Here is a 53,172-nt window from a genome sequence, read left to right as displayed (position 1 = left end):
CTTTTTTGGCTTTCACACGAGCCAGTGCGGCAGCAACAGCAGCTTTGCGTGGATCAGCATCTTCGTTGTCACTTACTGTATTATCATTTGAGGCTTCTAATGCTTTTTGCTGTGCTAATTTGGCTGCTTGTTTTGCTCTGACTTCTTCTTTACGCTTTCTACGTGCGGCGATAGCAGCTGCGTTATCTGGCTCTTCACCTGCTTTCACAGAAATAATTTTACCGATACTCTGTTTTTCTTTTACACGAGAGAGCGCAGATTGAACTTCATTATGTTCATTATCATCAAGTTTAACCGCCGCACGTTGATGCCTTGCTTCACGCTCAAGTTTTTCACGCTCCATGCGTAATTTTTTGGCTTCAAAACGCGCTTTAGCTTCAGCTGCTCGTTTGGCTTCTGCATCAATTTCACGTATTTCGGCCTTTTCTTGGCGATAGTATTGAACCAGTGGGATATTACTTGGGCAAACAAACGCACAAGCGCCACATTCAATACAATCAAATAAGTTATGTTGTTGTGCCTTCTCATGCTCTTTACCTTTACTAAACCAGTAAAGTTGTTGAGGTAATAAACCACTAGGGCAAGCATCCACACAATGACCACAACGAATACACGCCTCTTCAAGGTTATCTGTATCCATTTCTTCAACTGAAGGGATAAGTAGGCAGTTGGTTATCTTAACAACAGGGGCATTTAAGTCAGGTAAGGTAAAGCCCATCAATGGCCCCCCCATAATCACCATTTGTTCAGAGCCTGCAACAAATCCTGCTTGTTTTAGCAATGAATAAATAGGGGTACCTAAACGTGCCCAGAAGTTACCTGGTGTTTTGGCACCATTACCAGTAACCGTGACAACACGTTCAATTAAAGGCTCATCATCAATAATGGCACGTTTGATAGCAACAACAGTACCCACGTTTTGCATCAAAACACCAATATCAGATGAACGACCACCTGATGGCACTTCTTTACCAGTTAAGATCTTGGTCAGTTGTTTAGCACCGCCAGAGGGATATTTTGTGGGAATGACACGAATAAAAATTCGTTTCTCATCAGGGACGGCATTTAATGCCAATTTCAATGCTTCAATAGCTTCAGGTTTATTATCTTCAATACCAATTAATACTTCATCAGGACAGAGAAGGTGAATTAATACCTGACAACCAGCAATCACTTCGTCAGCATGCTCTTGCATTAAGCGATCATCCGCTGTGATATAAGGTTCACATTCTGCTGCATTGACAATCAGTGTTTTAACTAAATCACCACCGCCTTTTAATTTTGAAGCAGTCGGGAATCCGGCGCCCCCTAATCCAGCAATACCCGCTTCATGGATACGAGCGAGTAAAGTCTCTTTGCTTTGCGATTGGTAATCAGTGAGAGGGAACTGTTCACGCCATTCATCTTTACCGTCAGATTGAATTCTTACGGCAATTTCAGGTAATCCAGAAGGGTGAGCACTTGGAAAAGGCTCTATAGCAGTGACAGTACCAGAAATAGACGCATGAACAGGGAGTGTTCTGCCAACACCTTTAGTCAAAGGTTGGCCTTTTAAAACATGTTCACCCACGCTAACACAAAGTTGACCAGGTACACCTAAGTGTTGATGAATAGGGACAATTACTTCATCAGGCAATTGTGCTATACGCATTGGTGTGCGACTTGACTGTAATTTCATTTCAGGAGGATGAATACCGCCTTTAAAATCCCAGATTTTATCTTTTTTAAATAACGAAAAGAGATTAAACATGAGCGTTATCCTCCGTCTTTAATGACGGTTCATCTTCAGGTGTTTCTTCAGGCTCTGCTGGAATATTTTTAACAGGGATGGTATTTAAATCCCATTTCCAATTTGAGGTTGTTACTTTGACTGGCACTAAGGTAATACAGTCAGTAGGGCAAGGAGGAACGCATAAGTCACATCCAGTACATAAGTCTTCAATAACTGTATGCATTGCGCGTGTTGCACCTACAATGGCATCAACAGGGCAAGCTTGAATACACTTAGTACATCCTATGCAATTATCTTCATCAATTAAGGCGACTTTTCTAACGGGATTTAATGCTTCTTCGTCACCATCAAGCGGTTGAGGTTCAACACCCATTAGTTCTGCGATTTTTAACATCACTTGTTCGCCACCCGGCGCACAACGGTTAATCATCTCACCATTGTTTGCAACCGCGTCGGCATAAGGGCGACAACCAGGATGTCCACATTGCCCACATTGACTCTGTGGCAAAATAGCATCTATTTTTTCAACAATAGGATCTTCTTCCACTTTAAAACGACGCGCGGAATAGCCCAAAATTAGCCCAAAGATAAGACCTAGCGCACCAAGTACGCCAATTGCTATCCATAAAGAATTCATTACAGTTTCACCAAACCACTAAAACCCATAAAGGCGAGAGACATTAAACCTGCGGTAATTAAACCAATTGATGCACCTTTAAATGGCGCAGGGACATTTGCCACTGCTAACCTTTCTCTAATGGCGGCAAATAATACCATCACAAGAGAAAAACCTACTGCTGCACCAAAACCATAAACAGCCGACTGCATAAACGTGTGTGCTTGATTGATATTTAATAACGCAACGCCTAAGACAGCACAGTTTGTGGTAATTAAAGGTAAGAAGATCCCCAACAAACGATAGAGTGTCGGGCTTGTTTTTCTTACAACCATTTCAGTGAATTGTACAACTACTGCAATAACTAAAATAAAGCTCAGTGTGCGTAAATAAAGTAAGTCCAAAGGAACTAAAATAAAGTTATCCATCAGCCATGAACTAATAGAGGCGAGAGTCATAACAAAGGTCGTCGCAAATCCCATACCGATCGCGGTTTCTAATTTTTTTGATACACCCATAAATGGGCATAAACCTAGGAATTTGACGAGTACAAAGTTATTCACCAATACGGTGCCGACGAATAGAAGCAAGTAATCAGTCATTGTTATGCCAAAATTGTTAAACAGAGAAACAAAAAGCCTCCTGAAATAAAGAGGCTAAACAAGCGTATATAATATCAAGGGTGAAGATACGAAGTTATCGAACTTGTGTGAAAGTTTCACGAACACGTTTAGAGTACTTGATATAAGGCACAAAGCAGACAGTCGAGAAGACCGACCATAGAAGAGATTTTAACGCTGTTTGGTCATCTACAGGCGCAAAGCCAAAGCTTTTGATCGCTAATAGTAAGTTGATAAGTAACCATAAAATAAATAAACGTGGAAAGTTTTTAGCGCGATAAAAAAACTGGCGTAGTAGATATACCGTAAAACCAAACATCACCCAAGTGGTTAACGCAGAGAGATACCAACTTGATATTAAATGAAAAGGAAGCTGGTGGAGGATCGAAAAATCCGCAAAATATTTAAGAACGTAGAGAACAGACATCAAGCCTGAGCCAATAATTGATAAGATCATATAAGCCAATGGCGCAAGTAGCCATCCAGTTATAGGCGCCTTTCCTGAAAGGTTATTCTGCGTGTTTGCTTTGAGATCAAATTTCATTAATTAATTATTCCTACTCGTGTGTATAGAACTAAACGAGATATTATCACAAACTTTGTTATTATTTATTTAGCTACAAAAGTGAAAGTGATTTTTATTAATAAAAAAGCAGATAAAAATAGGATAGGGTTATGGCAAATAAACTCAATGTTGGGATTATCGGGTATGGCTATGCAAGTAAAACCTTTCATGCTCCCTTAATTACAACTACCGAAGGCTTAAATCTTAGTGCAATTTCAAGCTCTGATGAAAATAAAGTCAAACAAGATTTTCCTCACATCACGGTTTATGCAGATCCTCAAGCACTTATTAATGACCCTTCAATAGACTTAATCATTATCCCTACACCGAATAATACTCACTATTCGTTAGCTTCACAGGCTTTGGAAAAAGGTAAACATGTTGTTATTGATAAACCGTTTACACTAACACTGGAAGAAGCAGAAAAATTATCTCAACAAGCAACAAATGCCGGTAAGCTACTTTCTGTTTTTCATAATCGTCGTTGGGATTCGGGTTTCTTAACGGTTAAAAAACTTTTAGCGGATAAAACACTTGGTGAGATTAGTGCCTATGAAGCTCATTTTGATCGCTTTCGCCCAACCGTGCGTCAACGTTGGCGAGAAGATGCCGGAATTGGTGGCGGACTTTGGTATGATTTAGCGCCCCATGTTCTTGATCAAGCCGTTTGCCTATTTGGTGAGCCTAAAGCAATTACGGCAGATATTGCTCAATTACGTCCTAATGCAAAAAATGCCGATTATTTTCATGCATTATTAGAATATGACAATCTTAGAGTTATTCTTCATGCTTCTATGCTAGTCGCATCTCCGACACCTATTTTTGCTATTCATGGAACAAAAGGCAGTTATGTTAAATATGGTTTAGATACTCAAGAAGATGCCTTAAAAGCCGGTTATCTTCCTAATCAAACCTATAATTGGGGAATGGATAATAAAGATGGTGAATTAACAACATTATCAGCATCCGGTGAGTTAGAAACAACCACGCTTGCTACACTCCCTGGTAATTATCCCGCGTATTATCAACAAATTTATCGTGCAATTACATTGGGTGAAGAAAACCCCGTTACGCCAATACAAGCAACTGCCATTATGCGTTTGATTGAAGCGGGCGAAATTTCAAATCGTTTAAAACAAACTATTACGCTATAAGCTAAAGGGAGCGCTAAATCTAATGTCTTGGTGGCAAAAATTAAAACTTGATCCTTTTCTCATGATAATGATTTGTGTGGTAACCCTAGCAACGCTACTACCCGCACAAGGGGATATTAAAGTCCTGTTTCAATATCTAACAACAGGCGCTATTGCGCTACTTTTCTTCTTGCATGGTGCAAAGCTCTCTAGAGAGGCAATACTGGCAGGGCTTGGGCATTGGCGATTACATTTAACCGTATTTGCTAGCACTTTTATTCTTTTCCCTATTTTGGGGCTAGGATTACAAGTGATTGTGCCTGAATGGATGTCACCGACAGTCTATATGGGTTTTTTATACCTTTGTGCTCTTCCTGCAACCGTTCAATCCGCCATTGCTTTTACTTCTGTGGCAGGGGGAAATGTCGCCGCAGCTATTTGTAGTGCATCAGCATCGAGTATTCTAGGTGTTTTTCTTTCACCGGTGCTGGTGGGTTTTTTAATGCAAACGCAAGGCTCAGCAGATGATTTTGATACTGCTGGAGCAATTCAGTCGATTTTACTGCAATTAATGGTGCCTTTTATTATTGGTCATTTATCTCGCCCTTTAATTGGTCGTTGGGTTGATAACCATAAAAAATTAGTCAATAGAACAGATCGCTCGTCTATTCTGCTGGTGGTCTATGTGGCATTTAGTGAAGCGGTGGTTGAAGGAATTTGGCATAAAATAGATGGTTGGTCACTATTAACGATTGCGATAGTGAGTTGTATCTTGCTAGCAATTGTCATTTTTGTGAATGTATACAGTGCAAGGTTGCTTGGTTTTAATAAAGCGGATGAAATCACCATTGTTTTTTGTGGCTCCAAAAAGAGCTTAGCAAATGGTGTACCAATGGCTAACGTGTTATTTCCTGCGGCAACGGTGGGGGTAATGTTATTACCATTAATGATATTTCATCAGATCCAATTAATGGTTTGTGCTGTATTAGCACAGCGCTATGCGAATCAAGTTAAAGAAGCTGAAAAGAAATAACATATTTAAGTTGGATGGATAATTAATAGTATTGTTTAAATATTGATTATGAGCCAAATATAAAAAAGGCATCGATTTTATTATTTATCGATGCTTTTTTTATTCACTATGATCTTTGTTATTTTCTTTTTTATCTAGCAATGAAGAAGGTTGTGACTTTAACGGAAGAGGTAAACCTAACACAAAGTAAATTAAGAAAACAAAACCTATGTTCAAATAATCTGTTTTATTATTTTTTACCGTTGTCTCTAATTCACAATCAATCGGTTCTAGTTTATCGTTAATATTATATTTACCTTGGTAAAGCTCATTTAGTATGGTTTGTGCTTGTTCAAATTCTTTATCATTAACGAGCAGTTTTACACCTCCGGTTGCTTGAGCATAAACCTGATTGTTCCAAACAATATTTTCATCTAAAAGAATAGCATCAATGCCTTCAGATTGGAGAAGTCCTGCTTCAATTGAAGCATCAAGCGGCGATAAGTATTGAGCTAATAATTTATAATGGCCTCTTGTTGGGTGAATGTTCCACATAATTCTTCCTTAATGATAAATAATCTCTGACGAAGATTAATTTTAGTCTAAGTGTCATTAATGATCCTATCTATTTTTAATGAATATAAAAAAACCATCTGATTAACAGATGGTTTTGATGAAAAAGCATTAAATATTAACGTAAGCTTACTTTTTTAATTAATGCGTCACGTTCAGCTTGGCTAATAAACGCCATTTTTAAACCATTAATTTGAGTTTGGCGAATTTGCTCTGGTGTTAATCCCGCAGCTGGTGCTGCAACGTTATATTCATGTTTTAATTCAATGCCTTCAACAGCAGGATCGTCTGTATTAAGCGATGCAATAATGCCATGCTCTAAGAAAGTTTTTAGAGGATGTTCTGCTAGTGAATTGATAGTGCTGGTTTGAATATTTGAGGTTAAGCAAGATTCAATGCCAATTTGATGCTCTGCGAGATAATCCATTAAACGAGGATCTTCAATAGCCTTAACACCATGACCGATACGACTTGCACCTAATTCTTTAATTGCGTGCCAGATACTTTCAGCACCAGCTGCTTCACCGGCATGAACTGTAATATTCCAGCCTGTGTCACGAGCACGATTAAAATGAGGTTGGAATAAGTGACCCGGAAAACCTAATTCATCACCCGCTAAATCGAGCGCAGTAATTTTATCTTGATGTTTTAACAATCCATTTAATTCTTGTTGGCAAGCATCTTCACCAAAAGTACGGCTTAAAATACCGATTAAACGAATATCTACATCGTGTGATTGTAGTGCGCTTTGTACACCATCAACAATAGCTTCTACGACACCTTCAACAGGCAACTGGTGTTTCATTGCCATATAATAAGGAGAGAATCGCAATTCAGCGTAATCAATACCCGCATTAACCACATCCACCACGTTTTCATAAGCAACACGATGACACGCATCTAAGTCTGCTAAAACCGCTACTCCCCAATCTAATTTTTGTAAGAAGCTCACAAGACTTGGCTCATTTTTTGTAATTTGCACATGAGGACGCAAAGCTTCTAATTCATAAGCGGGGAGCGCAATATTGTGTTGTTTTGCTAAATCTAAAATAGTTTGTGGGCGGATATTACCATCTAAATGACGATGTAAATCGGTTAAAGGCAACTGTGTGTCAATCACGTGTTATTTTCCTTTTTAATAGAAATAATGAAAATCTATCGTTTATAGTGATTTTCTTATAATCGGGTAAATATAAATGAGTTGCAGATTATTATGACTGATTTTTATTTTATTCACTAATAAATAAACTTAAATTGGTTATTTTTAAAACTAAAAATGCCGTTTTTTCTCAATTTTAAGTTAAAAAATAGAAAACGAAAAAGAGAGATGTTTATTTATTAGCTACAATATTCAATGCAATTGACGTGTATTATCAAGATAACTGATACATTAAAAATTAAGCTGAAAATAGAGCTATCATGATAATTGAAATATCTTATCAATTATTCTGATAGATTTGAAAGTGGAGGTTAAGCAAAAAACAGTTTACATCTTGATTTTCTTATCACTTTACCCAATAAGTTACTCATTTTATGATTTCTAATATTTTTGAGTAAATGATAGTGAGATATTTTTATAAATATAAAAAATTATTTATGCTTATATTTTATTCATTAAAATAAAAAACAATATATCTCTTTTATTAAATAAGGAATAAAGAATAGGAAATTGACGCCATAATAAATTGCTGTTTGATGGATATATTTAATAGCAAATAATTATTTACATAATAATTTTTTTAATTAAATCCTAATTATTTAAAACTTAAGGCGTATAAATATGAATGAGAATGTAAATTTAAATCTTGGAAAGAGAGATAATGCAATACAACACCAATTAGTTTCTAAAATACGACCTCCTTCATCGGCAAATAATCTCACTTATGGATCGCAAGTTGTTACTGGTGATGGTGCAATTGCATTAGATCTAGTTGTTGTAATTGATACCAGTGGTTCAATGGCTGATGAGTCGTTAGATTTGAGTAAAGATATTGATATTGCAATACAAAAAGCGCTGGAAAATTGCCCATCAAAACTTCGGGTAACTTTTTTAGGTATTGAAGGTACATGGGATGATACTAAATTTGATCAATCAGCGAGTGACTATTTAAAAGCATTAGGTGTACCCGAAAGTCGTTTACAGGCAAGAAAACCCTTTAAAGAGGCTGATGGACGTGATCATGCGGGTAATAAAGAAGATTTATGCCGAGCAGTGATTGATTTAAGTAAATATTTTGATTGGCGTGATGGTGCTCGTCGTGCAGTTTTTGTTTTGGGTGATGAAGGTATGGAAGGTGGCGGAGGTGTACTGACTAACGCAGCAAAGATAAAAAATGATGAAGCGATTGCCGTTGCCCAACAGGAAAAAGTCAAAGTATATACCTATCAAGGAACGCCAGACGATAGTGCAACGAACCTCGATCGTTTCCCAAGTGTGGCTGATAGAGATCGTGTAACAAAAGAGTATGTGCGTTTAGCAGAGCAGACAGGAGGGCGCTCTTATATTTACACTACAGGAATTGCGAATTTCTCTCTAGTGTTACAAGAGATCCTCTGTGATAGTTTAACACTACCAAACATTCCTAAACCGAATGATAAAAAATCTAACTGTGGCCATGTTTGTGAACAATTAACTTCTATTATTTCAACAGTAAATACACTTGCAGGAATAATTAATAAAACCATTGATTCTTGCTGTAAAGATGAATGGGGCAATCATCACCTTCCGGCTAAAGACTGTGATTGTTAATTAAAATACGAAGAAAAAAACACCCCATTGTGTTTTGACAAATGGGGTGTTTCTATTTACTTATTTATTTTAACAGAAACTTAATTATTGTGCTGGTTGTTGCTCAGGAATTAAGATTTCTTGCTCTTCGATAATCGCTGGATCTTCAGTCATCTCTTCTTGATAACCTTCTTCTGAATAATCAGAATCATCGTAATCGTAAGATGATGCGCCCATGCCGAATAACATAGCAGCTAAACCTAACATTTGAGGAGCTTGAGTAACATCCATAAACTCATCAAAAGTATAGGTTTTACCATTCATGGTAAATTTATCAGCAGCATAGTTCAGTTTCAGGCTTAATGCTTTACCGTCTTGTGCAAGTAGCATCAGAGGTAATGCATCTTTCTCATCTTGAGAAATTTGATTGATATTTTGCTGTAATTCAGTTTTTAACTGTTCAATATCAGTCGCTGTTGCTGTTTCAATTTCTTTTTTCTCTTCATCTGTTAATGCTGTTTCTTGGTAACGAGCCGCATCAAGGTATTGAGTGGTGTTACGGAACTCAGCTAACATTGGAAGAGATAAATCAATATTGAAATCGATGTTTTTAAACAGATAGTTAAATAATTCTGCTGGTGATTTTTCTTGGCTTTCTAATACTTTAACGTTAAATGCATTTAAGTCTAAGTTAAAGTTTAGTTTACTTACACCGCTTTTATTGGTTAAAGACGCTTCATCAATACGGAAAATTAAGCCTTTCTCCAGTACATCACGAACGGCTTTTTCTACAATATCATCGTTGCCATAATGGTATTTATTCCAAGGTAATAACGAATTGTTATAAACTTTGGTTAACAGCAACATTGCATCAGTATCAGCTTTATCAATTGAATAGCCGAATTTACCTGCACCAAATTCAAGCCCTGCAACATTCAGTGACTTAAAGTAATAAGTTTGAGAAATGTTAAAGAGCTTATCTTTGATATCACTTTTGGTTGTCAGAGAAAAATCTTTCAGTGAAAAATCAGAGGCTTTGTCTTTACTGGTATGTGCAATTTCAGCAAAACTTAATAACTGTTCATTAAATAAATATTGATCGTTGTTAACTTTAGTTCCAGCAACAGAACCTGCAATATTTTTAATTGTGAAAGTTTCTTCGCCATCTTTAGTCACGACAACTTGATCACCTTTTACAGAGGTAGTGAAGTTGGTTGCGGTTTTATCTGATGAGAATTCAATTGTTAATGGTGTCGTTTTAACTGTGCCACCGTTTTCAGCGAAATCGATAGGATTTAGTTTAGCTTCACCTGATACTGCACCATCAAAAGCTAAAGATGTATGGATATCAAAAAGAGATTTATCTTTAGTCAGTTTGAATAATTCTTTAGTTGTATCATTGTTGACCAACGTATTATTCATGGCCGCTAATTTGGGCGCTAAATTAAATTTAGCCAAATCAGAAAGAGGGAATGGGCCGTGATCAATATCAGTAGTGAAAATAATTTCTTCTACTTTTTTATCCTGGTCTTCAACGACTTCACTAGCATCTTTTGAAATCACGACAGCAAAGTCTGCATTAGAGGTGAATACCCCTTTTTTATAGTCACGAATTTCAAGTTTAATATCAGCGCCAAATTGTGCATTTTTAGCAAGTTGCGCTAATTGGACATTAGCTAGTTTCGTTTCTTCCTGTAAGCGACTTTCAATTTTGCTGCCCATGTACCACGACGCACCAGTCCAAACAACACCTAGTGCGACGATAACACCAACAGCGACAAGCGATTTCTTCATAATTCTAGTCCATCCTCTGTGTACATCTGGCGATGTACGTTATAAAGGCTGTTTTGTAACCCTTAAACAACCCGATAAATTGGTGATAAATTTTACTAAATTTAAATATAGATAATCCACATATATACATCGCCACCTATATTAACTGTAAATATAGATTTAGTGGAATAAAATCGCAATCAGAACTTACTTAGTTACTCGCTAACATAATGAGTTTAAAGCAAAATGGATATGATTTATAAGATAATTCAAATAATCATTAAAACTCTCTTTTTTTACTCATTTTTCGATTTAGACAATATTTAATTGTGATGTGATTCTATTTATGATGAATAATAAAGGCTTATAATAAGTATGGATATAAATATGAAAGCTTAAATAATAACATTGGCAATAAAATAAGATTGCTAATCGTACTTTCCCCAAAAAATCAACAGATTTCATTCTGTTATAAATTTCATAAGCTCGCTTTAGCTCTCATATTTATTATTCTGTTTATGGCATGATACTGGTATCCGAGTTATTTACTAGAAAGTGATTCGGAATTAATCAATTATTCTGTGTACTTAAGGAGATTGAAATGGCAGCCACTCGCATTGAAAAAGACTCAATGGGACAAATCGAAGTACCAGCTGACCAGTTATGGGGAGCTCAAACGCAGCGTTCTCTTGAACACTTCCGTATTTCAGTTGAGAAAATGCCTGTTGCACTTATCCATGCGCTTGCTATCACAAAGAAAGCAGCCGCTGGTGTTAACATGGATTTAGGTTTATTACCAAAAGAGCGCGCTGATGCAATTATCGCAGCCGCAGATGAAGTGCTTGCAGGTAAACACCCAACTGAATTCCCATTAGCAATCTGGCAGACCGGTTCTGGCACTCAATCAAACATGAATATGAATGAAGTGTTAGCTAACCGTGGTAGTGAGATACTTGGTGGTATCCGTGGCATGGAGCGCAAAATCCATCCGAATGATGATGTTAATAAAAGTCAAAGTTCAAATGATGTGTTCCCAACTGCCATGCATGTCGCTGCTGTTATTGCATTACGTCAGGATTTATTGCCAGAATTAAAATCACTGCTGAAAGTATTCAAAGAGAAAGCAGAAGCTTTCCATGATATCGTTAAAATTGGTCGTACTCACCTGCAAGATGCGACACCACTGACATTAGGCCAAGAGATCTCTGGTTGGGCTGCTATGCTTGAGCACAGCATCAAACATATTGATGATTCTGTTCCTCATGTTTGCGAATTAGCGCTGGGTGGTACAGCCGTTGGAACAGGTTTAAATACTCATCCTGAATATGCTGTTCGTGTGGCTAAACGTATCGCTGAATTATCAGGTCAACCATTTGTCACTGCGCCTAATAAATTTGAAGCCTTAGCAACTTGTGATGCATTAGTTCATTCACATGGTGCATTAAAAGGCCTGGCTTCTTCATTAATGAAGATTGCTAATGACGTGCGTTGGTTAGCATCAGGCCCTCGTTGTGGTATTGGCGAAATTGCTATTCCAGAAAATGAGCCAGGTAGTTCCATCATGCCAGGTAAAGTTAACCCAACACAGTGTGAAGCATTAACAATGTTATGTGCTCAAGTAATGGGTAATGACGTTGCTATTAATATTGGTGGTGCGTCAGGTAACTTTGAATTGAACGTTTATCGTCCAATGATCATTGATAACTTCTTACAATCAGTTCGTTTACTAGCTGATGGTATGCGTAGCTTCAATGAGCACTGTGCAATTGGTATTGAACCAAATCGTGAGCGTATCAATAAATTACTGCATGAATCATTAATGCTAGTAACTGCATTAAATACGCATATTGGCTACGATAAAGCAGCTGAAATTGCGAAAAAAGCGCATAAAGAAGGCTTAACGCTGAAAGAATCTGCGCTGAAACTAAACTACCTCACATCGGAAGAATTTGATAGCTGGGTTCGTCCAGAAGATATGGTTGGTAGCATGAAAAAATAAGTGTCTATAACACTTATTTAATGCAGAAATTAAATCCCGCTATCATGGCGGGATTTTTAGATCGTTTTGGGACGACAATAATGAATGAAGAAATTATTTTTACTGCAACCGAAGTAAATTGTTACGTTGAAGATGATGTTACTATTATTGGAATAGGGGATGATCCTGTTTCACCTGAGCACTTTGTCATTCTTTCAAGATTTGATGAGGAAGAAGAAGATATTGATAATTCCATCGGTTTAATGACGCATTTATCTGATATAGAAGCCATTAATAGCCTTGAACATATTACATTAACACGAGAGAAAATTATTTTTGTATTAAAAAATAATCTCATGATCTCTATTGATTTGAAAATTGAAGATAATCAATTTGCTCATATTAATGATTATCTCATACAAATTCTTAAAGGAAGTTCAATTAAGCTCATTAATTAACTTTTTAATTGATTATATTTCAAGATATAAATGCATTCTTGGAATAATCAGTTGTAGTTTCTTAGCTTTAGGGCGATGGCGAATTTGAATGTTATCGGCGTCATAATCAGGTAGTTCGCCAATAATCGGTTTAAAATCGCTCTCTTTATCAATATAGAAAGCCAACAAAGGCAATGGGCAAGCATATTGTACTTGTTTTTGAAGCTCCGAGTACCAAACACGAGCAATAGGTTGTACTTTTACAGGGCGCTTTATTTTTAATTTTGCATTTTCAGGTAATTGAGAAAGGGTGATTATCTCTTTATCAATACGTTCTGCCCATTGTTCACTGGTATATGGCGGAACTGCACGATTGGCTTCACGACTTTTTTCTAATTGAGCCAGTACGTCATTGCGCGTTAAATTTTTAATAATATTTTTATTTGCCCAACCAAAACGTACAGTATCAGGATCAGACAACAAGGTGAGGGTGCGATAAGCATTTAGCGTAATTAAGCCTTTTAACTGATTATGAACAAAATCAAAACGTTCTTCTTTAGAAATTCCAGATTTTTTAGTCACGATATCAGAAAGCTGTTTTTTTAATGAGTTAATGCGTTCAACGTCTTCTTTTACTGACTTAAATTCATTGTTACTGGTATTAAAGCAAAGCACACCAGGTAAACGAATAGCACGCTTACTGCTGATATGCGGTGCATTATCATAAATAAATAGGTTGGCCATTAGTTTTAAGGCAAGTTCACGGGCCTCTTCATCATAACTAGGTGACACCGTCACGTGCATAACATCATCATGTTCTTCTTCTTTCGTTACATCGGGTAATTCAAAAACAGCGGAAGGCAATAATGTTAGTTTTTGTAGCTTTTCTGTCAGAGTATTTATCTCGTTCTCTAACTGCTTAAAACAGAGATTAAATTGTTCAATTAAATCATATTTGCTCATCTTAATATCCTTATTTAGTTACAACATACAATTAGCCTTTATTTAAAACAATACATTAACTTCAGTGGAAAGTACATCGCTTAGTAGAGAGGAATGCCAAAAACACGATATACTGTTTATTTATACAGTATATCGTGAAAAGGGCATATTGGGATGATATTTTTCCTAAAAAGGGGGTGTTTGATGGTTTTTAAATCAAAATCGGTCTATTTTTTACTCTGTTGTACCAATGGATCATGAGTAACATCACAATCTGGTTTTGTTGGTGGGCAGTGTTCTGTAAATGCACTCGTAAGAGATGTAAAAAAGAGAAATAACAGAGTAACGGATAGTTTTATAATTGGCATAATCGTTGTTCCTTCTTAAAGATTAAGTTTATACCTTAAGAAAGGAGTGCAAAATCGACAACATTAAACCGTATTAATCCGCTTTTGCACTTTATTCATTATCAATGAATTTACTGAGCAACTTTGTTTAAGTGTAATGCTATTAATAAGGCAATTAACATTAAAAGGGCTATAAATAATCCTACACCCAACCAACCGAAACTCACCCAGAATAACCCTCCTAGAGTACCTGCAAGGCTAGAGCCCGCATAGTAAGTAAAAAGATAAAGTGAAGAGGCTTGAGCTCGTCCTCGTTTTGCACGGCGACCAACCCAACTACTTGCGACTGCATGTGCAGCAAAGAAACCTGTTGTTAAGATAAGCATACCGATGAAGATAATTGGCAATGATTCAATTAAGGTAATCAATATACCTAGTAACATCATAGAGATACCCGCAATAAATACTTTGCCTAAACCATATTTAGTGGTTAGTAATCCCGCTTTTGATGCACTATAAGTGCCACTTAAATAGACAATGGAAATCAACCCCACAGTTGTTTGGCTTAATGAATAGGGGGCATCTAATAAACGATAGCCAATGTAGTTAAATAAAGTGACAAATCCGCCCATTAATAAACCACCTTCAATAAATAACAGAGGTAATCCTTTATCTCTAAAATGCAATTTTGTGGTAATAAGGAGGTTGCGCGGTTTTAATGTGGTAGGTCTAAAGTGCTTTGAAGCAGGTAATATCTTCCAAAAAGTAATCGCAGCAAAAAGGGCAAAAATACCGAGAATAACGACAGATAAACGCCAAGAGTAATAATCACTTAATACCCCAGTAATAACACGACCACTCATCCCACCAATAGAGTTACCACTAATATATAACCCCATTGATAGAGCTAAGTAGGCAGGGTGGATCTCTTCGCTTAAATAAGTCATTGCCACCGCAGCAACGCCACTTAATGAAAGTCCCACTAAGGCGCGAGTAATTAAGATGCCTGTCCAACTATTCATTGTTGCACTTAATAATGTAAAAAATGCAGCGCAAAATAATGCAATGACCATGACATTTTTACGCCCAAAAGCGTCTGAAAGTGGACCAGTGATTAATAAACCACATGCCATTAATGCGGTTGAAAGTGAGAGCGCTAGACTACTGGTTGCTGGACTAACAGAAAATTCGTTAGATAACACTGGCAATATGGGTTGTACAAAATAGAGTAAGGCAAATGTCGCTAAACCCACCATAAAAAATGACACTGTCACTTTTATATACAGTGCATCATCACGTTGAATATAGTGTTTAGGGTTAGATTGGCGATGAGCTGGCTTTTCTATACATGATGTATTGTCTGAAATATCAGTGCCTAAGCTCATACTTTTACTGTCTATTTCGTGAGTATCCATATTGATTAAACTTCCATTACTTAAATTTGATTTATGTCAATGTTAGAAATATTTGATTTTTTTGTCTAATATATTAATCATTAGAAATAAGACTTTTAAAGTATCAATGCTAAAGTGAGAGAAATATGAATATTGAATTGAGGCATTTACGTTATTTTATTGCTGTAGCGGAAGAGCTTCATTTTGGCAAAGCAGCAGAAAGATTAAATATTTCTCAACCACCGCTGAGCCAACAAATACAAGCACTTGAAAGTGAAATAGGGGCCAGGCTTTTAGAACGAACTAATCGTTCTGTAGCACTAACACCAGCAGGGCAAATGTTTTTAAAAGAGTCTTACCAAATTATGGCGCAGGTCAACGCAGCTACAACACGTGCAGCTAGAATGGAAAAAGGTGAGTTAGGTGAAATATCTATAGGTTTTACATCAACGACACCTTTTATGCATTTAGTAACGTTGAGTTTAAGGCAATTTAGAGAAAATTATCCTGAAGTTGGTATTCATATGCATCAAATGAATACAAAGCAACAAATATCACCATTGCTTACAGGGCGTATTGATCTGGGTATCATGCGAAACACGACGTTACCCGAAAATTTACACCACCAGCTATTGTTTCGAGAGCCTTTTATTTTGGCTGTTTATGAAGGGCATCCATTACTTGCTTACAAAGAAACAGGCGTTAATATTCAAGATATTGGGCAGTATCCTTTTGTTTTCTTTGAAAGAGATGTTGGTACAGCCCTTTATGATGAAATTATTCAATTACTAAGTTTGTCAGGAATTACGCCAACTATTGCACAAGAAGCCGGTGAAGCTATGACGATTTTAGGATTAGTTGCTGCAGGACTAGGCATCTCAATTGTGACTAAATCTTTTACTCGAATGAAAGTCGATGGTGTGCATTATTTACACTTCGCTAATTCACAAGCATTTTCTGAAGTTTGGTTAGTTTCTCATAAAAAACGCACAATACCCGCGGCAGCAAATCGATTAACGCAATTGTTGTTAAAAAATATCTTAGAACACCAAAAATATTGATTTATCTGTGTTTTTGATCACGCTTTTTATGTAAGTATTGTACAATTATCACAAATTGACGACATAATCGGTAATGAATTATTTGGAGCCTCGAATTAATTATGGCTTCTTAATTAAGGATGACATTCAATGGGGAACCAACCTAGCCATATCGATCACGTGAAACAGTTTAACCTTGGCACCGTCTTTCGTTTGATTGATGAACATGGCCCCATTTCCCGTATTTCACTGTCAAAAAAAGCAGAACTGGCTCCTGCGAGTATTACCAAAATTACGCGGGAATTAGTTGAAGCTCATCTTATTCATGAAACAGAGTTTCCGGATGTGGGGTTTCGTGGCCGACCAGCGGTCGGATTAAAATTAGAAAGCCAAGGGTGGCAATTTCTCTGTATCCGAGTCAATAAAGGTAATTTACTTTTTAGTTTAAGAGAGCTAGACAGTAAACTTGTTACTGAAGACACGTTTGATTTTCCTAAAGAGAACAGTGATAACTTTCTTACTCATTTTTTACTTGCTATTGATAAATTTTTCGAACGCTATCAATCACATGTTGAAAGGTTGACGGCCATCAGTATTACTATGAATGCGATTATTGATCCCATTAGTGGGGTTATTCATAGTTCTCCTTATTATGATATTAAAGATGTTCCTCTTGCTGATAAAATTCATGAAAAAACAGGCGTTTCTGTTTTCTTACAGCATAGTGTCACGGCCTGGACAATGGCTGAATCTTTATATGGTGCGGCAAAAAACAATTCAGATATTTTGCAAATTGTCATTGATGACATTGTTGGTGCCGGAGTGATTAGTAATGGGAGGACATTACATTCTCACAGTCACAGTGCGGTTGAAATTGGGCATACTAAAGTCATCGACTCTGAAAATAGCTGTTATTGTGGGGCGAAGGGATGTTTAGAAACCGAAATTGCTATTCCTCAATTAATTAAAAAAGCTCAATTATTGGCACAAGAAAATCCCACCTCGTTGCTAAACAAATATCCTATTACCATTGAAACATTGTGTGATGCAATATTAGTTGGAGATAAACAAGCCCTTGAAGTCGTGCATTTAGTTGCGCAGCGATTAGGTTTTATTCTTTCTGTGATGATTAATATCTTTAATCCACAAAAAATATTAATTGGTTCGCCACTTTGTCGAGCTAAATCTATTCTTTTTCCATTGATTTTAAGTCATGTTCAAAATCAGTCCATGCCTCGTTACGCCCAATCATTAATTATTGAAGAAACAGAATTAAGAAATAAAGGTACTTTACCTGCGGCCTCATTGGTTAAAGAAGCTCTGTACAACGGTTCTTTGTTAATTGAGTTGATGCAAGGCTAAATGAAGTGCAAAAAATCGTAACAGAAGTGTTTTGCAAGCGTAAATACCTCAATTGATCATTAACGAATTCTCTATTTTCGACCAATTAACTAAAAAATTGAGCTACCTCAAGCCACCAGAAACAGTGTTACCCTAAACTCTAATCTCTGTCATTTTTTATGAACCTGATTTATCTGTCATAACGGAAGTAAATTATATGTTAACACGCTTTTTTGTTACGGGGACAGATACCAACGTGGGTAAAACTGTTGTAACCCGAGCACTTCTTCAGTCATTAAATCGTGGCGGGTCAACGGCAGTGGGTTATAAGCCTATTGCAACAGAATTACATGAAACGGCTGATGGTGAGCGTAATCGTGATGCAATGATTATTCATAATTCATCGCCAGTTGAAGTTCGCTATGACGAAATTAATCCTATTTTGCTTGATAATTGTTATGTTAGCGAAAATGAAATTGATTTTAATAAAATTTCAAATGAGCTCGATAATTTAAGTAAAAAAGCAGAGTGTGTTGTTATCGAAGGTAATGGCGGTTGGCGTTATCTACTCGATGATAATACCTTTTATTCTGATTGGGTGGTAAAAGAACAAATTCCAGTTGTTTTGGTTGTTGGTATTCAACCAGGCTGTGTTAATCACTCAATATTAACAGCACAATCTATTATCAACGATGGTTTGAAATTAGTCGGTTGGGTTGCTAACAGAATAAATCCAGGATTACCTTATTATGCGAAAATTGTGGAAAGGCTGTCTCAGCATATTCCTGCGCCACTAATTGGTGAAATCCCGTATTTATTGCGTCCTGAAGAACGTGATCTCTCTTGTTACCTTGATTTAAGTCAGTTGGAAATCGCTGTACCTGCTTAAGAGAGAATATAAATAAGTAACGAAGTGGATTGAGTTGCCTGTTTTTTAACGGAGCCAAACTTGTTACTTTTAAACGCCTGATGAGTAAATTCATTGGGTGTTTTTGTTTTTTCTGAACTTTGCTTAAAACTGGAATAATGATGAAAAAAAACGACAAAGTTAAAGCAAATATGGAAAAACAAAATAAATATAATGACTTTAAATCAGTAGGATACTCATTTATATTGAATGATAAAGAAAAGGGCGCTAATAATTGCGCCCTTTTTTAATTACAAGTTTTTATCAGCAGTACATTAATGGCGAGTATAGATGATCTTCTTAGTGTCATTCTCGCAAGTGCCTACCACTTTACCTTCTGTTTGTGCAACTTGGTCGTTTTCAACGACAGTTAAAGTAAAGTTAGCTGCGGGCACACCGTTATTAACGATTTTTTGTTGAATAGATTCAACGACTTCATCACAACCTGCATTTGCTGCTAAAGGGGCAAATGCTACGAGGGTTGCCATTACTGCAAAGATATATTTTTTCATATTACATTCTCCTTGTTTTACAACGCAAAACATCACTGTTTTACACGATTTTCTTATGGATTAACAGGGCGCCCAGTATTACTGTCTAAACAACGGCGGGTCTCAGGCTCCCAATAAGCGTAGACATTTGCACTTTTCAGACAAGCATCTCGCTCATCAATGGCTTTATCTACTTTATTAAATTCAATTTTTTCTCGCTGATTGACTTGAGTCCGAAGCTCACGCTTTTGATCCCAGTCTTCTTTCAGTTGTCGAGCTTGTTCTTTATCTAAGACATTGTCATAGCCATTACCATTAATGGTTACATTGGTAGAGGCGGCAATAGAAGAAAAAGAAGACACAGATAAACCAAGAAATAAGGAGAACAATACGGTTCTTACCGTTGGTTTCTTAGTTAGTGTATTGATCATAGTTGCTATCCTCTAAAGTTATGTCGCTATTACTGTCAATGACTATTATATCTTAATAATTATAGCTGATGCCTTAATAAAAAATGAGTTTTCAGTGCGTTTAGTTTTGACGATGAACACTTAACCCGGCAAATGATTGGCTAACGGGCATCATTTCTAAGGTATTAATATTAACATGGGCAGGTAATGTTGCTGTCCAATACACGGCTTCTGCAACATCTTCTGGGGTTAACGCGTTTGCATTTGCATACGTCTGTTCAACTTTATCACTATCACCTTTAAAACGAACTAATGAGAACTCGGTACCACCAACAAGGCCAGGTTCAATATCGGTAACACGTACTTTTTTACCTTGCAGATCAGCGCGTAACCCTAAGCTAAATTGTTTAACAAAAGCTTTAGTTGCACCATAAACATTACCTCCCATATAAGGCCAGGATGCAGCGGTTGAGCTAATGTTAATGATATGGCCTTTGTTTCTTTCCACCATCAAAGGAAGAATGGCACGAGTAACATGAACAAGACCTTTATTATTCGTCTCGATCATCGTATCCCAATCATCGAGACTAGCTTTATCTGCGGTGTTTAAGCCTAATGCTAAACCAGCGTTATTCACTAACACATCGATTTCGCGCCATTTTTCAGGTAATTGAGTGTAAACCTCACTAACGGCTTTTTTATCTGTAACATCTAACTGTAATGGATAAAATTGCTCACCTAATTCTTTATGTAAGTTGTTAAGCTTATCTAAACGGCGAGCAGTACCAATAACTTTGTGTCCATGGCTGATAAAATGACGAGCAATGGCTTCACCAAAGCCAGCAGAAGCACCCGTGATAAAAATAATCATTTAATTACCCTCGATAGTTATAATAATTGAAAGTAAAAGGCTATCACTAAAAAGAGTCAAGTTTAAAAGTAAGGATTGTGATAAATCAGCCTAAAAACAAGGTTCTTTTATGATGTGAAAGATTTTTATCTTTAATAGTAACTTGTATTTTTGTTTTTAACTGACAGAACAAGAGGTGTTTATTTAGTCAATTTTTGATTAAAAATAAGGGAGACAAAGAGAATGCCTTGCATCACGGCAAAACAAATAAACTAAGTAAAAATAGGGCAATAATAATAATGATACTGCCAATTACGGCAATTACCAAGGTGGGTGATAAAAGAAAACAGAAGTAACACAAAATAAGGGTCACTACGATATGAATCAAATCACTAAACGACTTATATAAAACGACGGCAGTTTTTTTTAATTGAAAGAGAAACGATTTATTCATATCACACCAAAATAAATGCAGATTATCTTATTGTGACTCGTTGCTAGACTGAGCCGAAATAATGAAGACCCAGTCTAGCAGAGAATAAGGATAGAAAGGTTATTTTTTACCAACTTGATGGCCAATAACGCCACCTAAAACACCACCGCCAATAGTACCCAATGCACTACCGTCAGTTAAAATAGCGCCACCAATAGCACCTGCACCGGCTCCAATTGCTGTATTACGGTCGCGTTTTGTCATGCTGGAACAGCCAGCAAGAGAAAAAAGTAGAACAGAAGCGACACACAGTGTTCCAATCTTTTTTAGCGTGATATTCATTTTTATAAACTCCAAAATAAAGGACAATATAAAAATATCGTTATCGTATTCATACAAGCATCAGAATATTCGGGAACATAAGGAGGGAATAGTCTTAAAATGAGTTGTTATTGATAACACATATTTTAAATGCATTTTATAAAAATAAATTTTATTATCTCTATTATTATTTGATGTTCAGAATAAAGCATCAATGTATTATGTCATTTACATGAGTTAACGTAACAATATGATATTGATAAATAAATTAAAAACACTCTCTTCACAGTTTGCATCGGGCTATTTTGGTGTTGTATTAGGGATGATTGGTACGGGAATGGCATGGCGCTATGCAGCTAAAGAGCATGATTATCCAGCTTATATTGGTGAAATATTTATTGGTGTGGGTTGCTTGGTTTGGTTAATGCTTACGTTATTTTTGCTTAGTAAATGGCTATTTCATCGACAAGCAATTCTTAATGAAATTAAACATCCGGTTGCCAGTGGATTTACTAGTTTATTTCCTGCAACGACAGTCTTAGTCTCGATAGGACTAAGCCCATATTTACCTTTATTTTCTTTGATACTGTTTAGCATCGGAGCAATTGCCCAGCTTGGGTATTCCAGTTGGTTGATTGGTTATCAATGGAAGGGTGAATATCCTAAAATGGCGACCACACCAGTGTTATATTTACCAACTGTCGCTAATAACTTTATCTGTGCCATGGCATGTGGTGCATTTGGTTTTAATGATTTGGGTATTTTATTTTTTGGGGCTGGCGTATTTTCGTGGTTAAGTTTAGAACCTTCTATTTTAAAAAGAATACGTAGTGAAGGATTAATGGATGAAAAATCACGGCTATCATTTGGTATTCAATTAGCACCCGCTTTGGTTGCCTGTAGTGCTTATTTGGCTATCAACGACAACCATATCGATTTCTTCGCAAAAATGTTATTAGGTTATGGGTTATTACAACTCTTATTTATGATGAGATTAATTCCTTGGTTTGTGAAACAACCGTTTTCATTACCATTTTGGAGTTTTTCTTTTGGTGTTTCAGCATTAGCAAAAGCCTCATTAAATATGAGCATGACATCTAATAGTCATTTTATGCAGTTATTATCAATGGCTTTATTTGTTTTTGCTAATGCCATTATTTTATTACTTATTTTTCATTCATTATTATGGTTTTTTAAAGGATTGAAACAATTATATAGCCCTTCTAAAGTGGTATGAATATCACTCAAAAAAGGAGAAGAGCCTAAGTAAAAAATTAGGCTCTTTTTGTTTAATACAGGGAATAATCAAAAAAATAAGTTAGAAATCTAATATTATCATGTATTAAATTCTAATAGGCTTCCTGCTTAAAATAGCGACAGTATTACCGATAAACATGGCAGAGTAATATAAAGGAACATAAATCAAACCTAACGCAACCATCATAATACCAATCGATAACATTAATGCCACTGTGGGATCTGGTGATGTTAATTCTAAAAACCCTTTATCTAATCCAGTTAAAAATACTTTTTCTTGTAATCTTGCATATAACCATGAAGCACCTACAAGAACAGAGCCAAACCAAAAATTTAACCAACATAATGCAGAAGTAAAAGGCATCATATTACTTTTCATTATTTATTTTCCTTGTCAAATAAAGCACACAATGAGTAATGATATTTTTATAAAGATAAAATTTTAAATTATAGCGATAAATTGAAATAGATAAATACACATATAGGTAAATAACTCATTAATATTTAAAAAATGTGACATTATTAATTATCTATTTATTTTTAAATTTCTTGTTAAATATTTCTACGCATAAAGAAATATCATTAATAACAATCACTTTTGAAGATAATTCAGGGTGGTTATTAAAGAAAGCATCTAAACGTTTATCATATTGCTTTGAAAAGCAAAGAAGTTCCCACGTATTCACTAATGTTTCTTTAGGTAATTGGCGCTTAATTCTATTAATAAATAAACGCTTTATTAAGTAATTAACACGCTTCCAATAAGGAATGTCTATTCTAAAAATAACAGTGCAGTCATTAAGAAAGGGTAATAAACGTTTGTCGTAAGCACCTTCAACGACCCATTTATCTGTTTCTCTAATAGCATTTACTTGAGATGTTATAAAACTCTCACTATTTTTATGGAATTCATCTCCAGTCATATCCCAATAAATGGCATCAAACGGATATACAGGTAAAGATAATGCAATAGCGAGTTCTTTAGATAGCGTTGTTTTCCCTGCGCCAGAAGGGCCCATAATGCAAATCTTCATTTCTTTTTCAATAAGTTGCTTTAAGATAAGAAGAGTATAAGGGAAAATAGGGCTAATAACGATGAAAAGAAAACTAATTAAAAGAAATAAACGTTGGTTGATGGAAAAATATCACCTTTCGCAACAACTATTTGCACCACTAACAGTTATTTTAAAAGAAAGTGAATTAGAGTCACAAGTAAATCGATATTATCGCTTATGGCGACGCGGTTTAATTAAAGAAGATTGGCGCCATGCCACTTTTGAGGCTGGTGTTGTGACGGTGCCTCAATGTAGACATGATGGACGCGTGATTTATCACGATAAAATTTATAACAAAGAGTTAGTGCCCTTAGAATACCAAGATCAATGGAAAGCATTTTGAAATTTATAAAGCCAGTAGAGTCAGAATAAAGCTAATTTATTGTTGATTATTAATGACTTAAAAAATAAAAGGGTAAAAAGATAGGTTTAGGTTAGATATGGATAAAATAAAACAGCAATACCACCAGCAACAGCAAGCTCTCGTTGATGACATACAAAAAGGCGTTGCTTTAAATCGAGATTTACTAGTATTAAGGGAATTACTTTTATCCTATAAATACAATGGAATGACTCAAGATATAATGCGAGATTGTTTAAATCAATTACGAGTTATTGAGGATGAAGACACTATTTTAGATTTACTTGATTTTGTCGAAGGTTTTTGTTCCTTAGATTGGAAAATATATCCCTGAAAACTGAAAATATCTGTAGTATTTCTTTTCTTTTTTTATTGTTTACCTCATATCATCTATTTTTATCAGAACATAATTTTAGTAAATGTATGAGTTGCTATAATTAGATGTGATTTTTTGAATTATATTTTTTGATCTGATAAATAAAATAGCCTATTGCCAATGGAATAATAAATGGAATAATTAGGATAATGTAAAATATTATCCCACCTCTAGCACCTGAGTTATTAATATATTTATTAAAGGTATATTTTGAAAAATAGTGGAGCAGTATATTATCACTGCATCTTTTAGCAAATGGAAATAACGGAGTACAAAGGCAAGCATAAACAATCATTAAAATAAATTTATCTCCATGATCACTTAATGCATAAATCAAAGGGATAAAAATAAAAAGGCTAAGGAGTAGTTTTCCTAAAAAATCCCAACTTTTAACAAAAAGACGAATAGGGTGATTTTTTCTTTTTATCAATATGTTATGACGTGTTATTTTTTCTTTGGTATAATTTTTACCACTTCTACTCATTGAATTTCCCTGTAAAAGAAAATAAAACAGTCGTTAATTTATCTCTTATTATAAACATAATATACATATATTTTTATATATTAATGAGTTAAATATACAGGCTAGTAGAAACAGATAAAACATCATTAAAAAACCCGCCAACAGAAAACATAGCTGACGGGTATTTTTCAGAAAAATTAGAATGCTTGACGGAAAATCTCAATGATCTCTTTTTCATTACCTTTACGAGGATTAGAGAATGCATTACCGTCTTTAAGTGCCATTTCTGCCATATATGGAAAATCAGACTCTTTCACACCTAATTCACCTAAATGTTGCGGAATACCAATATCCGCAGATAGGCGAGCGATAGCTGCAATAGCGCGTTCTGCCGCATCCATCACTGATAACCCTGTGATATTCTCACCCATAAATTCAGCAATATCAGCAAATTTTTCTGGATTAGCAATCAGGTTATAACGCAGTACATGTGGTAATAGTACCGCATTAGCCACGCCATGAGGCATATCATATAAACCACCTAATTGGTGAGCCATTGCATGAACGTAACCAAGGTTAGCGTTATTAAATGCCATTCCTGCTAAAAGTGAAGCATAAGCCATATTTTCACGGGCTTTTAGGTTTGTCCCCAAGGCTACGGCTTGACGCAAGTTACGAGAAATTAAACGTATTGCTTGAATAGCTGAAGCGTCAGTGACGGGGTTAGCATCTTTAGAAATATAAGCTTCAACTGCGTGAGTTAACGCATCCATACCAGTTGCGGCAGTCAGTCCTGCTGGTTTACCAATCATTAACAGAGGATCGTTAATGGAAACGGAAGGGAGGTTACGCCAGCTCACAATAACGAATTTGACTTTAGTTTTTGTGTTGGTCAGAACACAGTGGCGGGTGACTTCACTGGCTGTACCCGCAGTAGTATTTACGGCAATAATAGGTGGCAGTGGATTTGTTAGTGTTTCAATACCTGCATAATTGTAAAGATCACCTTCATGAGTAGCTGCAATACCGATACCTTTACCACAGTCATGTGGACTACCACCACCTACTGTAATTATCATGTCACATTGTTCTTTACGGAACATTGCAAGACCTTCAAGCACATTAGTGTCTTTTGGGTTAGGCTCTGTGCCATCAAATACGACAACATCAATACCCGCTTCTTTTAGATAACCAATAGTTTTATCTACGGCACCATCTTTTATTGCTCGTAGGCCTTTATCCGTTACTAGTAGGGCTTTTTTACCTCCCAATAATTTGCAACGTTCGCCAACAACAGAGATAGCACCAGGACCAAAAAAGTTAACATTCGGTACCAAGTAATCAAACATACGATAGCTCATGATAAACCTTCCAATATCAGATTATTATTCAGATAAATTAAAGTATTAGTGCATTCTCACCTCATTGTTTGTTAAGTCAAGAGAGGTAGCTCATCAATGAGGTGAATCGATTCGTTTAACTTTGGTTGGTTTGATATAAGTCAACAGGATATGCTTTCTTTGAGGAGAAGTGATCCATTTAATCTCTGCTAGAGCTTCTAAATATCTTGGCAAAAAAAGGAATATAAGAAGCAATATTAGGAACTTTAAGCTAAAACCAAATAGCTTAAGGTATAAGGTATAAGGTATAAGGTATAAGGTAAAAGGAATGCGTAGGCGATAAAATAAAACACCCGCAAGCAGGTGTTTTATTATGTTATATGTGGTAAGCGTTGTTTATTCGTCGAAGTACCAATATCCTTGATTGATAAATTCGGTTAATTCTGCAACGAAGGCTGGAACCATCAATGCTTCACCGAGTTCATCTGCTCCAACTTCCGTAAATTGACACAGCGCATCTGCACCTTTTGTTTCTTTGGTAGCCCAATCTTCTGTATTCACAAAGAAATTATCTTCGATACGTAGGACGCGCAGCCCGCTTAGTCGGATCAATTTTTCACCATCATTCAGCGCGCTTAATACTTCTTCTGGCTGATATGGTGGTTCTGCAGGGGCAATGTCCAGCTCATGGCGTGGTGTGGTAGCAAAACGACCTAACCATTGTTCAAAATCACCAGGTTTATTGATCATCTCAATCATCATGGCGCGTAGGCGTTCAACTTCGTGAGCTTCCATTCTTCCTGCATTGTCGCGTACTGTCAGATTAGGATCGCTATAATTTATTCCACCTAGATCTTGTTCCAGTGCGTAGTCTGCAAAACTACTCAGTAAATCACGGCCATTGGGTCCGCGAAAGCCGACAGAATAGTTCATGGTATCTTCGAAAGTGAAGCCATCATGAGGGAATCCAGGTGGAATATACAGAATATCTCCCGGTGCCATTTCTACATCAATAATTGGCTCAAATGGATCAACATGCAGTAATGCAGGATGAGGGCAGAACTGGCGCATTGGTAGGGCATCACCTACACGCCAGCGACGACGACCCATTCCTTGAATGATAAAAACATCATAGTTATCAATATGTGGTCCGACACCACCTCCGGGTACTGAATAGGAGATCATTAGATCATCAAGACGCCATTCTGGCAACACACGGAATGGTTTCACCAACTCAGCTGACGGCATATGCCAATGGTTGACCGCCTGTACCAGTAGTGACCATCCTTTTTCGCCTAATTCGCTGTAATCTTCAAATGGACCATGGCTTGCCTGCCATTTGTTGTCCGCGAGGCTGACAAGACGACTGTCAACTTCTTGCTCCATTGCCAAACCGGCTAATTCATCTGGAGTGATAGGATCGACAAAATTAGGAAATGCATTTTTCAGTACAACAGGTTTCTTTTGCCAGTATTTTTCTAAAAATTCAGGCCAATTAAGATTCAGTTTGTTAACCATGTGACCACATCTGTGTAAAGGAATAAGCTGGTAATTATAGAAGTAATGCGTGGTCATATTTTTGTTTGGCATCAAATGCCAGTCAATAACACTTATCAGAATAAGATCAGCGATGGGAGTTTGATATGGAAAATGGTAATTGAGAGGGAGATTGGGTAGGGGATTTTACTTCTCTCGCAGAGATTTTAATGCTTATCTATATAATTAATAACTATCATATTTAATACCATATCAATAATAAAATAATGGCATAGGTGCTCCCTATAGTGAGCTAAATAATATAGTACTCACTATAGTGAGTTAAGTTAATGAATTAAAAAGAAAAAACTTAAAAACTCCATTGACAGTAAGATTTTTTATGTTATAACTTTAGTCACTTTAGTGAACATTTCGTGCCATCATTCTCTCAATCAAATAATAGGAATATTTTATTGGTTGGTAAATTAATGCAACCCGATAATTTATATTAAAGAGGTAATTATGAAACTTAAATTGATTGTATTTAGTGGGCTAATAATTACGAGTTCAGTTGCACTCTCTGAGCCATTAAAGCTTGATAAGGACATTCTTACAGAAAAAGCCGCGTTTTCTTTAGGAGTAAATAAAAGTATGGTGATTATTAAAGAGTCAGATAGAACACCTGAGAAATTAACTGAATATTTCAATGCAATCTATAAAAATAAAGTTTATCAATGCTATGTGGGCTATGTAAACGATGACATTATATCAGATGCAGTTTGTCGTCCTACAGATGGTTCTGATTTACCTAAATAAAGCAGTTAATTCAGCCTAAGTGCTGGAAATTTCTATGATATATAACACTATGTTACAAAAAGGTTTTGAGCCATTCCGGTAGAATGTAATTTATCGGAATGGCGAGGGCTAGTCTTTACACATAGAGTGCATTATGTGAATCAGTCTATTCACTAAATATTAATTCAACAATATTGATTGTCTGCTCTATTTGTTCACTCTCAGGTATTTGTTATTTGCTCGACAGTAAACATTCCTAAACATAAAAGCAACGTTTTAGTGTGATATTGAAACATAGTGGCATCGACAGAAAATTATCAATGGTGAAGTGATTTACGCAGTATTGAAGTGATAAACGATCATAAATTTATTGAACACACAAAAGATGGTTATTTGACCATATTTACGGTAACAGCCCAAGAGCCATATCAACGATGGGAATTTGATATGGAAAATGAAAACATCAAAGGTCATCATTGGATTGGTGTTTTTACTTCTGATAATGGAATTGCTGAAATAGATTTTACTGAAGTCGTGATGATATCTAAAAAGGTTTTATTAAAACCTTTTGAGGTGCAGCAGCTTACTGTCACCGGAATATACAACAAACATCAATGACCTTCCTATTGCTAAATTATAAGGATAATCATGAGATTAACTAAATTTCCTATCCAACTATTGGGCCAGGTATGCCATGTAACAACGTACAGCCGATTTGAAACTATTAAGAATGTCGGTTTCATTAAGGTCAATCCAGACATACCTGATCAAGATAGAACTAGTAATGGTAAGAAGGATAATTATCCGATTGTTAGAACGATCAATGGAATTAGTGTTTTTGATTTTAGGTTTGTTACTGAAAGATTTTTAAATAATAGAAATCACCGAAATAAGTGGAATTGGGTATTTAATTGGGGGTGTTTCGGACATGAAGATCTTGTATGGATATCTATCAACATTGAAGACTTTAAGGAATGCTTTTTGTCAGTTGAAGAAGTCACAAAAAAAGGAGTGGAGGGCCGTAGGAATTTTATACCTAAATTGGAAGGGGCAATTCTTTCTGATATCCCACTCCGTTCATTTAATTCGATTTTAGTATATTCACGTAAAGATGATAAGTGGTTGGACGACATTAAAATAATTGATTAAATTTGATCTTGGTATCAGTATGGGCTAATGACTCATAAATTTGATTGATAGCACAACTAGACTTCATTGAGGTAAATGGCTGATTTCTTTAATTACCAACTAGCATTGGCGAATAAGCCTTAAGTTAAGAATGAACCAACATAATCAACCAGACCAAAACAGAGATTTAAGTGCCTATCCGTATTTAGATACCAAGGTTCGCATAATGTATATTATGTTAAATAGAATATAATAACCAATAACTTCATGAGATGGGTCCTTTCAAGGATTTAGCTTTTAAAGCCCTCTTGCCTCAGATACGTGTTAAGAAACGTATTATCTAACTCTATTGATTAATTTAAGAATTCATTTGATTAACTAGCCAACGATGAATTATTTGAACAATATATGTTTGCTCTTCTTCCGTTAATTGACGATGTTTTTCTATACCATGCCAGGTTTTTAAACATCCTCGACAACAAGTCGCCGTGGCATGCTGAGCAATAAACACAGGATGTCCTCGCATTGGAGTTTGCTTACCATCATTTTTGGGTTCTTCAGCAGCTAAGCGTTTTTGAATAAAATCTAAAGCGTGTTGATCAATGGTATCAGGGCCTTTATCAATACAGTATTGTCGCTCTTTTGGCCCTAATTTAAACTTTTGTCGAAAAGTTGATTTGGATAATCTGTTAAATAAAAGATCTACATTATTCATTAAATTTTCCACCTAAAACAATGATCGTACGCTTATAGTACATAGCTTACAATCACATATGTTTTAGTTTATTACCCAAACACATTGATGGTAAATAAAATTACTAAATGTGGTTATCTCCTATCACCATGAAGAGAATAAAACGCTTCATTGGATAAGTACCCTTACCTGTTCACTCATCATATATTTCTGACAAAGTCATCAAAGTAATAGTTGTAGCGTCGAATAATAGATTGTTCAGCACAAACATATTGGGTGATATTTTTATGATTTATCATAACTAATCATTAAAGGAATAAGTTTCATAACTATATTATAAACATAAAAATAAAGAATATTTATTTAAGTGTGAGCCTGTTATCAACTTACTAGTCGGATTTGTTTAATTCTATTGTTAATGACCTAAAAATCACAAAAAAACACGCTAGTGTCAGTTATTTCCTATATTCAATTCAATTACCCTACTTTACGCTGATACATATATTTAATGTGAAAATAAATATTTATAAACGGAAATTAATTATTTTTATTTATATTGTGCGAGGATGAATATGAGAATTGTACTTGCTTTGATCTTGAGTTCAACACTCTTGCTCTCTGGTTGTTCTGCCTTCCTTTTTAGCTTAGGTAGTAATCCAGAAATGTCACTGAGTAATGTAAAATTGATGGAAAATACCACTAAACTAAAAGTGCCAGCTATACCGCCAGGAACAAAAGATGGTGAATATTTACGTTATTATCCAGGTGGGCAATTAAAATATAAGTCATGGGTAACTAAAGGTTGTTATGACCGTTACGTTAATGCTTATTATGAAAATGGTAAACTACAAATGGTCATACCATTGAAAAATTGTGAAGTTAATGGTGTGGTAAAAAGTTATCAGACTAATGGTAACATATACAGTGAAATCGCTATGCGTAATGGCTTACCTCATGGTGCTTTTAAATATTATCATAACACACCTAAAAATAACGTTAATTTGCAGGGATATATGGAGAACAGAGCTCTTATTGGCGTCATTACTCAATATGATGAAAACGGAAAAGTTATTAACAAAGGTCAGGTGTTAGATGGTAAGGTTAAAATCTTAAAATAATCTAATTTAATTAAGCTACCGGCTTTTTATTATTAGTGAAAGCCGGTTTTTTGTTTTATAACTCAAATTCGCGTTATTCCTTTTTTATATTAAAGTAGAACATCAACGCTTTATAACCTTTCTCGCTGATAGTCACTTCTCTATATCCTTGATGTCGTGTTAACCACGCTTGCGCTTCTGCATAATGAAGAAAAGCAGTACCAATTTTCCCACCCAAATGAAAACGACGTTCACTCCAATCCAAACATGGACAGCAAATATTGTGTGAATGCTTTTCTTGAAATTCAATACCCATATTTTTAAATCGCTCAATACCTAGCGTTGTAATAGCACGGCCGTCTTCTGTTATCCATTTTTGCTGGCAAAGAGAATCATAAATATTAACGGCCACTTCACCTGCTAAATGATTATAACAAGTTCTTGCTTTTCTTAGATTCTTCGGCGTTGTGATTTTTGCTTGTGAAATATGGTCAGTTGAAAAGCTCATTAATTTTTCAATAACTTTTGCAATTTCATCGTTAGCTAATCGGAAATAACGATATTTACCTTGGGATATTACAGAAATTAGACCACTATTCAGTAATTTTGATAAATGGCTACTGGCTGTAGAAGCAGAAATATCAGCCACAACACCCAACTCAGTAGCTGTCCACGCCCTTCCATCCATCAATGCACAAAGTATTTTGACTCTAGAAATATCAGATATCGCTGCACCAACAGTAGCTATTGCGGATTCTACCGTGTGCTGATATTCCGATTTTATCTCAGATTTAGCCATTTAAAATTTGAGCCTTTTAGTAGCATGTCATGAATGGTGTAATAACGTTATTGTAGCAAGATCGGGAGTCTATTTAATTACAGACTTTCTGTATCAAATGAATATTCGCGGGCCAAAGAAGCAATACTAATTTTATAGAAATCGAAAATAGACTCTCGACCTTCTTTTTGCGCACTTTTATGTGAAATATTTTTCTTCCATTGTAAAACAGCCTCTTCATTTTCCCACCAAGAAAGTGATAATAATTTTCCTTCGGTTGATAAACTTTGAAAACGCTCTATTGAAATAAACCCCTCAACATCTGTTAGTAATGGTTTTAAATCGGCTGCTAAAGATAAATAACGATCCTGTTTTCCAGGTTTGATTTTTACTTCGAATATCACGGCAATCATTAGTGCTCTCCTTTAGTGATTTATGCTAAGTGTATTTATAAAAAAGACACAACACTTTGATAATCATTGAAATGAGAAATGCCGCTTCAAATTCAAGAGCAATTTAATAAAGGGCTATTTTATTACTAATAGCGTACAACGTTTATAGAGATCTGCACTAACTTAGTCTTATTTTCGTGAGAACTGGACACATAAAACCCCTAAAATAACCAAACCAATCCCTAAAATCTTACTCAATGGGATAGAGTTTTGGCTCATACCAAACCAACCAACTTGTTCAATTAAAGCAGAAATAATCTCAACCGCTGACTCAAGCATTGGAACAACTCGATAATCTTATTGCACAACAAGACTTTCAGCCGAAGGATTGTAAAAGACGATTTAATATTGCGATGTCTGATTATGGTGCAATGCTAATTTCAACCAAGTTAATTCATTATTTACATACTCATGCACCTGATGTTGATTTAAAAATTTGGCACAGTAGCCGAGAAGAAATGCAAAGTAAGCTAAATGAAGGAAGTTTAGATTTAGCATTTGGGGTGTTTAATATTTTCGATAATACATTACGTTCAAAATCTATTTTTACCGATAAAATGGTCAGTGTGGTCGATAAAACGGTGTATCCCGAAAAAACAATAAATCTAACAGAATGGTTGTTATCACCCCATATTTTAGTCAGTATGAAACCGTTTGATGCCAATGAAATAGACCATCAACTTCAATTAATACATCAACAACGCCACATTGCGGTTACAGTACCTTATTGGCAAATTGCTCCTCAATTATTAGAAAATACCGATTTAATATTAACTATTGCTGAAAAAGCGATCCCTCAAGATATGCGCCAGAAATTTTCTATATTTGCCCCTCCCATTGATATTCCCGAATTAGAATTTCAGATGATCTGGCATCAACGTAGTGATAATGACAATGCGCTTAATTGGTTAAGAAATACCATTGTGGCGCTTTTAAAAGAAGAATAAAAAATAATATTCTTCTTTTGGTTGGTCTTTATTTTCAAAGCAAACTCAATGTATTTACTCGTCCATTATCCCAATTAAAATGCACTAAACGCCCTGTATTATCGAAAAAATACCACTGGTTAAACTCATGACGATAACTGGGTGTAAATTTTGTCGGCCACTTTAATTCAAAGCTACAGTGATTTTTATTATTGTATAAACGAAAGATCGTTAATTCATCTTTTTGCCAATCAATTAGTTTCGCTGTTCTTGACGTTAAATGAAAAGATTGCTGTTCTTCAATAGATTGAGTATTAGGCAGCTGTAAACGTTGGGTATAGTGTGAATTTGCTGATGTGAGCACGCATTTATCATGCTTTACACCATAATATGAGTTAGACATCAGATCATATTTTAATCCCTCATTTAAATGATGAGGCAGGCTTTCTCGCTGAGTTAACCAGCGGTTGGGTAAAATATACGACCAACGCTCTTTGGGTTCACTATTAATTAGCCAATACTCAGAGTCATTGTGGCGAAGAAGCTCGACAACATCACCATTCAAGGTATCTACATTCCAAACTATTTTAAAGTTGTTTTTAATATCAACAACTTGAACAGTATCGAGAATTGCAATAGTCCAAAAAACACCATCAAAGTTGCGGGTGAAAGTAGTACATTTTAGTGTACCAAGCTCTTGGATAAACTGTGTAGTGATGGCTAATGAACTAATTTGGAAATAATCACCTCTTGGTGCTAATAACAAAGCACTTTGGTTATTTTCTGCGATAACAATATGATAAGTTGGTGTTAATTGATGCCAAATTCGCTTTCCTGCTATATCTGTTAATAACACACCCGACTCGCCTAATGCGATAAGATATTGGTGATCATTTAAGGCAACGACATCATAGATAGCAGAAAGCCCTTGTTCTGGAATAGTGGCAGAAATAAAGTGGTTTTGTGCATCTAAAGAATAACGTTTAGGCTCAGGGATCTCAGTATGAGGGATATCGACTTTAAATAATTTATTCGTGCTTTTATGAATAAGCTGGCTAACTTCTTTTTTTTCTAATACTGAATTAATACCATATTGATCAACAATAATAGGTCGAATTAATTGATTAATTAGTTGTTCAGTTAATTTGGTTTGTTTGGGTAAAGCCAATAATGCTCTAGCTAAAATAGCGCGCGAAATAGAAGCGTTAGGATCATTAATCGTCTTTTTAATATCATCTTGGTGCTGATGAAAAGACTCTGGTAATAAATATGACCACTTTACTAGGCTTTGTAGGCTTAACTCTCCACCAGCTTGATACGCTATTTCTAACCAATGCTTGGCTTTATTGCGGCTGTCCTCATTGTTTAATTCCCAGATAATGTCAATAGCCTGTAAATAGTCTTCACAAGCAATAAGATATTCAGCCCATTCTTCGCGCATTTTATTAGCAATATCCGGATGAGTATCTTGTAACTGTGAGATCATAAACGAAAATGCATGATGTAAACGAGCATATATAACTGCTGAATCCATATCGCCCGCTAAAGAGTATAGACGAATAATATAAGCCGGTGGCATTGCCCATAATCGAGCTAATTCAGCAGCTTGTTGATAGCGTTGAAAGCGTTCTAAATAACTGAGTGCTTCCTCTTTTTCTTGTAATAATTCAGCAAGAACAAATAATGCTTCTTCATTACGCCCTGCTTTATCTAGTTTAATAAATTGTTGACGATAAAGTTGTTTTAAATAAGTTTGAAGCTCATCACCAAGATAAAGGCTTTTATGCCCTTGTTGATCTGCAGATATTTCCAGTTTATTTCGCCCTTTCAATCTCCCCAAATAAGGTGAAGGCGTTGCTTCTTGGTTCTCTTGAGATTTACTCAGTGGAATGCCGTGTCGCAGTGCTTGATTGACATTATCCTCTTCAAACATTTTCATCATTTTTTTAATGTAATCAGCCTGCTGTTTACTCATTACAGACGCTAAGCCACTTTTTACTGAGAGTTTATTTAACCAGCGTTGCCATGGGGATAATTGAGTTATTCTTTCAGGCGAATAACGCATAGCTTCATGATTTGAAGGTGTCAGAAATTTATTAATAATTTTCTGGGTTAGCGATAATGACGTTTTTACGCGAGGTGTCTGTGCTTGAGATGATGACGAAGTATTTGCAAATACCGTTTTTATAAATTGTTTTTGTTTATCATCTGCCTGTGGAATGTTGTCGCCAATAACAGTTCTAATATTTTTCTCTTCTGACAAGGTTTGAGGTGTTATTTCATAAAGGTTGGCGTAGTTATCAGTCTCTTCAAAAATAACCGCGCTGATATCAATATAATCAGCAAGTGATAATGGCTTAGCTTGTGAAAATAGAAGCGTTGTTACAACACCATTACGAACTAATGCAATATCTGTATAAGAAGGAAGTTTTTTTATTTCATCATTATCTAAAGGTGCGGTGCTATAAAGTTTTCCATAACGAATCAAAGGCCATCCTTCAATAGAGGCACAATCGAGAGACTTTATTTCTGCAAAACAGAGAATATCCCCTTGTTCAAATTGATAAATACGACAGTGAGTGTGCCAATGTTTCATTAAATAAGTCAGTCGTTGCGTTTCATTAAACCAGTCGTTAGGTAGCCATAAACCTTCAATTTGGCGATAGCCAGATAACATAGGATGACGAATATAGTCGTTATGCATTTTGGATATCACCTTCTTGTGCAATGGTATACAGATTTAGGCGTAATTGTTTTTGGTATACATCATAAACAACGACTTGTGCATGATCCGTTAATGCAGCAAACAGGCCTTTAGAAGGGCTAAATGAGTAACATGTAAACGGATTATCTGCACGATATAAGATTTCTATTTCGCCTTTTGAATAACTGGCAATATTTCGTTTGTTTGAGCTGAGCATCAAAATATTTAAGGTGGTTAAATCTTCTTCTGAGGAGCCATCGAGTATTGGATAAAAAAGCCCTATTCCTTGCCATCCTTGAGGTAAATCTATTTGATAGCCATAAACCTCATCAATTTCCATATTATAAACATGCCAACTTTGTCGATTAGCACCTAACGAAATAGCGCAAGATACGGATTTAGAACCATCAGTATATTTATGGCGATAAGCAAATAAGACAGCTCTTTGATAGGAAATAAATTGAGTAAAATAGAGTCGATGTTGGTATTTCTTTTGAGAAAAGTCTGCACCCGTGACCATTTGGACTAATTCACTACTGCCATTGAGATAAATATACACAAGTAGGTTGTCTGCTATTTTCTCTATGCCAAGGACTTTCTCTTCAACAATCTTAAAACCATTTTTTTCTTCAGCATAAATATTGGATGAGAAAGCGACTAACCGCCTTGCTCTATCATGAACAAATAAACTGGTATATTCTCGATTAAATAAATAAGCACTGGTAAGCGTATTACCTCGGCCAATACCCGCAGAGAACTCTTCATCGGAAGGTCGAGGTATATAAGAAAGTTTGGGTAATTGCCAAAAATAGAGGCCATTGTTATTGGAAAGTAATGCACCTACCTTTTTTCCGTGACACTGTAACGCTAAAATAGTGTGATCATCAGGATATATTTGGTATACAAACGGTTTTTTAAGCGAATTGTTTGGATTTAATCTATTGAGCGGTGGGATTTTAATAACCACTAATCCGGGTTTACCTAATAAAGTGACACCAACCGCACTACCATGAAATGAGATAACGGGTGAAAACATCAGTGATATTTTGTGTTCATGTTGATGTGTATTTTGCACTGAAGGCGGTCTTATTTGCCCTTTTAATATTTGTGCGCTGAGTGCTCTAGGTGGTGTTGGTAATACAATATGGCGTTGAAAATGAGGAGTCCGAATATTCACACCAATGGTTTTATTAAAACAATCATCCCCAGTTAATTCGATATAATGGCTAGATGCAATTTGTTTCAACATCGGTTGTTGATTACTCCCTGTGATTAACCAAATCTCACCACTCTGCGCATCCATATCTTCAGCAATAACATTTTGCCAATGTGTGATATTTTCGTTTAAAACAGGCGAATAAGTCCGACGTGTCAATAATTCGTATAGATCATTAATGCTGTTTAACGGCATTAATGGAATGATTGATTGCAACGTTCCCCACATTAATGTGCAACCCACCTTTTCTGCTCGTTGAGCCAATAAGATAAGCAATGCAATATGAACTAAACGACATTCACCCAGTTGAGAAATTCCCGTATCAAAAAGTACGGTGATCTGATTTAAAGATTGTTGGGATTTATAGTTTGGTGCCAAAAAGAGATGTTCTGCATTAATGGCACGTCTCATAAATTCATCAGGCACTTCATCAGCCATTAACCATTCACTAAGTAGCAGGTTTTGATAATCCCCTTTACGCTGTATTTGCCCTATACCATCTTGCTCAGGTAAACCACCGAGTTGCTTTCCCTGTACAGGGCCTAATACACGACTTAGACGTTGTAATAGATCAGAAAAGGCAGGAATTAATTCAGGATCTAACCAGCTAAGCCAAGTTTGCCAAGGTTGTAGCGCTTTGGGCAACGTGGTGGGTTGTGTTGTGGGTAATGACATGATGATAAACCGATCCTTGTATCACATTATATTTCACTCAAAACACAATTGGGTGAGTGTATCCCGTAGCGTTGGTGTTAACGTCCACTGATTATCTAAAGGGATCACCGTTTGAGGTGATGGTAAAAGTAATAGTGGTTGGCGTTTAAAATGTTGCACTAAGGCTTGCTCCACCAGCCCATTAGGTAATAAAAGCTGTTGATGTATAGGGAGCCATAATTTTGCTATTTCAGTAGACGGTGCGATCAGCGTTATATTTTCAGCCCAAGGTAAATCAGTCTGTTTTCCTAACACAATAAGCCGATGTTGACTGGTGATCACTTTTAGCCGTTGTTGCTGAACATCAGGTAAATGAATAATGCGCTCAATAAGCTGTTTAGCCGTTACACCTGTTGCAAACACCCCTTGTGGTTTAGTGGGCGTTGCATTAGGTTGCCAAGTCAGTGGAAATGTTAGGCTCATAATAAGTGACTAAACTGTATCGCTAATTGGGTACGTAATGTGGCAAGCTCTTCACTTAACATCTCTGTCGAAAAATTCGCATCTATTTCTCGTAACGTCAGTTCAATATCCGCTTTAGAAACAGGTTGTGCATTTAGAACATCTGTTGCTCTTTCAATTAAACGGTTCATGCGAGATTGAGGTTGCAATGTTGCTTCTTCTACGGAGCTAAATAACCGAGAATTCATTGAAAGTGAAAGTTCTTCTCGTAAGATTTCACGTCCTTGTTGTTGCGCATCTTCAGTAGGCAGTACATACAGTAAAGGCCAGAGATCTTGCTCTGTCGCAATCTCTCGATTATTGAGTACGGTTGCGGCTGCAATAAGACGCTGAACACGCACAATACGTCTATCTGAAAGCGTGATCCCTGCATTTCTTAATGAACGCACAGCATTCGCAATTAACGGTCTGACTTGTGTTAAATCGACATTTTTCACTGCAAGGTGTAGTTCATTTAATCGCATAATATCGAGTTGCACTGAAAGTGGAGTCAAACTTGAGGCCCATCCCCCTTCAAGCATGGCTTCTAATTGGTGATCGGGTACAGGATCTATAAAAAGATGAATAAGAAAGCGATCTGAGAATGCGGCAAGGTTCGGATCATCAGGCAAACTATTAGCAGCACCAATACACACTTTTAATGGACTAATAATATCGGTATGACCACGTTTAAATCGGCGTTCATTTAAAATACCTAATAAGGTGTTTAAAATCGCAGTCGATCCTAGAAAGACTTCATCAAGAAACACGATATCTGCTTCAGGTAACATTCCTGTGATATCGGTTTCAACTTTACCTTCTTTGAGTTTTTTGAGATCAACCGCCCCAAATAGCTCAGAAGGTTCGGTAAAGCGCCCTAAAAGATATTCGAAATATCGCCCACCCAATGTTTGAGAAACTCTACGTACAACAGCACTTTTGGCCGTCCCTGGAGGGCCAATAACTAGCAAATGCTCCTGAGCAACGGCAGCTAAAACAACTAACTCAGCAAGTTGTTCACGGCCAATCATACCTTGTGTTGAGCATTGTATAGCTTTACGAATGCTATCGATAATTCCATTTATATGTGATGTCATATTTTTATGTATCAATTAAAAGTCTAACGATGGGTGGGATTTATTATGAGTTCTTTTATTTTGTGGCTCAACCCTTTTAATTAAATTCAAATTAAAAGGGATTTTATAATTTAATTTATTGTTATGTTTAAGTATTTTAGGTTTTCTAATAACTACATTTTGTTTTTGTTATAAAATTTTTCACCACACATTAATTTGGTAAAATCAGCACTTACAGTAGCTACAGAGACAGGTTTATCTTTAGCAATATAAATAAAAGATTTTCGAATTTTATCTTCTTCACTGACTTCTTTTAATTTACCGTCAATCACTCTATCCGAATCATAATTTACGCAATAGCCGAGTGTTGTTGAGGTCTTTTTATCCTTTACTGTCACGATGTCATTATATTTAAAACGATAACCTTGATTCTCTTTAGCAAGTTCTTCCTTAGCGTCTTCCCCTATAGCAAAAGGATTTGAAAGACGTGCAATTGCAGCTACATACTCTGTATCCATTTTGTTGCTTACAAATTGCTTATCTGAGGCATTCGCTGCGCTATAAACAACACCTTGTTGAGTTGTTTTTACGCTATACGCTTCCCACTCTTGGGATTCTTTTATAAAAGGTGCAGTATTCGATAAAATTGTGGTGAATTTATCCCATGCTCCAGTTGTTGAGTTGCAACCTGAAAGCAAAAGTGTAGAACTGCCCAACAGTAGCAACGCCAGCGTCTTTCTTTGCATTTTCACTCCTTAAACTAAAAGATAAATTTAATGATATATCAAATTGTTAACCTATTTGAGGTTATCATCTTCTAGGTTAAATTGTATGCTCAACTTCCTAGGAATATGCTTAATTTGTTTACAAACCATTCACTAAATGATGAAAACAATCCTTGTTAGAGTGAGAAAAATAAGAGTGAGAGAAATAAGCTGATTAACGAACTTTTCTTCTTTCGGTGGCAATATCAAATGCCAAGCTTCTTAAATTAGGTGAATGATTTATTAATGCACGATGTGTTGACGCTTGGCTGATAAAGGCAAAACTTTTCCCCCAAGGGTGTTGATAACGATCACGGACGATAGGAGCGCGCCAATGTTGCAATAATCCTTCTAAAGGCAAGTGATCGTCTCCGACAGTTAATGCCTGAGTAACTAATTGTGGAAATTCACGTTTAATATCTTTGGCTTGTAAATACCAGCGCTCTCTCCCATAAATAGCTGCTTTTAACGTGATATTGTTATCACTCAAATACCACACTTGTGGCACGGATTGTTCATCAGCATTAATTCCTGAAACCGCATCAGTAAAGCGTTTAGCACATTGTAGATTTTGTGCCAAAGCCTCTCTTACCCGTTGATTCTGTGCTGAACTGATTGATGTTTTATAAGGGCCTAATCGGTAGCGTTCCCAACATGTCTCATCATAGATATCAAAATCACTTAATGCTCTACCGTAGCTATCCATAACCACAGGATTAGGCGGTAAAAGTTGGTATACAAAAGGACAACCGCAGACATCATCGGATGAAAAGCCATGAAGATAACCACTTCCGGCATAATAGCCAGTCTCCATCATTGATAACGCTTGGAATGTACCGTGCCAAGGTGGGCCAAAGGCATACCATTTCGCCACTAACGCTCTATTTTCTGGTGTGGTATGACGTAACCAATAGCGTATTGCGAGGTTAGACGCGGATTGTGCAATAAAAATAAAAGGCTGGCTCTCGCCAAAAATCGTTTTTAATCGATTAACTTCTCTATCAATAGTATCCACCAGCAATCGATGATCGGCTCTCCAATCATGAGCAAGGAAAAATAGATCTTGCCCTTCACGATAACCCAATGCGGTTTCAAGTACATCTTTAAGCTCTTGAGTGACAAGTGTGCTAACTAAATAAGGGACAATCGAAAAGGCATGCAATTGCTCGGTGGCTAATACGCGAGGTGAATGTTGAGCGTTGGGATGTTCATATTCATAATCACTTTTTGTAAAGACACTACGATGATCACCCCAAATAAATGCCTGCTTTTGTCTATCAAAAAGCTTAGTGCCTAAAATTCCTGGTAAATAGATAATAGGAAGATTGGGTATTTTATCATCGAGTTGCGCTTTACGAATTTGGGCCGCAATAAGCTGAGCACGGATTAATGACCATCCTCTATTGAGTGGCATATTTTTAGCGTCCTTTTAATGGAATAAGAGTGATCGGCACATTCTCGCTACCAAGATGCGTTTTTTCGGCCTCAGTAACAGGAAAGTGAGCACGATCGTAAACCTCAAATAGTTGGCAAGGTTCATTTTGGTGATGATAAAGGCGGAGCCCCTCTGCTTTAGGGCTACTTTTAGACAACATAAAGCGATGGCAACTGTTGGTGCTGATTGGACCAATAGGCTCACCTTGTTTTGTAATAAATTGATAATAAATAGGCGAATCATTTTTTTGTTCAATATGGCAAGCCTGAACAGGACCACGGAAAGGATGGGTAATACAGATAAAATCATCAGGGATATGTTCTGATAATTTGTCAGTATTAGATCTAGCCCAAGGCAAAATAATGGACGGCTGAAAATGACAATGAGGACATTGCCCATTATCTAAGTGAGATTGTGCAATTAATCCACTTCGCTTAACTAATAAGGCATGGCATTCAGGACAATAAGAGTTTGCGCTGTCTGTATCAAACACATTTCCGACATAAACATAACGCATACCTTCGTTTAAGGCTTGCTGGCGAGCTTGCTCTAAAAAAGGAATTGATGTGCGTTCAACGTGTCGATATTGGTAATCAGGATGGAAACGAACATAGTGCAAAGGAATATCTGCATCAAGATATTTAAGCATCCAATCTGTGACTTTTTTTGCTTCTTCTAGTGAGTCATTACGTCCCGTCACGCATAAGTTAGAGACTTCAAGATGCGGACTATTTGTAGATTTGCGTGCATCATAGACTTGTTTAATACCGTCAAGAACGGGCTGTAAACGCCCTCCTGTATGCTTACGATAAAAACTATCTTGCATTGATTTTAATGAAATACTAAAGATATCCATTACACCTAGTAATTCATCAATGGCTTTTTCGCTGATGTAAAATGCACTTTTGTACAGATTTTTTAAGCCATGTTCACGAGCAAGCTTCGCTGTGTCCATGACAAACTCATGCCAAACAATCGGATCATTATAAGTCCACGACAAAACACGAATATTATGTTTTAACGCATAATTGACCACATCTTCAGGGCTGTAATACGCCACACTGCTGTCTTGTACATAACGAGCTTGGCTGGTGCTCCAGTTTTGGCAAAAATCACAACGTAACATACAGCCAATATTACCTAACGATAAAATACGTTCACCGGGTGCATAATGATAAACCGCTTCGGTTTCTATCGACTCTTGTGTCATGGGTACCGATTTACCGTAGTTTAGCGTCACTAAACTGCCATTCTCATTGCGTCTTAGTTTGCAAGTTCCTGTGCGACCTAAATTAATTTTACAGGCTCGTGGGCAAAGCTCACATTGAATGCGATTATTTGAAATTGGGTGCCATAAGCGCGCTGGGTTCCCTGTTTGTTGCCATTGCTTCATTCTTACCATGAGTTATTCCTTCTGATCATTACAATGATGATTATTTTCACGAAGCGGCAAAGTGGTTTTTTGTCGAATACCTGTTTGCCAGCATTTCAAAACATGACGTAGTGACCAGCAGAAAGGATGGCCTTTTGCCGGTGTATTAATTAAATAATGGCATTCGCCTTGTGGCGTTAAAGAGGAAATCAGTTTAAAACCGGGACCAAATGTATATGGCTTGATTTTAATGGTATCATTATTCCCAATTTGAGATTGCGTTAAGAAATCTGCATTTTGTCGTGTCGCGTGAACAGTTTCACGATTACCACCTTGATAGAAATAACGTCCAGTTAATAGACGATTAAGCCACAATGGCTTTTTGATACTATGTTGGAATTCAACATAAGGGCGTTCCATTTTTTGACTGGCAATTAATGCACTGGCATAGGTTTCACGAATTAATATGGGGAGCTCTTTTTCTTCAAACTGCCAACTTTGTAGATGATGTTGCAAAATATTCAAAATACTCCAGCGACAACTTGGCCAAAAATCCGTATACAGTGCGCGTGATCCTCTTTTTAATACCTTGCCTAATACCTTGTCAGTAAGATGTTGGAACCACACATCAAAAAATCGTGAGGCATTTAATTGTTGAGTATCGCCATCCCACTGAGAAAGGATTTTATCTTCAGGCACATAAGGGAGCAAAAAAGCGAGTGCCTGTTGAGCAAAAACATCTTTTTTATCATCTTGAAGTTGGCAAAATGTCTCAACAGTGTGTTTTTTTGTTTGCTGAATAAGCGCTTCAATACGCAATGCTCTTGTTGGTGGATGCCAGCGATTAGATAGCGCAGGTTTCCCATTAAAAAGAGATTCGCTATATTGATTGGCATAAAGAACATATCCCCGTTCAGGGTTATATTCGGTGGGTAAATCATCAAAAGGAACATAACCTTGCCATTGATGCGATGGTTCCGTTAGGCTCAGTATTAAACTGCCAATTTCACGATGACGCTTAGGAATATACCCCATACTCTGTAAGCCAATATCGCCGTGAATATCTGCATATCCCACCATCATGGGGGAATTTTTTACATGCTTTAAAGCTTCTCTAAATGATGCCCAGTTATGACATTTTGCGAGCTGATAAAAAGTAATATCACCACTTGGATCATCTAATGCGGGCCAGCGTAGAAATAAACCATAGCCCTCCTTTTCTGACATCAATCGACCTTGTGAATACTCATAAGTCACAAAGCTCTGTTGGCGTTTTGAAGATAAACCAATGCTATGTGTTCTTTTTACTAAAGGTTCCCATCCCTGTGTGGTTTCAACCTTTTCATTTTCTAAATCAATACGTCCCAAATATAAATCTTGGTTATCCGCCATAATGCCAACCATCCCCCACGCCGCATAGGCATTACGTCCCACAATAATGCCCGGTGATCCTGGAAAATGTGAACCCATTACGCTTAATCCTTCATCGCTTTTTAACCGACATAACAGATTAAAACTAGGATTAACATGTCCCATATGCGGATCAGCAGCTAACATCGGTTTACCAGATTCGGTAAACAAGCCATTCACTGCAATCACGTTAGATCCCGTATCAGGTGAAGCCAGTCCTAAGTGCTGTAGGCCTTTTAGTCCTTCTTTAAACGCTGCAATCACTTCAGAGTGATATTCCCCCTGCTCGTTTAAAGGTAATGGTGGAATTTGATTGCCTTCAAGGCTAAAGGTAGATAAAAGTTGTTGATGTTGAGATGTTGTTAGTCGATTCGCTAAGCGGGTATTAAATAACTCATATTGCCAAGCTGAGTTAATAAAGTATTTCAATTGCCCTAAGAGATAGCTATCTGTCGTAGTAAATTTCTCAGGTTGATAACGCAATAATAAACATTCAATAGGTCTGATCTTTAAATCATTAATAGCTTGGTTAATACCTGCAATATATGCAGTGATATGTTGAAATTGAGTCGCCTGCCAACTATCTGACAGTGCGTTTTTATCGTTAAGTTCTGCAATTTTGGCTAACTCTACTAATCCTAATCGACGTTGAAAAATGTCTGTTCTAAGGGCGCCATTTCCCATGACTTCACTTAAGCGACCACTGGCAACTCGGCGTGATAAGTCTAATTGCCACAATCGCAAATAAGCTGCACCATAACCTTGACCATAGAAAACCGCATTATCTGTATCACCCTTGATATTTAATAGTTGCTCAGTTTCAAGTGAGAGTGAAACCGTTCCCCATGGGCTGGTTAGTGTCCTTGGCTTCATTTTTGCTCCTTATTTATCAACGTCTGTTGATGAGCAATGCTGCAGATATAATCCTTAAATTCAGTTAATGGCTCTCCAGCTGTCCATCCTAATAGTTGTTCTGCCTTATAAGATGAATAGGTATAAGTGCTACCATCCATAATACGTAGTGCTTCACAAGAAAGTGGCATGGTTAGACCTAGCATAGAGAGTCTATCCATCAACCATGCTAATGGCCGCAAACTACGGCGATCTTTTATCGGTAATGAGGGTATTTTTTGTATTTCACTTAATAGTGTGAAAATTTCAGGCATAGAAAAAACATCACCTGTAAAAAGAACAGTTTCTTGTGGTTTATCTAAGGCCAGTAATCGTAATAATCCGTCACAAAGTCGTTCAACATGACAGAGTTGAAATGTGCTGTTTGTACTGATTTGAAAAGGAATTTTTTTATTAAAAAAAGCAGATAACGTTTGGGCTAAAACGCTGTTATCACCTTGTCCAAAAACACCCCCACAAATCGCAATTTTTATCGGCATACCTTGTTGCTGGTGGTGTTCAACGAATACGTGAGCAATTTGCTTGGTTTCTTCATAATAACTGCGAAAATAACCATTGTGACGATGAGTTTCATCAAGCAATAGCCCCTTTGTTTCTCCTAATGCTGCTGTTGTGCTGGTATATAAAATCTGAGAGATTTGTGCTTTTTGGGCTTCATCTAGCAAATTTAATGTGCCAGTGACATTGGTTTGATACATTTTTTGATGTTCTGAACGTGTCGGCGCAATGCCGACTCGATAATCAGCGGCTAAATGAATAATGATATCTTGCCCAATCAGCGCTTCTCGGTAGGTATTCGGTTGCAATAAATCGCCTTTCACCACCTTAATACCGTTGGGTAATGCTGGACGATAAGGATGGTTTTTACGGGGTTCGCGACATAATATCGTTAATTCATCACCAAGTTCTGCAAGTTTGGCTAATAAGTAAGAGCCAATAAATCCACTAGCACCTGTGATAAATATTTTCCGTTTATTCAATGTTGTTATCCTTCTTTATTCACAAAGAACACCAGTGCAGCCAATATAAAAAAGCCGTCATGCGTTGCTGTCATTGGGCGAGAATGCATCGTGCCAATTGGGCAATAACGAGTGAAACAGTAATTTTGCAGTGAAAGTGAAGAGAGATCGCCGTGATAAGCAAGCGTTTGTAAGCGTGCAAACCACTCTTTTTGGGCTAATTGCAAATGATGATCCACAGAGCCAACAATCAATTGAAAGCCAAAGTTAAGCCAATATTGAGGCCTAAATTGAGTGTGATAAGTGACTGCCCAGCCTGATTTTGCATCATAGTGTGTTGGTTTTTCATTATTGAGCCGCTCACGAGACAGTGAATACTCATGCGCTTGTGCCATTTGTTGAAGTTTTAGATCATCAGGCAATGGCGATAATGAGGGCAATGCGATAGAAAGTTGCTGATAGAGTTGTTCTGCACAGGTTTTATTTTCTAATAAAATAAAACGAGGTGAACTACAAACCTGCTGTCTAAACAAGCAAACATCATTTAACACCAAAGAAATATCAGGTAATGAATCACCCAAAATAGCCATCCCACTTATTTTGGGGCCTAACTCAATTAATTTAATATGTGCTGGTGTTATTTGGCGATAATGCTGAATAAGCGCATCACCACCCGCTAATAAAATGGCCTCGATACCTTCAAGAACAAGCTCATCGTTTTGATTTTCACTCGACCAATTTAGAATTTCACACTGATTTTCATTTAAGCCTAAATATGTCCGTAATGGATAAAGCCATTGTGTTGATAATCGTGCTTTTATTCTGATGGGACTACCAATTAAATAGCCTGCAAGTAAGGCTTCTAATGTACCAAGGGGATCTTTTTCAGAGACTACAATTAATAATTTATTGGGCGCTCGCCAGTTTTTATTTCCTAATTCGTTAGCCACTTTTTGTGCTAATACATCGCTATAAGCCCATTGTTTCAGACGTTCAAGGCAGAATTTTTGCGTCAAAACATCATCAGAAAATAACCAGTTTTCATTAAGGCAGTGTATTAAACACAGTTTAATGTTTGCTAAACGAACAAGTATAGCTTCTATCATTTTATCTGTGCAGCGCAAGTGCCCTCTGGTGAAGTAGCTCTTCCAATATAATGAATATAGGGTAAAGAATGACCACAAGCGCATTGTGTTCCCCATATTCCTAAATCTTGAGTTAACAGGCGTTGAGAAGGCAGAGAATCAAAAAAAGGATTCTCAAGTTGAATAAATCCTGTTTTACCTTCTGGTGCCCGATCACCCGTTTCATCAATAATGGCAAAGCGAGAATAAGCTGGAATGTGGAAATGTCCTTCACTACAACTAATGTAGTGTAGAGGATGCTCTGTCATGCCATAAATATCACGAATATCAACATTAGGAGCATGTAAGGTTTCTTTTAATCTTTGGATAATATCAGGTCGTTCAAGTTGTTTTGTCATCCCTTTCCATCCTCCGCCCGTTAAGCCTTTAATCGGCGATAACAGCGTGAAGGGTTCTGGTCGGCTTAAACATAAGTGCTCAAAGAAAAGTGTTAACCCAAGAATATAAATAGGAGCCGGATCACTCGCCCAACGCTGTAATGTTGACCATGCTAGTTTTGTATCAAATTGGCCTTGTTCTGATACCGTAAAAACAAGCTCTTTAATCGGTGCGCATTGGGTAAATTTTAAGAAAGCAGTGGCAAAACCAGCATGATCGCCAGATTGAGGATCGGGTGATAACATCAGAAAATGGGCTGGGTTTGTGGATATTAAGCTATTGTGATAGAAAATCTGTGTCATTGCCGTTTCAATGCGCTTTAGGCTGACATCATCAAAGAAAACTTGCGTTTTTCCTTGTTGTCCCGTTCCTGAGCTATTTAGCCAAATGCCATTGCGATGTGTTGGTGTCGCTAAATCCATGGTTTTAAATAAATTAACGGGGATAACGGGTTGAGGCATTTTTTGCCATAGCGATTGATAATTAGCATTATATTGACGATGCCAGATATCTGCTTCATCCATAGATGCAGTAAAAAGAGCATCATCAAAACTATCAACAGCATAAGGTTGAGTAAGGTTAACTAAGCTATCAATTTTATGACACCGTTTTTCTGACATGATGTATCCTTACATTGATAATGGTTATATCAACATAGTCAGCAATTATTTTTACTTATTGAATGTAATTATTCTTAAAACAGGAAGGATGTGATTAGATTTCACCGTTCTTATGTTTTATATCACATTGTTTTATCTAGATTGAATAATCACAATCTGATAAATAAGTAGTTTTGCTTAAAAGCAAAGAGAACACTTTAAAAATAAAGTGTTCTCTTTGGTGATTATTATGTGTGGATCGCTATTTTTTGTGAACGTAGCAAAGCTTATCCATTAGCTTTTTACGAATATCATCTGAAATAAAACTGGCATTAAGAGCATCGATATTACATTGCTGAAAGTCTTTTTCGCGCCAACCAAAAATATCATGTAATAATTGATATTCTTTATTTAATGAAGTATTGGCAACCGTTCGTGCGTCGGTATTAATATTTAATTTAACGCCCTGCTTTTTTAGCTGATTAACGGGATGTTGGCCTATTTGCTCATAGATATTGCAGATAATATTACAGCTTGGACAAACCTCTAATAATATATTTTGAGATTTAAGCCTATTAATAACTTCGCTATCCTCAATACTTCTTACACCATGACCAATTCGAGTAACATGCAGTTTATCCAATGTTTCTGTGACACTTTCAGCACCTTTTGCTTCTCCTGCATGAGCAATTAAATTACCCCCTGCTTTTTTAACATAATCAAAAGCAGTGATATGATTATCTAAAGGAAAACGGGCCTCATCAGCAGCTAAATCAAGTATTACAAATTGAACGCTATGAAATAAACGGTGAGCATGTGGTCTTTTCTTTTGAACAAGCTTTCTGTGTTATTGGTGATTTAGAACTGTTTTCAGCTAAAGATGAAATGATCTTTAGCACCGTACAAGCCTTAGTTCCTTCCTATTTATTAGCGTTACCTCTTTCCATAATCAGACAAAAAGCATTACAAGATGCTAATTTTCTCACCTTTATTTGTCAGCAATTAAGCCAAAAACTTTATCAATCTTCATTAAGACACTCTCAGTCACCCTATTCTTCAGAATTTAAACTACGCCGATATTTATTTTTTAAAACACAACAAGAAGGAGTCTCTTTTCAATTAGAAAAAAGAGACTCATTAGCGGCAATGCTTGGGATCTCAACCAGACAATTAAACCGCGCTTTAGCTCATTTAGTCAGTATTAAGGCGATTAAATTAAAGAGCAAATCGATAACGGTGTTGGATTGTGAATGGCTAGCAAAAATAGAAATATAAATTACTATTTATGTTTCTATTTTATTCTTAATCTGAAATTAGTTGTTTTTTCCGACTCTGACAAATGGACTACTATAACTACGGTTATAATTGATTATTTTTCCAACATAGCGATCGCGAATATCCTGAGGTGCTTTTCGACCTATAAATTCCCAACGTTCACTAGGTAGCTTTATTGTACGAGTAAAGTATTCTTGTGTTCCAGCTTTTACCCATCCGTGAATTTCGTATACTTCCTTAACAATATTATTATATGTAGCATAAGCATACTTTACAGATTCATCATTTCTTGGTGGATTATGCCACACACCTCTGGTTGCCTCGAATAATTGAAGATCAGTCATACCAAATTTATAAAGTTTATTTAAAATAAAAACTAAACCACTGTGTTCAGGTGAAACATCAACATCTTCACGTGAATAAATGGATTGTATTTCTTCTATTGTTAACCTACCTTGTCTTTTGTTGGTTTCATTATTGCTACTGCTTTTTCCATTAATTTTATTAGTCAAAAGGTCAATACCAATTAAATCTAAGCAAGTTCGTTCGACCATATATGCACTATCTGAGTTACTAATCCCATGACATAAGATATCGATACCAAGCATATTGTTTTTTTGTAATTCAATGATTTTTTGTGTTTTTTCATCTAATTCATCGCCATTTTCCTTCATTTTTTCGGCTTCAGCAATGTGGGTAAGACAGCGAGAATTTTTCCCTTTCCCTATGTAAAATGGTATACGGCGAGTTCCATTTACCTCACAAAGAGCATACACATAGTAGTCAATTTCATTCAATGTTTTTTTATACTTATTAAATTCTTTCATTTTTATTTCCAGCGCTATAAAAATATAATTTATATAATATATTTCTATTTTTAATGGATGGATTATGTAGTAAAAATAACTGCTATTACTTTAATCATTTAATTTAATAAACATGAGGTAATAATAATTATATTTTTGGAATAATTGCTCATTTTCTCGCGTAAGAAGTAATTAATCATTAAAATTTATTAAATTAACTTAATGACTTAGCTTAATAAACGTTTTATTGGTAAACAATTTCAAGATCTAATGTAGCATTTGCTGTCCCAGGAAAAACGTCTTTTTCCATTTGTTTGTAATAACCCCTAAAATTTAAAGTTACTTCACCTTCACTTTGGGTAGCGCTAATCACGGTATTACGTTTATTTAATTCTAATGTAGACCAATTACTGCCATTTACACTGTATTGTGTTTCAACACCAACTCCTTTGGCATTATCAGATGAAGGATTTAATGCCAAAACAGTATTGTCGCCAGAAAAGGCAGTTCCTCTAGGATTTAAAATAACGGGCAAACCTTCAGGACACTCTAGGGTTATATTCCAGTCTATTTTTTCGCTTGTTGAATGTATCTGTTCGCCAAATCCGTTGTTACTTAAGGAAATATGCCCAAGGTTAACCTCTTTGATTTTTGATGACTCTAATATGCAGGTACTAGCTTGCACCTTTCCTTTAATATCAAATAAGGTGTCATAACTTATTACTTGTGAAGAAAATAATAACGAAGAGACAAAAAGGATTATGGATTGGATTGGTTTCATCATTATTCCTTAATTACTTTGCACAACAAAGGTAATTGAAGCATTGGCTTTGCCCGGTGTTGCCGTATTTTCTAACTGTTTATAACGAGCTCTTAATTTCAATTTATTAATACCATTGGCAACTTCTTTCGAGCTTAATAACACACTTAACTCATTGGCATTTTTAGCTTCCCAGTGGTTGCGCTCTGGAGAATAGGCTTCAATTTGAATAGCCATTCCTGAGGCAGCATTGGCGATATCGTCAAGCTTAAATAAGTTTTTATCTGATGCAGGTGCTCCTTGTAATGAACCTACCACTTGACTACTTTGCATTTTACAATTAAAGACTAATTCAAATTCAACCCAATCAGTTGTACTGCCCGCAGAGAAATTATTGCCATTTCCTGTTAATAACCAAGTACCTAATTCGACATTTAAATTATTTGTTTCAATGCTACAAGCCGCCGCTTTTATCGAACCCGTATAATTGACTTTAACGCTATCGCTAGCAAAGACAGAGAAAGAAAAGAATACTAATGCGGATAAAATGCACTGAATAACACTCTTTTTTAAAATTGATTTATTTTTCACGATAGTTCCTTCTAAATTAGCGATAAACTAACGTTACAGTGACTTTAGCATTGCCATCAGACGCCTTGACATTGTCAGATAATTTTACGTATTTAAAATCAAAATCTTTATTTATCACTTCTTTCTTATTGGTTGTTTTCGCAAAAGAATATTGATAATTACCCGGTGTTTTTCTATCGCCACCGAGTTTTAAAGCTTCAGAGCTTCCTGATTCAAACATCTGCACACCAAAACCGGGGTTATTGCTCTGATTTTCTAAATAGATAATATCTGAGCCAATATTATTTGGGTTGTTATTATCAGCAATCGTGTAATCAACAATCATATTTTCAGGGCATTCAACCGTCATTGATTGTTGTGCATAACCAAAATTATCACCAATACCCAATTTGCGTATTGCCGCCAGCTCATGAGTCCCTAAATCAACGGTTTCACGTTTGGTTTTTACTTCACAACTGCTCTCTTTCCACGTCACAGCAGGTGAACTTCGTACAATTAAACCCACCCCCATAACCAAAGATGTTGTTCCTCGAGTACATTGAAAGTTTAATGATTCTAAATTTATTCTATTAGATGTACTTTTATTTATTTCGCCAGATACCGTCTTTACAAAGGCAATTTTCATTTCTAAATAAAGCTTTACGGTATTATCTTTCGTCTCACGATAGGTTTCAGCAGAAGTAATGGGATACCACTGTGATGTTCCTTGTTGACGATATCCCATGATATAACCGATGCCATCTATGTTGGTTTTAAAAACAGGATAAGATTGTG

57 protein-coding genes (1 of these 57 running past the window's edge) are annotated in these 53,172 nt (G+C 36.3%); 18 read left to right on the top strand and 39 right to left on the bottom strand.

The annotated features are described in order from the left end of the window. The 4 genes from rsxC to DK866_RS06990 all read right to left on the bottom strand — a co-directional run. The coding region (gene rsxC, locus DK866_RS07005) for an electron transport complex subunit RsxC (protein WP_109408310.1) at positions 1–1,750 on the bottom strand (1,750 nt) is incomplete at its 3' end. Beyond that, on the bottom strand, positions 1,743–2,369 hold the full coding sequence (gene rsxB, locus DK866_RS07000; RefSeq protein WP_036937055.1) for an electron transport complex subunit RsxB: 627 nt from the start codon (positions 2,367–2,369) through the stop codon (positions 1,743–1,745). The genes rsxC and rsxB, both read right to left, overlap by 8 nt. Beyond that, positions 2,369–2,950: an electron transport complex subunit RsxA gene (gene rsxA / locus DK866_RS06995; RefSeq protein ID WP_006536930.1), complete on the bottom strand. Its 582-nt coding sequence runs from the start codon at positions 2,948–2,950 to the stop codon at positions 2,369–2,371. Before rsxA ends, rsxB begins: the two co-directional genes overlap by 1 nt. Positions 2,951–3,044: 94 nt before the next feature. Next, on the bottom strand, positions 3,045–3,512 hold the full coding sequence (locus DK866_RS06990; protein ID WP_109408309.1) for a DUF2569 domain-containing protein: 468 nt from the start codon (positions 3,510–3,512) through the stop codon (positions 3,045–3,047). Between the two features lie 131 nt (positions 3,513–3,643). On the opposite strand from DK866_RS06990, the gene DK866_RS06985 reads away from it, so the two are divergent. Then, the gene (locus DK866_RS06985) at positions 3,644–4,687 is read left to right on the top strand and encodes an oxidoreductase (RefSeq protein ID WP_109408308.1); all 1,044 of its coding nucleotides are present in this window, start codon (positions 3,644–3,646) and stop codon (positions 4,685–4,687) included. Between the two features lie 22 nt (positions 4,688–4,709). After that, a complete protein-coding gene (locus DK866_RS06980; protein WP_109408307.1) occupies positions 4,710–5,699 on the top strand; it encodes a bile acid:sodium symporter family protein in 990 nt (329 codons plus the stop codon). A 99-nt stretch (positions 5,700–5,798) separates the two neighbouring features. On the opposite strand, the gene DK866_RS06975 is transcribed toward DK866_RS06980, so the two are convergent. Further along, positions 5,799–6,233: a putative signal transducing protein gene (locus tag DK866_RS06975; RefSeq protein WP_109408306.1), complete on the bottom strand. Its 435-nt coding sequence runs from the start codon at positions 6,231–6,233 to the stop codon at positions 5,799–5,801. 136 nt (positions 6,234–6,369) lie between these two features. Further along, the gene (add, locus tag DK866_RS06970) at positions 6,370–7,371 is read right to left on the bottom strand and encodes an adenosine deaminase (protein WP_109408305.1); all 1,002 of its coding nucleotides are present in this window, start codon (positions 7,369–7,371) and stop codon (positions 6,370–6,372) included. Between the two features lie 660 nt (positions 7,372–8,031). Here add and DK866_RS06965 point away from each other — a divergent pair. Further along, a complete protein-coding gene (locus tag DK866_RS06965; protein ID WP_109408304.1) occupies positions 8,032–9,000 on the top strand; it encodes a VWA domain-containing protein in 969 nt (322 codons plus the stop codon). An 84-nt stretch (positions 9,001–9,084) separates the two neighbouring features. On the opposite strand, the gene DK866_RS06960 is transcribed toward DK866_RS06965, so the two are convergent. Beyond that, positions 9,085–10,773, bottom strand: a complete 1,689-nt coding sequence (locus tag DK866_RS06960) for a YdgA family protein (protein ID WP_109408303.1) — start codon at positions 10,771–10,773, stop codon at positions 9,085–9,087. Positions 10,774–11,353: 580 nt separating this feature from the next. Between DK866_RS06960 and fumC the strand changes: the two genes are divergently transcribed. Continuing rightward, positions 11,354–12,751, top strand: a complete 1,398-nt coding sequence (fumC, locus tag DK866_RS06955) for a class II fumarate hydratase (RefSeq protein ID WP_100158199.1) — start codon at positions 11,354–11,356, stop codon at positions 12,749–12,751. Between the two features lie 80 nt (positions 12,752–12,831). Continuing rightward, positions 12,832–13,188: a hypothetical protein gene (locus tag DK866_RS06950; protein ID WP_162556989.1), complete on the top strand. Its 357-nt coding sequence runs from the start codon at positions 12,832–12,834 to the stop codon at positions 13,186–13,188. A 12-nt stretch (positions 13,189–13,200) separates the two neighbouring features. On the opposite strand, the gene tus is transcribed toward DK866_RS06950, so the two are convergent. The 3 genes from tus to DK866_RS06940 all read right to left on the bottom strand — a co-directional run bounded on the left by tus (position 13,201) and on the right by DK866_RS06940 (position 15,871). Next, on the bottom strand, positions 13,201–14,130 hold the full coding sequence (tus, locus tag DK866_RS06945) for a DNA replication terminus site-binding protein (RefSeq protein WP_109408301.1): 930 nt from the start codon (positions 14,128–14,130) through the stop codon (positions 13,201–13,203). 206 nt (positions 14,131–14,336) lie between these two features. Continuing rightward, positions 14,337–14,477: a hypothetical protein gene (locus tag DK866_RS19915; RefSeq protein ID WP_167395475.1), complete on the bottom strand. Its 141-nt coding sequence runs from the start codon at positions 14,475–14,477 to the stop codon at positions 14,337–14,339. A gap of 110 nt (positions 14,478–14,587) precedes the next feature. Continuing rightward, positions 14,588–15,871: an MFS transporter gene (locus DK866_RS06940; protein WP_109408300.1), complete on the bottom strand. Its 1,284-nt coding sequence runs from the start codon at positions 15,869–15,871 to the stop codon at positions 14,588–14,590. A gap of 125 nt (positions 15,872–15,996) precedes the next feature. On the opposite strand from DK866_RS06940, the gene DK866_RS06935 reads away from it, so the two are divergent. The 4 genes from DK866_RS06935 (at position 15,997) to DK866_RS20255 (ending at position 19,389) form a co-directional block, all read left to right on the top strand. Beyond that, positions 15,997–16,911 carry a LysR family transcriptional regulator gene (locus DK866_RS06935; protein WP_109408299.1) on the top strand — a complete coding sequence of 305 codons (915 nt, stop codon included), beginning with the start codon at positions 15,997–15,999 and terminating at the stop codon, positions 16,909–16,911. Positions 16,912–17,040: 129 nt separating this feature from the next. Continuing rightward, complete coding sequence (gene mlc / locus DK866_RS06930; RefSeq protein ID WP_109408298.1) at positions 17,041–18,252, top strand: sugar metabolism global transcriptional regulator Mlc; 1,212 nt, start codon at positions 17,041–17,043, stop codon at positions 18,250–18,252. Between the two features lie 196 nt (positions 18,253–18,448). Beyond that, entirely contained in the window at positions 18,449–19,120 is a 672-nt protein-coding gene (gene bioD, locus DK866_RS06925; RefSeq protein ID WP_072068031.1) for a dethiobiotin synthase, read from the top strand. Positions 19,121–19,260: 140 nt separating this feature from the next. Then, on the top strand, positions 19,261–19,389 hold the full coding sequence (locus tag DK866_RS20255) for a hypothetical protein (protein ID WP_279628999.1): 129 nt from the start codon (positions 19,261–19,263) through the stop codon (positions 19,387–19,389). A gap of 24 nt (positions 19,390–19,413) precedes the next feature. Here the strand turns inward: DK866_RS20255 and DK866_RS06920 are convergent, their stop codons facing one another. The 4 genes from DK866_RS06920 to osmB all read right to left on the bottom strand — a co-directional run bounded on the left by DK866_RS06920 (position 19,414) and on the right by osmB (position 21,664). Continuing rightward, positions 19,414–19,650 (bottom strand): DUF1161 domain-containing protein, encoded by a 237-nt coding sequence (locus tag DK866_RS06920; RefSeq protein ID WP_072068032.1) that lies wholly within the window; start codon positions 19,648–19,650, stop codon positions 19,414–19,416. A 53-nt stretch (positions 19,651–19,703) separates the two neighbouring features. Then, complete coding sequence (locus tag DK866_RS06915) at positions 19,704–20,060, bottom strand: DUF1283 family protein (RefSeq protein WP_109408297.1); 357 nt, start codon at positions 20,058–20,060, stop codon at positions 19,704–19,706. Between the two features lie 100 nt (positions 20,061–20,160). After that, complete coding sequence (ydfG, locus tag DK866_RS06910) at positions 20,161–20,910, bottom strand: bifunctional NADP-dependent 3-hydroxy acid dehydrogenase/3-hydroxypropionate dehydrogenase YdfG (RefSeq protein WP_109408296.1); 750 nt, start codon at positions 20,908–20,910, stop codon at positions 20,161–20,163. A gap of 532 nt (positions 20,911–21,442) precedes the next feature. Continuing rightward, a complete protein-coding gene (gene osmB / locus DK866_RS06900; RefSeq protein ID WP_006536908.1) occupies positions 21,443–21,664 on the bottom strand; it encodes an osmotically-inducible lipoprotein OsmB in 222 nt (73 codons plus the stop codon). A 229-nt stretch (positions 21,665–21,893) separates the two neighbouring features. On the opposite strand from osmB, the gene tehA reads away from it, so the two are divergent. Further along, positions 21,894–22,880, top strand: a complete 987-nt coding sequence (gene tehA, locus DK866_RS06895) for a dicarboxylate transporter/tellurite-resistance protein TehA (protein ID WP_109408294.1) — start codon at positions 21,894–21,896, stop codon at positions 22,878–22,880. A 105-nt stretch (positions 22,881–22,985) separates the two neighbouring features. Here tehA and DK866_RS06890 read toward each other — a convergent pair whose 3' ends face one another. Both DK866_RS06890 and DK866_RS06885 read right to left on the bottom strand, forming a co-directional pair. Next, complete coding sequence (locus DK866_RS06890) at positions 22,986–23,279, bottom strand: hypothetical protein (protein WP_109408293.1); 294 nt, start codon at positions 23,277–23,279, stop codon at positions 22,986–22,988. A 151-nt stretch (positions 23,280–23,430) separates the two neighbouring features. Then, the gene (locus DK866_RS06885) at positions 23,431–23,934 is read right to left on the bottom strand and encodes an AAA family ATPase (protein ID WP_109408292.1); all 504 of its coding nucleotides are present in this window, start codon (positions 23,932–23,934) and stop codon (positions 23,431–23,433) included. A gap of 61 nt (positions 23,935–23,995) precedes the next feature. Here DK866_RS06885 and DK866_RS06880 point away from each other — a divergent pair, with 61 nt between their 5' ends. Both DK866_RS06880 and DK866_RS06875 read left to right on the top strand, forming a co-directional pair. Further along, positions 23,996–24,298 carry a hypothetical protein gene (locus tag DK866_RS06880; protein WP_109408291.1) on the top strand — a complete coding sequence of 101 codons (303 nt, stop codon included), beginning with the start codon at positions 23,996–23,998 and terminating at the stop codon, positions 24,296–24,298. 97 nt (positions 24,299–24,395) lie between these two features. Further along, on the top strand, positions 24,396–24,650 hold the full coding sequence (locus DK866_RS06875; RefSeq protein WP_109408290.1) for a hypothetical protein: 255 nt from the start codon (positions 24,396–24,398) through the stop codon (positions 24,648–24,650). Between the two features lie 103 nt (positions 24,651–24,753). On the opposite strand, the gene DK866_RS20110 is transcribed toward DK866_RS06875, so the two are convergent. From DK866_RS20110 to DK866_RS06860, 3 genes are all read right to left on the bottom strand, one after another. Next, positions 24,754–25,176 (bottom strand): hypothetical protein, encoded by a 423-nt coding sequence (locus tag DK866_RS20110; protein ID WP_244179662.1) that lies wholly within the window; start codon positions 25,174–25,176, stop codon positions 24,754–24,756. 176 nt (positions 25,177–25,352) lie between these two features. Then, positions 25,353–26,516: a 1,3-propanediol dehydrogenase gene (gene dhaT, locus DK866_RS06865; protein WP_088495650.1), complete on the bottom strand. Its 1,164-nt coding sequence runs from the start codon at positions 26,514–26,516 to the stop codon at positions 25,353–25,355. A 375-nt stretch (positions 26,517–26,891) separates the two neighbouring features. Beyond that, positions 26,892–28,013 (bottom strand): cupin domain-containing protein, encoded by a 1,122-nt coding sequence (locus DK866_RS06860; RefSeq protein ID WP_109408289.1) that lies wholly within the window; start codon positions 28,011–28,013, stop codon positions 26,892–26,894. A gap of 480 nt (positions 28,014–28,493) precedes the next feature. Between DK866_RS06860 and DK866_RS06855 the strand changes: the two genes are divergently transcribed. The 3 genes from DK866_RS06855 to DK866_RS06845 all read left to right on the top strand — a co-directional run bounded on the left by DK866_RS06855 (position 28,494) and on the right by DK866_RS06845 (position 29,915). Beyond that, positions 28,494–28,787 (top strand): hypothetical protein, encoded by a 294-nt coding sequence (locus tag DK866_RS06855; RefSeq protein ID WP_109408288.1) that lies wholly within the window; start codon positions 28,494–28,496, stop codon positions 28,785–28,787. A gap of 426 nt (positions 28,788–29,213) precedes the next feature. Beyond that, on the top strand, positions 29,214–29,384 hold the full coding sequence (locus DK866_RS19805; RefSeq protein ID WP_162556988.1) for a hypothetical protein: 171 nt from the start codon (positions 29,214–29,216) through the stop codon (positions 29,382–29,384). A gap of 30 nt (positions 29,385–29,414) precedes the next feature. Then, positions 29,415–29,915 carry a hypothetical protein gene (locus DK866_RS06845; RefSeq protein ID WP_109408286.1) on the top strand — a complete coding sequence of 167 codons (501 nt, stop codon included), beginning with the start codon at positions 29,415–29,417 and terminating at the stop codon, positions 29,913–29,915. Positions 29,916–30,252: 337 nt separating this feature from the next. Here DK866_RS06845 and DK866_RS06840 read toward each other — a convergent pair whose 3' ends face one another. Beyond that, positions 30,253–30,609, bottom strand: a complete 357-nt coding sequence (locus DK866_RS06840) for a DUF4186 domain-containing protein (protein WP_109408285.1) — start codon at positions 30,607–30,609, stop codon at positions 30,253–30,255. 551 nt (positions 30,610–31,160) lie between these two features. Between DK866_RS06840 and DK866_RS06835 the strand changes: the two genes are divergently transcribed. Then, positions 31,161–31,706: a toxin-antitoxin system YwqK family antitoxin gene (locus DK866_RS06835; protein WP_162556987.1), complete on the top strand. Its 546-nt coding sequence runs from the start codon at positions 31,161–31,163 to the stop codon at positions 31,704–31,706. Between the two features lie 73 nt (positions 31,707–31,779). Here the strand turns inward: DK866_RS06835 and DK866_RS06830 are convergent, their stop codons facing one another. The 3 genes from DK866_RS06830 to DK866_RS06820 form a co-directional block, all read right to left on the bottom strand. Beyond that, complete coding sequence (locus DK866_RS06830; protein ID WP_109408283.1) at positions 31,780–32,484, bottom strand: ArsR/SmtB family transcription factor; 705 nt, start codon at positions 32,482–32,484, stop codon at positions 31,780–31,782. 77 nt (positions 32,485–32,561) lie between these two features. Further along, entirely contained in the window at positions 32,562–32,876 is a 315-nt protein-coding gene (locus DK866_RS06825) for an antibiotic biosynthesis monooxygenase family protein (RefSeq protein ID WP_109408282.1), read from the bottom strand. A gap of 168 nt (positions 32,877–33,044) precedes the next feature. After that, on the bottom strand, positions 33,045–33,194 hold the full coding sequence (locus DK866_RS06820) for a DMT family transporter (protein ID WP_244179661.1): 150 nt from the start codon (positions 33,192–33,194) through the stop codon (positions 33,045–33,047). Here DK866_RS06820 and DK866_RS06815 point away from each other — a divergent pair. Beyond that, a complete protein-coding gene (locus tag DK866_RS06815; RefSeq protein WP_244179660.1) occupies positions 33,194–33,862 on the top strand; it encodes a LysR substrate-binding domain-containing protein in 669 nt (222 codons plus the stop codon). The genes DK866_RS06820 and DK866_RS06815 overlap by 1 nt on opposite strands. Before the next feature lie 34 nt (positions 33,863–33,896). On the opposite strand, the gene DK866_RS06810 is transcribed toward DK866_RS06815, so the two are convergent. The 12 genes from DK866_RS06810 to DK866_RS06755 form a co-directional block, all read right to left on the bottom strand. After that, positions 33,897–36,545, bottom strand: coding sequence for a bpX6 domain-containing protein (locus DK866_RS06810; RefSeq protein WP_109408280.1), 2,649 nt, complete (start codon positions 36,543–36,545; stop codon positions 33,897–33,899). After that, positions 36,538–38,436, bottom strand: coding sequence for a hypothetical protein (locus tag DK866_RS06805; protein ID WP_109408279.1), 1,899 nt, complete (start codon positions 38,434–38,436; stop codon positions 36,538–36,540). Before DK866_RS06805 ends, DK866_RS06810 begins: the two co-directional genes overlap by 8 nt. 33 nt (positions 38,437–38,469) lie before the next feature. Beyond that, a complete protein-coding gene (locus tag DK866_RS06800; RefSeq protein ID WP_109408278.1) occupies positions 38,470–38,898 on the bottom strand; it encodes a hypothetical protein in 429 nt (142 codons plus the stop codon). Then, the gene (locus DK866_RS06795; protein ID WP_109408277.1) at positions 38,895–40,013 is read right to left on the bottom strand and encodes an AAA family ATPase; all 1,119 of its coding nucleotides are present in this window, start codon (positions 40,011–40,013) and stop codon (positions 38,895–38,897) included. Before DK866_RS06795 ends, DK866_RS06800 begins: the two co-directional genes overlap by 4 nt. A 152-nt stretch (positions 40,014–40,165) precedes the next feature. Further along, positions 40,166–40,738, bottom strand: coding sequence for a hypothetical protein (locus DK866_RS06790; RefSeq protein ID WP_109408276.1), 573 nt, complete (start codon positions 40,736–40,738; stop codon positions 40,166–40,168). Positions 40,739–40,931: 193 nt separating this feature from the next. Continuing rightward, entirely contained in the window at positions 40,932–42,170 is a 1,239-nt protein-coding gene (locus DK866_RS06785) for a lipase/acyltransferase domain-containing protein (RefSeq protein ID WP_109408275.1), read from the bottom strand. A 4-nt stretch (positions 42,171–42,174) separates the two neighbouring features. Next, on the bottom strand, positions 42,175–43,593 hold the full coding sequence (gene amrS, locus DK866_RS06780) for an AmmeMemoRadiSam system radical SAM enzyme (protein WP_109408274.1): 1,419 nt from the start codon (positions 43,591–43,593) through the stop codon (positions 42,175–42,177). A gap of 3 nt (positions 43,594–43,596) precedes the next feature. Further along, positions 43,597–45,846: a penicillin acylase family protein gene (locus DK866_RS06775; protein WP_109408273.1), complete on the bottom strand. Its 2,250-nt coding sequence runs from the start codon at positions 45,844–45,846 to the stop codon at positions 43,597–43,599. Beyond that, entirely contained in the window at positions 45,843–46,865 is a 1,023-nt protein-coding gene (locus DK866_RS06770) for an NAD-dependent epimerase/dehydratase family protein (RefSeq protein WP_109408272.1), read from the bottom strand. Before DK866_RS06770 ends, DK866_RS06775 begins: the two co-directional genes overlap by 4 nt. A 5-nt stretch (positions 46,866–46,870) precedes the next feature. Further along, the gene (locus DK866_RS06765; protein ID WP_109408271.1) at positions 46,871–47,950 is read right to left on the bottom strand and encodes an acyl-CoA reductase; all 1,080 of its coding nucleotides are present in this window, start codon (positions 47,948–47,950) and stop codon (positions 46,871–46,873) included. After that, positions 47,947–48,987: a hypothetical protein gene (locus DK866_RS06760; protein WP_109408270.1), complete on the bottom strand. Its 1,041-nt coding sequence runs from the start codon at positions 48,985–48,987 to the stop codon at positions 47,947–47,949. Before DK866_RS06760 ends, DK866_RS06765 begins: the two co-directional genes overlap by 4 nt. Positions 48,988–49,228: 241 nt before the next feature. Beyond that, a complete protein-coding gene (locus DK866_RS06755) occupies positions 49,229–49,747 on the bottom strand; it encodes a hypothetical protein (RefSeq protein ID WP_109408269.1) in 519 nt (172 codons plus the stop codon). Between the two features lie 35 nt (positions 49,748–49,782). On the opposite strand from DK866_RS06755, the gene DK866_RS06750 reads away from it, so the two are divergent. Continuing rightward, a complete protein-coding gene (locus tag DK866_RS06750) occupies positions 49,783–50,241 on the top strand; it encodes a Crp/Fnr family transcriptional regulator (protein ID WP_109408268.1) in 459 nt (152 codons plus the stop codon). A 38-nt stretch (positions 50,242–50,279) separates the two neighbouring features. Here DK866_RS06750 and DK866_RS06745 read toward each other — a convergent pair whose 3' ends face one another. From DK866_RS06745 to DK866_RS06730, 4 genes are all read right to left on the bottom strand, one after another. Then, entirely contained in the window at positions 50,280–51,068 is a 789-nt protein-coding gene (locus DK866_RS06745; protein ID WP_109408267.1) for an LEM-3-like GIY-YIG domain-containing protein, read from the bottom strand. 223 nt (positions 51,069–51,291) lie between these two features. Beyond that, positions 51,292–51,828, bottom strand: a complete 537-nt coding sequence (locus tag DK866_RS06740; protein ID WP_162556986.1) for a fimbrial protein — start codon at positions 51,826–51,828, stop codon at positions 51,292–51,294. A gap of 9 nt (positions 51,829–51,837) precedes the next feature. Continuing rightward, positions 51,838–52,398 carry a fimbrial protein gene (locus DK866_RS06735; RefSeq protein ID WP_162556985.1) on the bottom strand — a complete coding sequence of 187 codons (561 nt, stop codon included), beginning with the start codon at positions 52,396–52,398 and terminating at the stop codon, positions 51,838–51,840. Positions 52,399–52,414: 16 nt separating this feature from the next. Continuing rightward, positions 52,415–53,172 carry the 3' portion of a fimbrial protein gene (locus DK866_RS06730; RefSeq protein ID WP_162556984.1) on the bottom strand. 271 nt of this gene lie beyond the right edge of the window, so 758 of the gene's 1,029 nt are visible here — the last part of the coding sequence; the start codon falls outside the window, past its right edge — the gene reads right to left on this strand; the stop codon is at positions 52,415–52,417.

Source organism: Proteus genomosp. 4 str. ATCC 51469 (assembly GCF_003144375.1).
GTDB lineage: Bacteria > Pseudomonadota > Gammaproteobacteria > Enterobacterales > Enterobacteriaceae > Proteus.
The sequence above is the reverse complement of the archived record's forward strand: the minus strand, read 5'-3'. Positions and strand labels throughout refer to the sequence as shown.

Coding starts and splice junctions, on each gene's coding strand:
- rsxB (WP_036937055.1), bottom strand. CDS start 2,369: ATGAATTCTTTATGGATAGCAATTGGCGTACTTGGTGCGCTAGGTCTT.
- rsxA (WP_006536930.1), bottom strand. CDS start 2,950: ATGACTGATTACTTGCTTCTATTCGTCGGCACCGTATTGGTGAATAAC.
- DK866_RS06990 (WP_109408309.1), bottom strand. CDS start 3,512: ATGAAATTTGATCTCAAAGCAAACACGCAGAATAACCTTTCAGGAAAG.
- DK866_RS06985 (WP_109408308.1), top strand. CDS start 3,644: ATGGCAAATAAACTCAATGTTGGGATTATCGGGTATGGCTATGCAAGT.
- DK866_RS06980 (WP_109408307.1), top strand. CDS start 4,710: ATGTCTTGGTGGCAAAAATTAAAACTTGATCCTTTTCTCATGATAATG.
- DK866_RS06975 (WP_109408306.1), bottom strand. CDS start 6,233: ATGTGGAACATTCACCCAACAAGAGGCCATTATAAATTATTAGCTCAA.
- DK866_RS06965 (WP_109408304.1), top strand. CDS start 8,032: ATGAATGAGAATGTAAATTTAAATCTTGGAAAGAGAGATAATGCAATA.
- DK866_RS06960 (WP_109408303.1), bottom strand. CDS start 10,773: ATGAAGAAATCGCTTGTCGCTGTTGGTGTTATCGTCGCACTAGGTGTT.
- fumC (WP_100158199.1), top strand. CDS start 11,354: ATGGCAGCCACTCGCATTGAAAAAGACTCAATGGGACAAATCGAAGTA.
- DK866_RS06950 (WP_162556989.1), top strand. CDS start 12,832: ATGAATGAAGAAATTATTTTTACTGCAACCGAAGTAAATTGTTACGTT.
- tus (WP_109408301.1), bottom strand. CDS start 14,130: ATGAGCAAATATGATTTAATTGAACAATTTAATCTCTGTTTTAAGCAG.
- DK866_RS19915 (WP_167395475.1), bottom strand. CDS start 14,477: ATGCCAATTATAAAACTATCCGTTACTCTGTTATTTCTCTTTTTTACA.
- DK866_RS06940 (WP_109408300.1), bottom strand. CDS start 15,871: ATGGATACTCACGAAATAGACAGTAAAAGTATGAGCTTAGGCACTGAT.
- DK866_RS06935 (WP_109408299.1), top strand. CDS start 15,997: ATGAATATTGAATTGAGGCATTTACGTTATTTTATTGCTGTAGCGGAA.
- mlc (WP_109408298.1), top strand. CDS start 17,041: ATGGGGAACCAACCTAGCCATATCGATCACGTGAAACAGTTTAACCTT.
- bioD (WP_072068031.1), top strand. CDS start 18,449: ATGTTAACACGCTTTTTTGTTACGGGGACAGATACCAACGTGGGTAAA.
- DK866_RS20255 (WP_279628999.1), top strand. CDS start 19,261: ATGAAAAAAAACGACAAAGTTAAAGCAAATATGGAAAAACAAAATAAA.
- DK866_RS06920 (WP_072068032.1), bottom strand. CDS start 19,650: ATGAAAAAATATATCTTTGCAGTAATGGCAACCCTCGTAGCATTTGCC.
- DK866_RS06915 (WP_109408297.1), bottom strand. CDS start 20,060: ATGATCAATACACTAACTAAGAAACCAACGGTAAGAACCGTATTGTTC.
- ydfG (WP_109408296.1), bottom strand. CDS start 20,910: ATGATTATTTTTATCACGGGTGCTTCTGCTGGCTTTGGTGAAGCCATT.
- osmB (WP_006536908.1), bottom strand. CDS start 21,664: ATGAATATCACGCTAAAAAAGATTGGAACACTGTGTGTCGCTTCTGTT.
- tehA (WP_109408294.1), top strand. CDS start 21,894: ATGATATTGATAAATAAATTAAAAACACTCTCTTCACAGTTTGCATCG.
- DK866_RS06890 (WP_109408293.1), bottom strand. CDS start 23,279: ATGAAAAGTAATATGATGCCTTTTACTTCTGCATTATGTTGGTTAAAT.
- DK866_RS06885 (WP_109408292.1), bottom strand. CDS start 23,934: ATGAAGATTTGCATTATGGGCCCTTCTGGCGCAGGGAAAACAACGCTA.
- DK866_RS06880 (WP_109408291.1), top strand. CDS start 23,996: ATGAAAAGAAAACTAATTAAAAGAAATAAACGTTGGTTGATGGAAAAA.
- DK866_RS06875 (WP_109408290.1), top strand. CDS start 24,396: ATGGATAAAATAAAACAGCAATACCACCAGCAACAGCAAGCTCTCGTT.
- DK866_RS20110 (WP_244179662.1), bottom strand. CDS start 25,176: ATGAGTAGAAGTGGTAAAAATTATACCAAAGAAAAAATAACACGTCAT.
- dhaT (WP_088495650.1), bottom strand. CDS start 26,516: ATGAGCTATCGTATGTTTGATTACTTGGTACCGAATGTTAACTTTTTT.
- DK866_RS06860 (WP_109408289.1), bottom strand. CDS start 28,013: ATGGTTAACAAACTGAATCTTAATTGGCCTGAATTTTTAGAAAAATAC.
- DK866_RS06855 (WP_109408288.1), top strand. CDS start 28,494: ATGAAACTTAAATTGATTGTATTTAGTGGGCTAATAATTACGAGTTCA.
- DK866_RS19805 (WP_162556988.1), top strand. CDS start 29,214: ATGGAAAATGAAAACATCAAAGGTCATCATTGGATTGGTGTTTTTACT.
- DK866_RS06845 (WP_109408286.1), top strand. CDS start 29,415: ATGAGATTAACTAAATTTCCTATCCAACTATTGGGCCAGGTATGCCAT.
- DK866_RS06840 (WP_109408285.1), bottom strand. CDS start 30,609: ATGAATAATGTAGATCTTTTATTTAACAGATTATCCAAATCAACTTTT.
- DK866_RS06835 (WP_162556987.1), top strand. CDS start 31,161: ATGAGAATTGTACTTGCTTTGATCTTGAGTTCAACACTCTTGCTCTCT.
- DK866_RS06830 (WP_109408283.1), bottom strand. CDS start 32,484: ATGGCTAAATCTGAGATAAAATCGGAATATCAGCACACGGTAGAATCC.
- DK866_RS06825 (WP_109408282.1), bottom strand. CDS start 32,876: ATGATTGCCGTGATATTCGAAGTAAAAATCAAACCTGGAAAACAGGAT.
- DK866_RS06820 (WP_244179661.1), bottom strand. CDS start 33,194: ATGCTTGAGTCAGCGGTTGAGATTATTTCTGCTTTAATTGAACAAGTT.
- DK866_RS06810 (WP_109408280.1), bottom strand. CDS start 36,545: ATGCATAACGACTATATTCGTCATCCTATGTTATCTGGCTATCGCCAA.
- DK866_RS06805 (WP_109408279.1), bottom strand. CDS start 38,436: ATGTCATTACCCACAACACAACCCACCACGTTGCCCAAAGCGCTACAA.
- DK866_RS06800 (WP_109408278.1), bottom strand. CDS start 38,898: ATGAGCCTAACATTTCCACTGACTTGGCAACCTAATGCAACGCCCACT.
- DK866_RS06795 (WP_109408277.1), bottom strand. CDS start 40,013: ATGACATCACATATAAATGGAATTATCGATAGCATTCGTAAAGCTATA.
- DK866_RS06790 (WP_109408276.1), bottom strand. CDS start 40,738: ATGCAAAGAAAGACGCTGGCGTTGCTACTGTTGGGCAGTTCTACACTT.
- DK866_RS06785 (WP_109408275.1), bottom strand. CDS start 42,170: ATGCCACTCAATAGAGGATGGTCATTAATCCGTGCTCAGCTTATTGCG.
- amrS (WP_109408274.1), bottom strand. CDS start 43,593: ATGGTAAGAATGAAGCAATGGCAACAAACAGGGAACCCAGCGCGCTTA.
- DK866_RS06775 (WP_109408273.1), bottom strand. CDS start 45,846: ATGAAGCCAAGGACACTAACCAGCCCATGGGGAACGGTTTCACTCTCA.
- DK866_RS06765 (WP_109408271.1), bottom strand. CDS start 47,950: ATGATAGAAGCTATACTTGTTCGTTTAGCAAACATTAAACTGTGTTTA.
- DK866_RS06760 (WP_109408270.1), bottom strand. CDS start 48,987: ATGTCAGAAAAACGGTGTCATAAAATTGATAGCTTAGTTAACCTTACT.
- DK866_RS06745 (WP_109408267.1), bottom strand. CDS start 51,068: ATGAAAGAATTTAATAAGTATAAAAAAACATTGAATGAAATTGACTAC.
- DK866_RS06740 (WP_162556986.1), bottom strand. CDS start 51,828: ATGAAACCAATCCAATCCATAATCCTTTTTGTCTCTTCGTTATTATTT.